Below are 48,938 nucleotides of genomic sequence, written 5' to 3' on the forward strand. Positions count from 1 at the left end.
CATCTATTCCACTCCAGATCTTACTCACCTTAAGCGTCCGTGTTGGAGGAATCAGTGGGGTCAGTGGAACCTTCGCTTTATTAGTGACTGTCAAGACATCTGTCATCGTACCACCATAGTTAACGCCATACCAGGTGCCATTGACTTGGATGGAACCTTCTTCTTCTCCAACTTCTTTAATGGTATACTCGTGTTCAGCACCGCCTAAAGTCGCTGAGACTGGCAAGTTCGTAAACTGAGAGGTCCATCCATTAGCAGCGGTCAGCTCAAGCGTTGCACCAGTGGTTTGACCATCTTTAAAGAGCTCTACTGTGATGGCATCGACTGGTCCGTCTATGGCTTTTCCATCTATTCCACTCCAGATCTTACTCACCTTAAGCGTTCGTGTCGGAGGAGTCATTGGGGTCAGTGGAATTGTTTTACTATTTGTAATCGTAAAGCCTTCTACGGGATTACCTACTATTTCAACTCGGTAATCTTCCCCTCCAAGAGAAATTTTCCCATCTTTTTCGCCAACTTCTTTAACAGAATAGTCAATTGGAACTCCATTATCAGCAAGTACTGGAAGATTACTTACCAAAACCTCCCAATTGTTTTTATCGGACAACTCCAAAGTTTTAACGGTATCATCGTTAGCTTTTAGATCAACTTTTGTAGATAGATTATCGCGTTTTTCAATTTCTTTACCATACTCATCAAACCATTGTTTTGTGATTTTTATATTTCTTACAGATGGTTCGTTAGAGATAATTATACTGTCTCCCGTGTACTCAACTTCATTTTCACCCACATTCTTGGCTACAAATTGGTAAGGATTCCCATCCGTGTCCATTAACTCAATCCCCTGCCACTCTACATAAGTCTTAGTGGATTCAAATTTTAAGGTTGGAGCATTCGGAACTTCTTCTAAAATACCATCCTCAATTTGCCTATAGAGTTTAATAAACGTGTTTTCTTTAATTAAGTCATCAAAAGCGTAAATTCTTTTCGCTCTGACACTTTGATTTTCTGGTATAACTTCTACTTTTATAGATTTATCTGTCATTTTACCAATTTCAATTGGCGTAGAATCTAATATATATCCTTCTGGAGGCGTAGTTTCTACGAGAAGATACTTATACTCTGTAGATAAAAGTTCATTTCCAAAATATCCACCTAATGCATCTTCAAATAGAGCCAACTCTAAAAAAGCTGAACGACTCGTATCATCCCCAATAATTTTAATATTTCCATTTTCGTCAATGCTTATTTTTTGATAAAATTTCCAAACCTGATTATTGTAATTGTAATAATATCCAAGTTCATCATAATCACGAACTGGTTCTTTTTCTATAGGAGTATTGATGATTGAACGAAAAGCTGGAGTTGCCTTCTCCTCTTCTCTAACGCCAGTTGGAGCTCTATAAATAGAAAACTCTGCTCCTTTTAGCTTAGCACGAACGAATTTGTCTATTTTACTCAATTTTAGTTTTAACAAAGGAGATACCCTAAAGTGTTTGAGCATTTGTCCGTATTCATCTAGATGCTCCTCATCAACCCTTAGTTCCTGCCTATGAGTTTCTCCATTTGAGTCCACAAGCTGAATAAAATAATGTCCCAAGGGCAACCACTTTGTTATAGCATTTTCATCGATGATCATGCCTTCTGGATAGGGACCTCCAGGACCCGCCTCACCATTTTTAAACTCTAACGTATCGACAACATTTCCTGTAGAATCTAAAACTTCCACTATCCCCTCATAGGGGTTAGCTACAATACGATTGTTGTCTTTTACTAGAATGGATGGGGCAATTACCACCCTTCCATGCGTCTTTGGATATAGCTTGATGAGGGCCTCGCCTTTTTCAATCTCCTCATCAGTTATTTCTTTAGAATCAAACGTTGACCAGTAGTTATCACTCTTAATTTTATGAAGGAAATGCTTTCTCTGATTTTCATTAATTTCAACTTGATTGTTCACAATATCAGAGTCATCATCTGGATAATTTTGATGTTGCTGATCTCTGTATAAACCTGAAATATTAGCATCGTCTATAATATCACCCGTGAAACCATCAAGAATCTTAATAGATAACACTTTTCGTTCATCAATTCTTTTATTCTCAACTACAAAGTTTCCGTTTTCATTAGAGAAAATCGGTTGGCGTTCAATCGCGTATCCATCTTCCGTTTTCTCCTGCAAAATCACAAATTCATTTATGTTGATCGCCCTTAATTCATCTTCCATTGAATAAGTGCTGATAGCAGTAATGGACACTCTGCCATCTGCAGTTTTAAAACGATCTGAATACCCTCCCGGTTTCCACTCTGGCCTAATTTGAATATACTTTTCTCCATTTACTATCATCAATTCTTCATATGGATAAATTGTATAATACTTGGCCGGAGCATATAATTTGAATTCCCCAGTTAACCCTTTTTCATCACTTCCTTTTAAAATGATTTCCAGTCGATCAAACTTTTGCACACCTTCTGTCTCAGGGACAGTAGGTTCATCCTGATCTGGAGGGATAGGCAAATCCGAATCATTTTTTCTGTAATATATAGCTACCTCAGAACTACCATATCCCCTAAATTCCTGATAGTCTAAATTAAAGGGCAACTGATAGCCTTCAATCCTATCACCATATATACTATATCTAACGCCTGTTTTGGCTGTAAAATAAGCCTCCCCATTCTCATCTGTAGACAACGTATTGGATTCCCCAGAAATTGAGTCAACTACAGTTATTAAAACATTAGCTTTTTTGATATCCTTTGAACGGTTATACATATCGTTCTCTCTAAGCCGGACTTTTACTTGCTTTTCTTTCGAAACATATACAGAAAATTCTAACTGACTATTATCCTTTTCAACTTTAAATTCAAAATTATTGGATAAAAAATAATTATTTTCAGTTTCATAAGTAGGATTTAGGACAAATGTTTGGCCTTTGAAATTTTTTGGCACATCTTTAAAAACAATCTGACCATTTTCATCCATTGTTCCCTTCAAAACGAAATCATTAGGCGCATCTTTTAAGGCTAATTGATACTCAATAAACTCCCCTTTAAGTGGTTTTTTTGTAGAAGCATCTAGCACATTTAATGTTACCGTTGAACTGCCTTCTGCCATCTTGTACTTCAAGTCCAAAGTATCGAGATAGAATTTAGCAACATCAATACCGTTATCTTGGGCTACTGCCTCCACTTCCTCATTAAGGGTAAATTCATATACCGGAGTCACATCATATAGGTCTACATTTGCACCAAAAATTTCATATGTTTTACCAGGTCTTGCTTTTATTTTAAAACCATAAGGATATGACGGTTTTACAGGAATAGATTGCCCATCTTCCTTAGCTTCCGCTGTAAAACCTCTTATTCTTTCACCTTCTGGACCTTCTGCACCTATTTGGATTAGTGTCTCTTCTGCGATGTATATATACTTCTCTATCGTTGTATAGCCATTAAAAAAATCTTCTTTTTTAACTTTAACTTCTTTTTGATGAAAATAGGTTATACCATCCGAAGAATCAATATACGCTAGTGTCAATCCTTCTTCAGGTACATCCTTTAGTTCAATTATTCCTTCCGTATCCGAAGTATATACTTCTCCATCAGATCCCTGGTATTTAATTCCAGCAATAGGCTCTAAAGACCTAGAATACTGATTATACCTTTCTTCCGTTACAACTTTCATCACCATGACTTTAAAATCAGTGATCTCTTCAGCATGTACATAGTTCGATGACGAAAGCATTGAAGCAACCATCATTAAAACTGCTATTAATATATTTCTTAATTTCATTATTCTATATCCCCAATTCTAAATGATTTGAATTATCTCATCATCATATAGCAAAAAACAGATTCATTGCTACTTATGACAAAGGAAGTGATTATCAATCAGAAAAAGTAGAATATTTCTGTTCTCCTAAAAACAATCGCTTTAAAAATACTATTAAACCTTATAGTCACTTCCATTATAGTATAACAAATAACCAATTGTATTACCAGAAATACTTGCGCAAACTAAAACTAATTTTAGTGTCAACACAGTATGAAAGTTCTAAAACAATTCAGATAATTTAAAAACAGTTATTCCAGTGATTAGATTTAGTCGGTTTGCCCCTAGTTTTTAGACTCCCTAACCAATCATGAATTCCGTGTTACTCATATAAAGACTTAAAAACACCCCAACAATTAGATCTTCTGTCTAATTGTTGGGATGTCTCTCATTGGAGATATGTTTTAGTCTTTATTCAAGTTTCTAAGCATCTCATCGATCTTATTGCCATAGGCAATGGATTCGTCTTTGGCAAAGACGAGGTCTGGGACCTTATACATGGTTAGGCGTTGGCCAAGCTCTCGCTTGATGGTTCCCTTAGCTTTTTCAAGACCTGTTTGGGCCTTTTCGTTATCAGAAGCTAGGTCACTCAAGATGGTGTAGTAGACCTTGGCAGATGAGAGGTCCCCGACCATTTGCACATCCGTGATGGTCACGCCTTGGACACGGGGATCACGCACTTTCTTTTGCAAAATATCATTGACTTCCCGCTTAATCTCCATGCCAACTCGGTCTGTTCGAAATGAATTTCCCATGAAATTCTCCTTTCTATCGTCATAAAAGACGACAGCCAGTCAGGCTAACTGTCGTCTGCAATATAGTATATCTATGGTAATGCATTATTAACTGATTACCGTTTGATTTCTTCCATGATGTAGGCTTCGATGGTGTCATCAACTTTAAGGTCGTTGAATTTCTCAATCATGAGACCACCTTCACGGCCGTTCGTTACTTCCTTAACGTCATCCTTGTAGTGTTTCAAGCTGACAAGGTCACCATCATGGATCACAATACCGTCACGGATAACACGAACTTTGGAGTCACGCGTCACTTTACCAGACAAGACCATGAAACCACCGATGGTACCGACTTTGGATACGCTAAAGGTTTCACGGATAATCGCTTCACCAATAACTTTTTCTTGGAATTCTGGATCGAGCATCCCTTTCATGGCATCTTCCACTTCCTCAATCACCTTGTAGATGATGCTGTGGAGACGAATATCCACTTCGTCAGCTTCTGCCTGTTGGCGAGCCATTGGCGTCGGACGCACGTTAAACCCTACGATAAAGGCATTGGAAGCCTGCGCCAGAGTCACGTCGGACTCATTGATGGCACCAACTGCGGAGTGAACGATGGTTACTTTAACTCCTTCAACGTCAATCTTTTGAAGGGATGTTGCCAAGGCTTCTGCAGAACCTTGAACGTCAGCTTTGATGATGACATTAACAGACTTGACTTCACCAGCTTTAAGGGTATCAAAGAGGTTATCCAGGTTCACACGGTTATTGGCTTGACGTTGTTGGAGAAGGGCCCGTTTGGCACGTTCTTCACCTGCTGCACGCGCAGCTTTTTCATCGGCATAAACCGCGAAATGATCTCCGGCCATAGGCGCTTCGTTAAGACCTGTGATAGATACTGGCGTTGATGGACCAGCCACCTTAACACGACGGCCAAGGTCATTGGTCATGGCACGAACACGCCCAAAGGTGTTACCGACAACGATAGGGTCTTGCACATTAAGAGTCCCTTGTTGAACCAAGAGGGTTGCAACAGCACCCTTGCCTTTATCCAAGCGCGCTTCAATAACCGTACCGATAGCACGAACCGTTGGGTCAGCCTTGAGTTCTTGCAATTCCGCAACCAGAAGGACAGTCTCTAACAATTCATCGATGTTTTGGTTGAATTTAGCTGAGATTTCAACAAACTCACAATCGCCACCCCAAGCAGTTGAGATAACATTGTGTTCTGCCAGTTCACCAATCACGCGCTCTGGGTTGGCACCAGGCTTATCAATCTTGTTGATGGCAACGATGATTGGCACTTCTGCTGCCTTAGCGTGGTTAATCGCTTCGACAGTCTGTGGCATAACACCGTCATCTGCCGCAACCACCAAGATGGTGATATCAGTGACAGAGGCACCACGGGCACGCATGGACGTAAAGGCTGCGTGACCAGGGGTATCTAGGAAGGTAATTTTCTTCCCGTTTTCCTCGATTTGGTAGGCACCGATATGTTGAGTGATTCCCCCTGCTTCGCCAGTGGCTACACGCGAATTCCGAAGGGTATCAAGGAGCGTTGTTTTACCATGGTCAACGTGACCCATGATGGTAACGACTGGAGGTCGCTCTGTTAACTCATCTTCGTTCAGGTAGCCATCTTCGACAAAGAAGCGTTCGATATCCGCATCATCGATTTGGACTTTTTCCTTAGCTTCAATGCCATAGTCCACCATGAGGAGTTCAATGGTATCGCCATCGAGAGATTGGTTTTGGGTTGCCATAACACCCATCATAAAGAGTTTCTTAACAATTTCGGCTGGCTCACGTTTGATCCGTTTTGCAATTTCGGCAACAGTCATACCAGCTGTGTATTCAAACTCTGTCGGCAACTCGTGGAACTTGCGCTCCGTAACCGGTTTTTGCACCTGATTTTTATTGCCACGTTTATTCTTCTTGTTGTTCCAGTTGGAATTTCTTTGATTTCGCACTTGTTGGTTATTTCGATTCCTATTCGTTTGCTTGTTGCGTGGCCCGTCTTCATTATCTTGACGGAAGTCACGCGACTTGTCAGTCTTGTTTTGCTTCTTGCGACGGTTGTCTACTGGTTTTTCAGCGACTGGCGCAGGAGTTGGAACTGGTGTTGGTGCTGGCGTTGCTTCCGCCACTGGCTCCACAAAGACCTCTTCGATTTTTGGCTTACGAGCTTGAGCCTGACGTTGGGCTTCTTTAGCGGCTAGCTCTTGCTTGTAACGCTCTTCACTACCTGCCGCATAAGCCGCATTTTGTTCGGCTTTTAAGGCTGCAGCACGTGCCTTAAAGTCAATCCGTGGCGCTGCCTGTGCTGTCTGCGCTTGGCGGTTGTCGTTACGGCGGTTTTGACCATTACGGTTGTCCTGGCGACGTTCTTGGCCTCCACGGTTATCCTGACGGCGGTTTTGGCCTTGACCCTCGCGGTTGCCTTGACGATTATCCTGGCGACGATCGTTCGTGCTATTTTGACGACGATCATTTGGCCGATCATTAAAACGACGATTGTCTGCTGATTGCCCACCGCGATCCTGGCGGTTATCGTTGCGACGGTTGCCTTGACCTCCTCGGTTGCCTTGAGCTTTCGCTCTAGCCTCACGCTCTGCCTTAAAGTTTCGGCTTTGCGGGCGAGCCACTGGAGCAGCAGGAGCATTTGCCTTGGCAGGCTCACTTGTTGGTGCAACAGCTTTATCAGCCACAGGTGCTGTTTGAGATGGCGTTTCTGCCGCTTTTTGGGCAGGCGCTTCCGTTACTTTACCTACTGGTTTTTCAACTGGCTTCTCAGCAGTTTTTTCGACAGGTTTAGTTGTTGCTTTTACCGCTGGCTTAGCCTTTTCTGCAGGCACTGCTTTTGGCGTACTAGCGTTTCCAAAGCTAGCTGCAATCTTAGCTGCTGCTTCTGACTCGACACTTGATGCATGGCTTTTAACATCGAATCCCAGTTCTTGCGCTTTTGAGACGACTTCCTTACTGGCAACACCCAATTCACGGGCGATTTCATTTAATCTCTTCTTAGACAATACCTTGTCCTCCTGTTCTATTCCATAATAGACCTCATCTTCTTTACAAATCCAGCATCTGTCACGGCAAGAACCTTTCTCGGTTTGCCAATGGCTGTGCTAATTTCCAGCGTCGTATACGCTGTGGAGACGTTTACCTGATAATAGTCGGATTTATCCGTTATTTTTTTCGTTAAATTAGGACCAGCATCCTGGGCTAGAAAAATCAGTTTGGCCTGATTGTTCTGGATGCTTTTGACCACCAACTCTTCGCCGGAAATCACTTTTCCAGCACGTTGGGCCAGTCCTAATAGATTTAAGAGTTTTTGGTGATTATTCAAGACCTAGCTCTCTTCTTTTGACCTTGTGATCAACATAGGCGATAAGCTCGTCATAGAAAGCTTCGTCTATGTCCACGCCAAAGGCACGGTTGAAAACAAGCTTTTTCTTGGCAAGCGCTGCTTCGTCATTGTCTAATTTGATGTAGGCACCGCGACCATTGGCCTTGCCAGTCGGGTCAATAAAAACCTCACCATCCTTGTTTTTGACAATGCGCAGCAAATCCCGTTTGTCGATAATCTCATTTGAAACGACTGATTTTCTGAGAGGGATTTTACGGGTTTTAACCATCCTCTACCTCCTACTCCTGATCTGGAGCCACTCCAAATTCTGCCGCAGCAGCCAACATGTCATCATCAACATCTACCCAAGCTGCTTCATCGAGGCTCTCTACTGCCTCAGCGTCTTCTTCAATTGGAGCCACTTCTGGGAAGAATTGATCTTCCTGGGCTTCGTACTCACTAGCAGACTTAATGTCGATGCGGAAACCTGTTAAGTGAGCCGCTAAACGAACGTTTTGCCCACGACGACCAATAGCAAGCGATAACTTGTTGTCAGGGACAACAACGGTAGCACGTTTAGCGTCTTCTGCATCAAAGAGGACCATATCCACTTCAGCTGGTGCGATGGCATTGTAGATGAATTCAGCTGGATCTTCAACCCACTCGATCACATCGATGTTTTCTTCGACAGGCAACATGCGGTCCAACTTAGGATCGTACTTGGCTGGGTGGAATTTACTGGTGATTTTCTTGATATTGGCACCGCCACGACCGACGATGGTTCCGATAGCATCCACGTTTGGGTTGTGGCTACGAACGGCAACCTTGGTCCGGTCACCTGCTTCACGCGACACGCTCATGATTTCAACGGTGCCATCATAAACTTCTGGAATTTCCTGCTCCATGAGGCGTTTGATCATCTGAGGGTGGCTACGGCTAACAAAGACGTTGACCCCACGGCCATTGTCTTCGACCTTGTAGACAAATACCTCAATCCGATCATGCGATTGGAACACTTCTCCAGGAATTTGATCCTGTTTAGAGAGTTGCGCTTCGATACTTCCAAGGTTCACATAGATGAAGCGGTTGTCAAAGCGTTCAACGGTTCCTGACATGATTTCATTTTCATGTTCTTTGTAGGTATTGTAGGTGATAGCACGGGTTTGCTTGCGCATCTTTTCCATGATGGTCTGTTTAGCAGACTGCGCAGCTACACGTCCGAATTCGGTTGGTGACTCTTCAAACTTAATCTTATCCCCAAGCTCATAGGCTGAGCTGATGGCAAGGGCATCCTTAAGGGAGATTTCCAGACGACTATCAAAGACTTCATCCACGACTTCACGAACTGTATAGACACGGAAGTCTCCTTTTTTCTCATCATATTCAATCGCAGCAGATTCCGACTGTCCATAACGACGCTTATAGGCAGAACGGAGTGATTCTACAACAGCATCAATGATATCTTCTTTTTTAATTCCTTTGTCTTCTTCCAAAATACGGAAGGCTTCTAGCATTTCTTTGCTCATGTTTGTTCCTTTAAATTTTTTAACGATTAGAGTTTAACAGCAAGACGGGCTTTCGCAACAGTCTCGTAAGGGATGGACACTTCCTTCTTGCGGGTCTTGTCCATATAGGCCATCTGAAGGGTCTCCCCATCAAAGGCCAGAAGGTCTCCCTCAAACACTTTGACCTTATCAATAGCCTTATAAAGACTAACATTGATGTACTTGCCAACAGCATTTTGAAGGGCTTCCGCTGTCTTAAGCGGTCGCTCCAAACCAGGACTGGTCACTTCCAGCATGTACTGATCCGGGAAAGGATCTGGCTGGATACTATCCAATAGCGGGCTGATGACCTCTGATAGATCAGCCGTGTCATTTAGGGAAATGCCCCCTTCTTTGTCAATGAAGATACTCAAGACCATATCTCCACCCATCTTAGCATACTCAACATCCACAAGCTCATATGGTGGCTGGATGGCTGGCGCCACAACCTCAGTCACGATGTCAACAATAGATTGATTTGCGATAATACTGTCCTCCGTTTCTTTTCAATATTAATGCATATAAGAGAGGTCAAGACGTATGCCTCGACCTCCTTTTCTTATTTAACTATCTGTATTATAGCATGTTTTCCCAAATGATGCAACTAAGATAGTTTTAAATAGCTTACCGTCTACGACGTCTGCTAGACAGATGACTGCCTGCAAGACCAAAACCAGAGAGTAGACTCATCAACCCTAAACCAAATAGATTATCTTGTGACCCTGTATTTGGCAAGGTTTCTGACACCTTATCTGTTTCTGACTCTACTACTGTAGCTACTGTTTCGCTCTCACCCACTTCATTTGTTTCCTTTTCTTTATTATGACCAAGTGAAACAGGTGTTACGGTTGGTTTATCAGATGTTTCGTCCACTGAGATTTCTGACTCACCACGATTTGGAATGACAACCTGGCTATTGTCACCATGCTTAGTTGGTTTATAAACAACAGCATATAAGCTAAAGTGTTGAGCTTCAAAGACAACGACTGGTGTTAGACTACCATCTTGATTTCTCCGTACACTGCGAACATAATTTAATGAAACTGAACCTCCTTCTTCTGGAAGATATAACACATCTTCGATTTCCTTATATGGATCAACCGGCATAACAACAAGTGCAGGTTTCGTAATATCCATATCCTGACCATCTTTATCTAGCACCTCAATGTCATAGAGGTCAAAATCTCTGCCTGCTAGTTCAGACGGTGTATCAAGATCTCCAGTTTCGATATGCTTAGCTTTAATCCCAACTATACTATCCTTTTCACCCGCTGGTAATTCAACGACGATACCTGTTTCAGGGTCTACCAAGAGACGCGCTTTTGAAAGCACACCTTCCACTGGATCTGGATCTGGTGTCGGATCTGGACTTGGCGCTGGATCTGGGCTTGGTGTCGGATCTGGACTTGGCGCTGGATCCGGACTTGGCGCTGGATCTGGTACCGGAGTTGGATCTGGGGTTGGATCCGGGGTTGGTGTCGGATCTGGATCCGGAGTTGGATCTGGCACTGGTGCTGGATCTGGATCCGGAGTTGGATCTGGCACTGGTGCTGGATCTGGTACCGGAGTTGGATCTGGTGTCGGATCTGGATCTGGTGCTGGGTCTGAAATCTCATCACCAATAACGTACAATTCTTGACCTGAAACGAATCCTCCTACACTTCCCAACCAGTTAAGTTTCAAGAACTTAGCGCTTGTCCCCTCTGGTAAGAGAGCTACCTTATCACTCGCATCATTGGTCCAATGTATAACAGCAGTAGGCTCAGACCAATTCTCGCCATCTTGACTGGTTTGTAAAGTCAAGCTGGTAATGGTTCCATTTCCAGCATCTGGTCGAGGAACATAGATGAGATGATCAAGTACCCTTTCTTCTCCAAAGTCAAGAGTTAGAGCAGATGGCACTGCCTTGTCATTAAACCATTTACTATGGTATTGAGTGGCCTCATCCCCATCGATTAACAGGGTGATTTCTTGTCCTGGTTGCGATTCCACTTCAGGTGTTGCGGAAGTTATCTCAAGGCGACGGCTGACATCTTTAGCCAGAGTCGTTTCGGCAACCAGTTCAGAAGCTTCAGAGCGTCCGAGAGGATTTATCGCTGTAACTCTCAGTTTATAAAGCGTTTCAGGAGTCAAATTGTAAACGTCAACTGTATTGGTTTCAGTTCTAGCGACTTCTTCATAAGTTACCTGACCATCTGAACCAATCACTTCCCTCTCAATGCTATAGCGGAAGGCATTTGGATTAGCATCCCATGTCACCGTTAAGCTTCCTTGAGTTGGACGACTAACCTGTACATTGGACGGAACGTCAATCGTGCTCGTATAGTCAACTGCTTGACGCACTTTGTCATTTCCAAGATTGCTAAAAGCTTGATTGTTTCCGACAAGGACACCTTCTTGGCTAGAGAAGTCGACAACCGTGTCTTTGTTTGCTCTAAGCGTCACTGTTGCAACCTTGCCAGAACCTGCCAACAATTCTTTTTCACCAAAGTTAATAAAGCTAAAGACAACACTGGTTTCATTTCCACGTGTCTTAACGTTCGAGAAGTTCTCAGCTTCTTTCGTAAAGGCTTTCTCTGCAGTTACTCGACCTACAACAGTCAGAGCAGTCGCATCCACTTTAAAGACTGTTGTTAAAGCATTAACATCAGCTACTTCATCCGCCATCAAGGTTACTACAGTTTCTTCACCAGCCTTCAAGTCTAATTTGTCTGCTGTAAAGTATAAGCGACCTGTTGGAGGTGTTGTTTGAGGATTGGTCACACCGCCTTCTAGTTGAGTAGCGATGACATTGATATCTTGAGCATCAATGAGACCGTTCTTATTCGCATCCACATGTTTGATGTAATCAAAGTCGCTGTCAACCTCTCTCAAACCAGAGTAGTTCAAGAAGGATGTCTTATCGTCTTCAGTGATTTGACCATCGTTGTTAATATCTCCAGGAATTTGCATCTTAGTTCCTGGTTTCTTGAAGACAAGCATTTCTTCACCAGAAATAAAGCCACCGTGGCTGCCATCAACTCTCATGTAGACAAAGCGTGCTTTGGTGTTGAGGGCATGTTTTTTAGAAATGCCATCCCCACGCCAGTCCTCACTACCTGAATTGGTCCAATTGACCCCATCATCACTGGTCCAGAAAGTCGCCCAGTTGATGCGACCATTAACACCACCGTCACTACGCTGACGATATTCCAAGTGATCGAGGTCATAAATTCCTCCAAGGTCAATGTTTATGTAGGAATCACTAGCTACTTGTGAGTACCAGTCGCTGTGGAAGATATCTCCTTTTTTCTTGTTGAAGAGATTTTCAATGCCTTCTCCTGGCTGTTGCCTAATGTTTGTGGTCACACGTGCTGGATCAATATCAATAGCATTCAACCATGGATCTTCACTGGTCTTGGTATTGACAACGTCTGACCATTCTGACGCTCCTTTAGCATTGACAGCTCTGACCTTAAAGCTATGGTCACTGCCAAAGTTAAGGTCTTCAAAGTCAAATGTTGTTCCCTTGATTCCTGTATAAAGGACACCATTGTGTTCAATATCATAGGTTTCAGCCCCATCAGCCTCATCCCATGTTACCTTGATGCTGGTCGCTGTTACCGTATCTTCGGGGGTTGCCACATTTAGGGTCATTTCAGGCATTTCAAGAGTATCAGGAACGACCTTTTCAGCTTCTTTATTTTCAAACCCTTGAAGGGAAACGACGATATCTGCCTGAGTCACATCTGTTTTTTCCAATTTAATCTTCAAGAGATCATTCATGGTTACAGACAAGTCTTGGATTTCCTGACTAGTTGGGTTGTACGTTTCCATCTTAGGATCTTGGTGATAGAAGTAAACGTTGCTACCCTTTTCATAGTCTTCCAAGGTTGTTACGCGAGTTAAAGCAAGCTCACGTTCCCCAATCTTAGCTGTAATGCCTTCGATATCCTTAGACACATTGACGTGTAACTCTGTAGTCTTTTCTTTAACAAAGCCATCGAAGTCACCTTCAGTCTTACCAATGGTTAAGACAGCTGAACCAGAGACATTAGAGTCTCCCGCTTCACTCTTAATCAGGGTTGTCGCCCGTTCACCATTAGTATAGTTGACAGATGTTCCATCATCCTCGTAAAGGAGGAAATCACTGCTGTTATGAGGGTAAAACTGAATCAAGCGATTGGTCCGGTCGATTTCACCTGGATTATTATTGGCATTCGCCATTGGAATGATGGCGCCATTTCGAACAAAGACTGGTATCTTCCAGAGAGGTGCCTCAAAACCGTTCAGAACCTGTCCACCATCATATTTTTCACCCGTATAGAAGTCAATCCATTCGACTCCTTTTGGCAGATAGATGTTGTTTCGGATATCATTACCATTTTCGTCCATGTTAGTGTTCTTATAGACAGGAGCTACAAGCAAATTATCCCCATACATGTACTGGTATTGCACTGCCTTGGTGTAGTTAATCATATCGTCTGGGAAATCAATCAACATGGCCCGAACAATCGGTGTTCCTGTGTCAGTTGCCTGATGACCCGTCGAATAAGCATAAGGCACCAAGGTTGATTTGGTTTTCAGAGAAATCCGGTTTAAATCCGTAATACGGTCATCAAATGAGAACGGCGTTTTAGGCTTAGCGCCCCAGCCATCCATGTTCATCATGATTGACGTAAAGGTCTTCCATTGGTAATCACGCGCATTGATAATCGGATCGGCACCACCAAAGATACCATCCATATCAGAACCCATGTTAGGGTTTCCTGAAAGTCCTAGACCGATATAAGTTGGAATGTGGAAACGAATGTATTCCCATTGTCCACCAACTTGGTCACCACTCCAGATAGCGGCTGCTCGTTGGGTACCACCCCAGCCATCTAGAGAAACGATGAATGGACGCGCATTTTCGCCGCTCTTTTCAGTCAGAAGGGCCGCACCTTTTGTGACACCGTTTAAACCAAAGGAATAGCCAGGACCAACCCAGGCAACGTCCGTTTTAATGGCACGAATACCTGCTTCTGCAACTTCTTTGTCGATGTCACGGTGAAGAACCACAGCTTTGCTAGGATCTGTATCATAAAGGTCCGACTGTGTCCAAAGACCAACTTTAATGCCGTGTTCTTTCGCATATTCAACAAAGCGTTTCAAGTTTTCAATATTGCCATCTAAACTGTCTTCTTGACCATAACCTGCTCCATAGCCATCGTTTGGCAGGAACCATGATAACGGCATGTCGTTATCCTTATAGCGATCAATCACAGCACGCGCAGAGAAGATGTAGCTATCTCCCTCACCATTCAAGGTTTCTCGAACCGCTTTAGCCAAATCTTCTTCTGAAATTTGGTTTGGCTGATACTCACGGTAATATTTGCCATTTAGAAGAATGGCGCCACTTGTCCCTTCAGGAACCTCAACCCAATAGTCACGGTTATAAGCATTTAAATGACCAAGGTAGAGAGCATACTCTGGTAAAACAACAGGTTCGCCTGTCAACTCATAGTAGGCCTTCAGAATCTCTGTTGGTTTCTTATCAGGACTGACAAAGAAGAAGGCGTCAAAGCGAGCTTCATTATGTGTTGTTTTAAGGCTTGTCTTGTCTTCAGAGCCAAAATCATACTCCCCACGTTGGAAGGTATGTCTCAACACACCGTAACCATTCGTTGACCAGTAGAATGGATTCGGAGAAGCAACACCTCCGTCGACCCAGTTATTCTCATTGACAATGTTGATCTTATTGCCCTTATGGGTAAAGCGGCCGTTTTGCATCCCGCCACCGAAGAAATACTCATCAGTGTCTTGGGACAAGGTTTGAATGGTCTTGCCAGCCTCTAACTGAACTGGAAGCACCTCTTTAGTAATGACACGGTCATCAGCCTTGTTAAGGATAGACATCCGAGCCGACGTCTTATCAAAGACTAACTTCAATGTCCCTGTCTCAATCGTATAAGATTGGTCATCGGTTACCAAGGTTCCAATAGGCCCGTAAGTCGTCTTATAGGCCTCCTGATCCTTAAGCACAATCTCAGCTGGGCGATCTTCACGACTTGGAACAGGATGTTCTCTGAAATCAGCCTCATTTTCAATATTATAGCGGAAGACATTATCCGTATAGAGGTCTAATTGTGCGGTTTGACCCGTCTCAAAGGTAATGGTAGCCCGGCCATCTACAAACCTAAAGTCTGTGATGGCACCGATAGCATTAGCCGGACGCTCAAAGGTGTCTTGAACGTCATCACCCACAGTCTCACCTTCCCCTACTTCTGGATCACTTGGAGTATTCGGAACTGGATCAACAGATTGATCTTCATCAATTTTATTATCAGGGGCTACAGGTTGACTATTCTCTCCATTTTCAGGGTCAGAATCCTCTGGTGCTGGTGTTTCTTTGTCAATCGTTTCCTCACCTGGAACGTACTCGTAAAGCTTCACTTCGCGAAGGGTCAACATCTGTGGATTGTTTGTTCCATCAGGATTCTGCGTTTCTAGCAAGGTTAAGGATACCTTATTGGCCACTATATTTTTTAAGTCATAAGATACAACTGGCGTTTCAAATGGAACAGCAATATCCTCACTGCTATGCACGAGCTCATCACCCTGATAAGCATCTACACGGTATTTGGTTAAGGTCCCATTGCCATTAATGCGTTTGTAAATTTCGACCTTATTCAGTTGTGTTTCAGCTTCACCATCTTTCAGGAATACATCGATGGTTTGAGGAAGAGTGACATTTTCCGGTAATTTCCCATCGATATGATTCCCAGGATAATCCCATTTCAATTCTGCTAATGAATGGTCTGACGTGGTATCGCCATCTAAAAGCTTATCCAATCCAAAGCCACTTTGGTATACAGAGTCATCTCCTGAAATCCCTAGACGATCAGAGCTTATCTCGGTAACGACACCCTGATTTATTTGATCCAGGTTTTCATTTCCTGTATTTGGGGCAGTAGAAGGATCTGGTTCATTCACGTCATCGTCTCCTCCAGGTCCTCCTGGAACTGTTGTATCATCAGCAATGTTGTCATTGCTTGGCAAATACTCGTAAAGTTTCACTTCACGTAACGTCAGCATTTGTGGGTTTTTGACACCATTAAGGTTCTGCGTTTCCAGCAAGGTTAAGGAAATCTTATTAGCGACCACATTTCCCAAGTCGTAAGACACAACTGGCATTTCAAAAGGTACTGTTTGCTCTTCACTCTGATGTACCAAGGTATCGTCTTGGTAAGCTTCCACACGGTATTTGGTCAGAGTACCATTGCCATTAATCCGTTTGTAGATTTCGACCTTGTTCAATTGCGTGTCAGCATCCGCATCTGCTATGGAAAGCTCTATCGTTTGAGGTAAGCTAACATTTTCAGGAAGTTTTCCATCAACATGATTACCAGGATAATCCCACTTTAATTCTGCTAATGAATGGTCTGAGGTGGTGTCTCCGTCTATGAGTTTATCCAAACCATAACCATTTTGGTAAACCGACTCATCTCCTGAAATCCTAAGCCGATCTGAACTAATCTCACTAACCACACCCTGATCTGTTTTTTCAGATGACGTTGGCTGTGGTGGCTCTTCAGTCATTACAGGCGGAACTGGAGACTCTTCCTTCTCTCCTTCTACAGGGGGAGCCACCTCATTATCCCCAACATCTTGGGAAGTCTTTTCTAAGTCCTTCTCTTCCGGTAGGGGTGCATCATTGGTTGACCCTACTGCATCGGGTGCTGGAGAAACTTCCTTCTCTCCTTCTATGTCCTGCTCTGAATTAAGCACCTCTTTAGAAACTGATTCAGGATTTGGATTAACTCCTAGATCCTCTGCAGACACTTGCCCACCTGACGCAAAAAGGGCCATGGCAATAACCGTTGAACAAACACCAACCGACAATTTCCGAATAGAGTGGCGTGGCTGTTTTTCAAAATGACGCATGTCGTTTTTCTCCTTTTTTAGATATTTTGTACTACTCATAAACGCTAAACTGTATCCTCCTTTCGTTTTTGTTAGCGTTTTCATTTTTAGTTATTCTAAAAATACCACGGCAACTGGTCAAAGTCAATATGAAAAGATAAGCAAAAATTTAACAATTTTAACACAGGATCTTTATTTAATATTTATAATATAACATTTAACAAAATTGAAGGATTTTTAGCTTTTTTAAATATAATATCTAAGGAAGAAATAAAAAATTTTTTAATTTTGAGATCCATGCTTGAAAGAGAATTAGTAATCAAAAAAACCTATCAAAGTGATCTCTATAGTTCCTTTGGAGATTCCTGAGCCATTTCCGTGATTGTTAAACTAAATACTATAAAGAATTCAGACAGGCACAAAAAGAAAAAACATCACAAAACTATACTGACCCCAAAAAGTTAGACAGGAGAGTCCTATTAAGCTTGCCTTTTAGAAACTATAAGAAAGCAAAAGAAGAGAACCAAGATGATTCTCTTCAGATGTTAGCTTTTCACCAACCCATTACAGTTGACAAAGGATCAAAAAGGATAGACCAATTTCCAACAGTTTCTCTTATTCCGAAATAGCATATGAGGTTTATAGGAACTCCTCATATCAAAAAGAATTATGCAAATCGCGCTTCGACGCGGTAGATCGGTTGCCCTTTTTGCGAAAATTTCTCCTCATACTCGGTCATAATGTTCCCTTCATAATCCGAATCATGGAGGTCCAACCAGACCTGCTCTAGGACCATCCCATACTGAGAAAAACTGGCCAGGCTATATTCAAAGAGTCCTCGGTTATCTGTCTTAAAATGAAGCTCCCCCTTTTCAGGAAGGATTTGCTGATAGGTTTCTAAAAAACTCTTATAGGTCAGGCGACGTTTAGCATGCTTTTTCTTGGGCCAAGGATCTGAGAAATTGAGGTAGAGCCTATCAATCTCCTGATCTGCAAAATAGGTCGTCAAGCTAGACCCGTCCACGCGCAAAAGTTTGACATTTGGTAAATCTTGCTCTAAAACACGGTCAAGCGCATAACTGAGGACTGATAGTTGGATATCAATACCGATGTAATTGATCTCTGGATGGGCTGCTGCCATTCCTGTAATGAAGCGTCCTTTTCCTGAACCAACTTCGATATGGATTGGATTGTCATTGCCAAAAACCTCTCGCCACTTGCCCTTATAGCTTTCCGGATCTAAAATGACATACTGTGGGTTTTCAGCCAGCATGGCTTCTGCACCCTTACGTTTTCTAACTCTCATAGTGACCCCTTAACTCACGGAAATGACGTAAAGCGTAGACTTCCTTATTGACCAATTCGATATTATGGGTTTCAAAACACTTATTAATCTGATTGAGGTAAGAGAGTTGCCCATACCATTCTACTTTGCTAAGGACAAGGGCATTGTATTTGTAGCCGTAAAAGGTCAACCATTCTTTCCATTGGGAACGCGGAATGTAGTGACTAAGGATATGAGCCACATCGAACATCCGATCCGTTAAATGCACGGTGTCCCAATCCGTCAAGTAAATCATGCCAGATTGTGTTGCAAACCAATTTTTATGGTGGGTATCGCCATGGACAATAGTCGCATGGTCTTCATTAAACTTAGGTTGCGTCTGGAGCAATTCCTGAGCGATGGATTGTAAGTAGGTATTTTCACGCACCTGATTGACTGAGTCAGCCTGCCATCTGCGGATCAAATCAGCTGGGCGCTCAATCGTGTAGCCCAGTTGCAATAATTGATTAACTAAGAGCTTAGACCTGTGAAGACGGGTTAAAATACTAATCACTTGTTTGCTTCCCATGTCTTCTTTTTCAAGGACATTTCCCGTCAGCCATTCTTGGGCACTCATCATTGAGCCTGTTGCTGTCCGTTTGGACCAGAGCAGTTTAGGGGCGATTTGTTCTTTTGCAAGAGCCGCTAATAAGGGGGTTGTGTTCATCTTGATAAAGACCTCTGTCCCATCAGGATAAGTTCCTTTAAAGGCTTGACCGCTAAAACCGGGTATCGGCGACAGGGTCAAACCATCATCTGTATGTTGCATATCTCTCTCCTTCGAAAATTCTTTACTATTTTACTTGTTTTACATCACTTAGTCAATCAATTTCTCTATTTTATAAGGCAGGTAAAAGAGGTTTAAAATAACCTGAACACCAACCAATATCAAGAGATGACCCTTGTCTTGGAAGAAAATGGCTGCCAAAACAACTTGAATAGCTAGGAGCATAAAGAACACTCTATTTAAAAAGGTTCTAAGGCTCTGCTTTTTCTCTGTTAACGGAAGAGGATAAAGGCGCGTCATGTACTGGTAATCATAATGCCGGTAGAGGGCAATCAATTGAAACAGAAGAAGGTAATTAAGCAACAAGACGATGACCGTCGCTACCACATCCTGATTGATAAACATCAGGGACAACAGACTTAATAGAACCAACCTTAAACTGAGGCTCAAATAATCTCCTGAGCGCAGAAAAGCTCTGGCATATAGGTATTGCCAAGTTCCGCGAGGAAAAAGCGTCAACAAACCATCTAGATAAGCTCGCCGTTTCATTCCCTGAGAAACCCCTTTTACTTGGGTAAAGAGGGAAAAGAACTTCAAAACCGTTTGCTTTTGCTGACGATCGTGGTCAACAGCTATCCCCCAATCGAGCCCAGATTGGCTCATAAGGGTTTTAGCCCTAAGCTCAAAAACGACCCACTTGATGATTAGTGATCCAAGTCCTAGAACGAGATAGAGTACCGGTGACCAGTCCAAGACTCTCGCCAAAGGGTATAAAAAAGCAAGGACAAGCACCTGCAAAACACTCCAAACCATCAACCCTCGTGTTTTAGCCTGTTTGATTTCAGCCACGATATCCTTTTCCTTAGCTAGGAGAAAGTGTTGGTCCGGTTGCTCTAAGTAGGCGTTAAAATTTCCCATAGGACTAGTTACTAGCAGCAATACAACCAAAGCAACACCTATCACCGAACTCTCTGGTGGGTTTTGAATCAGCTGGCTGTACTGAATCATGAGAAAACCCACACCTAACATTAAAAAGAGGATAAAGTGGTCATTAAAGACATATTTTAAGTATCTGGCGCAAAGCTTTTGGAACTGCTGGCGCCGTTTTAAAAACAAGGCGTTCATTAGGCCTCCTCTGTCAATCGCAGATAAATCGTGTTAAGACTGGCCTCAGGCATGGCAAAGGCCTGACGGAGGTCTTCCAGTGTCCCTTGGGCACGGACCTCTCCATGATGCAGGAGGACAAACCGATCACACATCTTTTCTGCCGAATCCAGAACATGGGTTGACATCAAAATAGATGTTCCTTTTCCTTTTTCCTCTGCTAAAAGCTCCGTCAAGTCTTGAATGGCTAAGGGATCTAAGCCAAGGAAAGGCTCATCCACAATCAGCAAACTCGGCTCTACGATAAAGGCACAGATAATCATGACCTTTTGCTTCATGCCTTTTGAAAAATTCACAGGAAACCAGTCCAAGCGGTCTTGCAGTCGGAAAATCTGCAGAAGACGCTCTGCCCGCTCCATCGCTACAGTCGTTGAGAGGCCATAAGCCATAGCCACAACCTCGATATGCTCCCGCAGAGTCAGTTCCTCATAGAGACTAGGTGTTTCAGGGATAAAGCCGATTTTTTTGCGATAGCTCTCCGAATCTTGAGCAAGCGTCATCCCGTCAATCGTGATTTGCCCTTGATAAGGGGTTAAGAGTCCGATGATTTCATTGATCGTTGTGGACTTCCCTGCTCCGTTAAGACCGATAAGCCCCACTAACTCCCCGTCTGCAATCTCAAAGGATATATTTTTCAAGACAGGAATATTGGCGTAACCTCCTGTCACGTTTTGAATATTTAACATCTATTTCTCCGATTTTTTTGGTATAATTTATTATAACAGAAAGCTAAAGAGAGGTAAAACCATGACTGACTGTATTTTTTGTAAAATTGTCTCCGGCGATGTTCCATCTTCTAAGATTTATGAGGATGATCATGTTCTGGCCTTCCTTGACATCACTCAGGTCACTCCTGGCCACACTCTTTTGATTCCTAAACAACATGTTGCAGATCTCTTTGAGATGGACAGTGACCTAGCAAGTACCGTTTTTGCACGCCTCCCTAAGATTGCGCGTCAATTAAAAGAAAAGCTGGGGGCCAAAGGCCTAAATATCGTTAATAACAATGGCGAGCTAGCTGGTCAAACTGTTTTTCATAGCCACATCCACCTCCTGCCTCGTCTTGAAGAAGGAGATGAGCTCGACATTCGTTTCACTACCCATGAGCCTGACTTTGCGGCTCTAGGACAACTCGCTCAAGACCTTTATCTGGAGGACTAACCATGAATCTGAGACGACTCTTATGGGCAGGAACTGCTGCCTTCATTTCCTATCATTTAGTTGCCAATCGTGACACCATCAAAGAAGAAGTCATTGAAACCAAAGAATTAACGGATGATGTCAGTGAACACATCAAAGACATTAACCAACAAATCGCTGTCATCAAAGGACAATTGCCAAAACTCACAGAAATGGCTCAAGATTTAAGCCAAAAAGCTAGCATGTTCCAGCACGAAGTTGATATCCGGACCAAACAAATGCCCCTCCTCAACAAAGAAACCAATGAGAAGGATAGTACTGTAAACACTGATGACGTGACACACTAATTCTTTCACCCGTAATAATTCAAAGGAGCTGGCATCTGCCAGCTCCTTTTCATATCTGTTATCAGCACCTCACTCAACAGGAATTTCTTCCGCACCTAAACTTGATTCCTCATAGACAGGGACCGTCGCGTCTGTATCAGACTGGCTATATGGAGCTATACTATCTGCCTCCCCGTAGGATGCAGTATCTCCATAAGTGGAGGTATCCCCGTAATAACTCCCCTCAAGCGGCGTTTCCCCGTACAGGTCTTCGTATAGGATGGCAGTTGTTGTCAGCGTCGTGTAGAGTGAGTGGCCGAGTGAACCTTGAATAACATTTTGCATTTCCAGCATATGTTCCTCAGTCACGATTTGATAACTTACCCCATCAATCGTCGCATCCACACCAGCTAACTGATAGGTTTCAATATTTTCCAAGGCTTCCCGGTAACCCAGAAGCTGAGGGATGGTTGTTGTCGTCAACTCAACATCGGTTTGGACATTGCCTGAGACAGCTTTAAGGATACGATTATAGGAGCTAACACTGTCTAAGCTGAGGAGTTTTTCAACAATTAATTGAATCACTTCTCGTTGCCGTTTTTGACGACCATAATCCCCTTCAGGGTCTTGGTAACGCATGCGAGAATAAACCAAGGCTTGCTCACCATTGACCTTTTGGCGACCCGGTGGGATAATCGCAGTGTATTCTGGCTCTTGCTCTTCGATGGAGATATCAAAGTCAAAGGTATTATTAACCGTTATGCCCCCAACGGCATCCACCAAATCGATCAAGCCCTGCATGTTAATCATGGCATAACGGTCAATGGTGACATCCATCATATCTTCAACCGTTGCGATAGCCGACTGAGCTCCTCCTTGAGCATAGGCAGCATTGAGCTTAGCCTGAGTCCCTGACGGTTCACCGTTTTTTTCAGAAATATCGACAAGGATGTCGCGTTCCAAACTCATCATGGTCGTTGTTTTGGTATCCGGGTTGACGGTGACTAAAATCATCGAATCACTGTTACCAACCCAGTCGTCCTCACGTGACCCTGTCCCTGTATCCACCCCCATAAAGAGAATGGTCAAAGGCTCGGTTGCCTCAATAATGTCATTGGATTTTTCAGAAAAAGGGCGGAAGGTCTTAGACAACTCGTTAGCCGTCGCATTGTAGATTGTGAAAAAATACAGCGAAAAGGCGCAAAGGGTCGTGACCAAAATCGCTCCTAGCATACTTGCTATTTTTTTACCTATTGTCATCTGATTTATCGTCAATCAATTTACCCATCAGGTAAACATCAAGAAACTCTCCATTCTTTGTTTTGGCACCGCGTTCTTTCGTGCCTTCAATTCTAAAACCACATTTTTGATAAAGGTGAACGGCCCGTTCATTACGCGCTTGAACCGTTAATTCCAAGCGTCGAATAATGCCACTATGCTCGGCCCAATCAATTGCTTCTTCCATCAGGATTTGTCCTAGGCCATAGCCCCAAAAGTCTTTGGCGATAGCGATAAAGATATCGCCAATATGGTTGACCCGGGTGTAGCTCGCAGCTGCAATGTTTAAGACTCCCACAACGCGGCTATCGACTTTGGCAATCAAGCAAATCTGGTTCGGACTCGCTAAGCGGTTTTTAATAAAACCTGCTGTTTCCTCAGCCGTCATGTAGGGACTATCGTCATCTCGGGTTAAAAATTCCGACTCTGTTGCGACATCCATCAACAGCTGAGCTAGGCCAGCAGCATCCTCTAACTGGGCTTCTTTAAAGATCACTTCAGCTTCAGCCATGGTTTAAAGCCTCCTCTAACCATTTTGCCCGTTTTCCTACAGCGTGGATTGATACTTCTCGGCCCTCGCCTGAGTGCGATAAGATAATTTCGAGGTACTCGTCAGGTAAACTCTCACCTAAAAGCTCTCCCCATTCAATCACCGTAACCCCATCTCCAAACAAAAACTCATCCAGATCGATGGAATCCGGATCATCTCCAATCCGATATACATCTAAATGATACAAAGGAAGTCGCCCCTCATACTGGCGGACAATGGTATAGGTAGGGCTTTTAATCATTTGAATAATGCCTAAGCCTTGAGCAATGCCTTTTGTCAAGGTCGTCTTACCTGCTCCCAAATTACCCGTTAATAGGATAACATCTTTTGCTTCTACCAATTCGCCCAGTTTTTTTCCATAGGCGATCAATTTCTCTTCGTTTTGAAAATACATGCAACAATTATACCAAATTTTCAAAAACCCGTCTCTGCCCAACTCAACTGTCACTTAAATGTAACAAAGCTCCCCGCCAGATGACGGAGAGCTAATAAATAGTTCGACTTAAGCAAAAAGGAAATGAAGGATAAAGAGAACGTTCAATACCCAAGTAATAGGATGGATTTCTTTGGCACGTCCTTGAACAACTTTACCGATAGTGTAGAAGATAAAGGCAAAGGCAATACCATTAGTAATACTATAGCCAAAGCCCATAAAGATTGAGGCAAAGAAGGCTGGAATGGCTTCGCTCATGTCATCCCACTCAACAGCTTTAAGGCTAGAAATCATCATGATACCAACCATAATTAAAACAGCGGCTGTAGCCTGAGTTGGAATGATGGAGAGCAATGGGCTAAAGAAGCTTGAGAGCACGAAGAGTCCTGCTACCACCAAGGCCGTTAAACCAGTTCGTCCACCAGCACCGATACCTGCAGCAGACTCGACATAAGTCGTCACGTTTGAAGTCCCTGCAATCGCACCAGCAGTTGTTCCTAAAACATCTGCATAAAGGGCTTTTTTCAACTTAGGATCAAGATCTTCTGCATTTTCACTAGTTGTATCAAAGATACCTGTCTTTTGACTAGTACCTATAAGGGTTCCAATCGTATCGAACATATCTGTAAGTGCAAAGGCAAAAATGGTCATCAAAACTTCTGTGATACGGCTAGAATCAGAAAATAGAGTTCCCAAACCGGTAAAGGCTGCTCCAAAGACAACACCTAAGTCTTTAAACGCCGTCACAATGTTATTAGAGGCAAAGTCGATATTGCCAAGGCTAACTTCTCCAAAGATAAGGGCAACAATGGTTGTCAAAAGCATGGCAATCATAACCCCACCCCTGACATTTTTAACGAGCAAGATAGCTGTAATAATGATCCCAATAAGGGCCACGATAACACCAACGTTGTCAAAGGAAACAAGAGCTGGAACGGCTGACGCGTCTCCAACGATAGTTGCAGCGCCTTCTTGAGCACCCTCTCCAACCACTGCATAAGTTCCTGGGTTAAGGGTAAAGTTTAGCAAACCAGCATTCTTTAATCCAAGGTAGGTTAAGAAGATACCGATACCACCACCGATGGCGTGCTTAAGGTTTTCAGGAATTGAGACGATAATCGCATGACGAAGTTTGGTTAAGGTGATGATGGTCGAAATAACCCCACAAAGGAAAACCATAGCAAGTGCTTCTTGCCAAGTATAGCCTAATCCAAAAACAACTGTGTATGTGAAAAAGGCATTCATTCCCATACCTGGAGCTTGCGCATACGGTACGTTAGCATAGACAGCCATGATAAGCGTGCCGACAACAGATCCGATGATTGTTGAGAGGAACACTCCTTGGATAGGCATACCCGTTTGGGCCAACATGGCAGGGTTAACAAAAAGAATGTAAGACATTGCAAAGAATGTCGTCAAACCAGCAAGGACTTCAGTACGAACCGTCGTATTGTGCTCCTTTAATTTAAAAAACTTTTCCATTGATGAAAAGATACTCCTTTATTTACGAATGATGAAATCATTATAAACTAAAACATTCGTTTTTTCAAGAGTTTATGCTCATTTTTTTGAAAAACAATTTCTTTTTAAAAATGTTTTACAGAATAATCTTCTTCATTTCACCCTCCCCTCTCTAAAATATGGTACAATAAGCAGTATGAAAACAGACAAAAAATTAATTGCTATCGATCTTGATGGCACCTTGTTAAATTCACAGAGCCAACTGTCTCAAGAATCTATTGACACTGTCAAAAAAGTAGCTGCCCTTGGTCACCAAGTGGTCATCGCAACGGGTCGGCCCTACCGTATGGCCAAACACTACTATGATGAGCTTGGGATGACTGGTCCCATGATTAATTTCAATGGTTCCCTCATGCATATCCCAGGCAAACGCTGGGCATTTGAACATGAGCGCATCCTTGAAAAGGAAATTTTTCTAGATATTGTTAAGCGCGAAGAAGAATGGAAAGCAGACTTTATCGCTGGCGAATTTCGAAAATCCTTCTATGTGACCCATACTAATCGTGAAGCCATCTCCCCTTCCCTGTTTGCAGTTGAAAAGATAGAGGACGGTTCTGAGTTAAAACCAGAAAAAGTCACCAAGGCTCCCAATGTCGTCCTCATGCAAACCCGTCATCCCAACAAAATGACACTCGCTAGGGAAATGGAAGACATCTATCAACAAAAAGCTACCATCACCACTTGGGGTGGTCCTATGAACATTCTAGAGTGTACTGCAGAAGGAGTCCATAAGGCTTATGCCTTAAAACACCTCTTAAAAGCGCTCAACATGGACCGCTCACAACTCATTGCCTTTGGTGATGAGGTCAACGATGATGAAATGTTGGATTTTGCACAGACGAGCTACGCGATGAAAAACGCTAACCCTGAGCTTCTCCCCCATGCTGACCATCAATTAGATTACACTAATGATGAAAATGGCGTTGCAAGAAAGTTAGCCGAACTTTTTCTTTAATCATTGACGAGACACTCTTTTCCTTTTCTTAAGGAGAAGGGGTTTTCTTTAATTAAAAGCCTATAAATCTCGATACAACCGCAAAATACTAGATTTTTCAAATGCTTACTTGCCTTTTTAATTAAGACACCAAGTTATAATTTTACTAACAATCAAACAAATTTTAGTAATTTTCAGTAAAACTTTCTGTAATATTAACTATTAATGGGGAAAGACCTTGACTTTTCTTTGTAAGCGGTCTATACTTGGAACTGTATCTAGGTCTTAAGACCTAGACGACAATAATATTAAGGAGGAGTCAATAATGAGTATCGGAATCATTATTGCAAGTCATGGCGAGTTTGCAGCAGGCATTCATCAGTCAGGTCAAATGATTTTCGGCGAGCAAGAAAAAGTCCAAGTTGTGACATTCATGCCTAGCGAAGGTCCAGATGATCTTTATGCCAAAATTGTAACCGCTATCGACGCTTTTGACGCGGATGATGAAATCCTAGTCTTGGCCGACCTTTGGAGCGGGTCACCATTCAACCAAGCTAGCCGTGTTATGGGTGAACGCCCAGAACGCCAATTTGCTATCATCACGGGTCTCAACTTACCTATGCTGATTCAAGCCTATACAGAGCGCTTGATGGATGCTAATGCTGGTGTGGCTCAAGTAGCTGCGAATATCATCAAAGAATCAAAAGATGGTATCAAGGTCTTGCCTGAGGAATTGCAACCTGAAGAAGCCGTTGCTGTGGCACCTGTTGCCCAAGCCCCACAAGGCGCTATTCCTGAAGGTACTGTTATCGGAGATGGCAAACTTAAGATTAACCTTGCCCGTATCGATACCCGTCTCTTACACGGACAGGTCGCAACGAACTGGACACCTGCATCTAAAGCAGATCGTATCATTGTAGCTTCAGATAAAGTTGCTGCTGACGATTTGCGTAAACAATTGATTAAGCAAGCTGCACCAAACGGGGTTAAAGCTAACGTCGTACCAATCAAAAAATTGATTGAAGCTGCGAAAGACCCACGCTTTGGAAACACCCATGCGCTCATTCTCTTTGAAACCCCTCAAGAAGCTCTTGAAGCCATTGAAGGTGGTGTAGAGATTGCTGAGTTGAACGTTGGTTCTATGGCTCACTCAACTGGGAAAACCATGGTTAACAATGTCCTCTCTATGGACAAAGACGATGTGGCTACCTTTGAACGTCTTCGTGACCTCGGCGTTAAGTTTGATGTCCGCAAAGTACCAAACGATTCTAAAAAAGATTTGTTTGAATTGATTCGCAAGGCGAATGTTCAATAAGTTTGAACAATGATGGCTGCTAAAGCACCTCATCATTGTACGCTAGCCGCTAGGGCGGTCTAGCTACAAACCCCACTAGCGTGTAACTGCCAGTAATATCGACTGACAGCACACGCGTCGTAAGTCGATACGAAGGAATGATGGTTGCTAAAGCACTACTTCATTGTACGCTATCGTCAATACGAAATGTCATTTGGGTTATTTTATGACTTATGTAACCCTTTAACATCGTCAGGATTTAAAAGAAAGGATTTATCATGTCAGATATTTCAATGATCTCTGCTATTTTGGTCGTTATTGTGGCCTTCTTAGCTGGTATGGAAGGGATTCTTGACCAATTCCAATTCCATCAACCTATTATTGCTTGTACCCTTATCGGTCTCGTTACAGGTAACCTAACTGCCGGCGTTATGCTTGGTGGTACGCTTCAATTCCTAGCTCTTGGTTGGGCTAACATCGGTGCGGCTGTTGCCCCAGATGCTGCCCTTGCCTCTGTTGCTGCTGCTATTATCTTGGTTAAGGGTGGCGATTTCTCTCCTGCAGCGATTTCAGTTGCACAAGGGATTGCGATTCCTCTTGCGGTTGCTGGTCTTTTCTTGACCATGATTGTGCGTACGATCTCAGTTGGTCTCGTTCACGGTGCGGATGCTGCAGCTGAGCGTGGTGATTTTAAAGCCATCGAACGTTACCATATTTTTGCGCTTTGCTTGCAAGGTCTCCGTATTGCGATTCCTGCGGCTGCCCTCCTTGCTATTCCAGCTGATGTCGTTCAAGCTGCTCTTGAAAAAATGCCAGATTGGCTCGTTGGTGGTATGCAAGTCGGTGGTGGTATGGTTGTTGCCGTCGGTTTCGCCATGGTTATTAACATGATGGCTAGCCGTGAAGTATGGCCTTTCTTCGCCCTTGGTTTTGCTTTTGCTGCCTTGAGCGATTTAACGCTGATCGCCCTTGGTACTATCGGTGTTGCGATTGCCCTTATCTACCTTAACCTTTCTAAAAAAGGTGGTAACGGTGGTGGATCTGTTTCAGGTTCAGGCGACCCTATCGGCGATATCTTAGAAGACTACTAGAAAGGGGCATACTCATGACTGAAAAAATCACACTGACAAAAGCTGATCGTCAGAAAATCTGGTTCCGTTCACAATTTTTGCAAGCGTCTTGGAACTATGAACGTATGCAAAACATGGGTTGGGCTTATGCTATCATCCCAGCAATCAAAAAACTTTACACAAACAAAGAAGACCAAGCCGCTGCCCTTAAGCGTCACATGGAATTCTTCAACACTCACCCATACGTAGCTGCGCCTATCCTTGGGGTAACTCTTGCCCTTGAGGAAGAACGTGCAGCCGGTGCTGATATCGATGACGCGGCTATCCAAGGGGTTAAAATCGGTATGATGGGACCTCTCGCTGGTATCGGTGATCCTGTCTTCTGGTTTACCGTACGTCCTATCATCGGTGCACTTGGTGCCTCAATGGCAGCAGGTGGTGATATCCTTGGTCCAATCATCTTCTTTGTTGCTTGGAACCTTATTCGTATGGCCTTCTTATGGTATACGCAAGAATTTGGATACAGATCTGGTAAAGAAATCACCAAAGACATGTCTGGTGGACTTCTCCAAGATATCACTAAAGGCGCTTCAATCCTAGGGATGTTTATCCTTGCAGTCCTTGCACAACGTTGGGTAAACATCGGTTTCACAACTGAAGTTTCTCGTGTTCCACTTGCTGAAGGGGCATACATCGAATGGGATAAACTCCCTGCTGGTGGTGAAGGGATTCGTCAAGCCTTTGAACAAGTCGGAGCAGGTCTTTCTCAAACGCCTGAAAAAGTGACAACTCTTCAACAAAACTTGGATGGCTTGATCCCAGGCTTCATGAACGTTCTCTTAGTATTCCTCTGCATGTGGTTGCTCAAGAAGAAAGTTTCACCAATTACGATTATCATCGGACTCTTCATCGTGGGTATCATTGCCCGTGTCCTTGGTATCATGTAAAACTAAAAGAAGTGGCTCGCCACTTCTTTTTTCTTATGGTATAATAGAGCCAATATCATCTTAGAAAGAATTCTTATGGCACAATCATTAAACACTCAGGTAGCTTTACATACAACAGGTGTCTACTACACCGGGATTGGTAACAAGGTTGGAAAATTTCTTCTTGGCGATAAGGCTTTAGAGTTTTATCCTGATGTTAATGTGGAACAATTCATCCAGATTCCTTGGGACAGCATTAAAGAAATGGGCGCCAATGTTTCTGGGAAATCTATTAGCCGTCATTTTGAAGTTTATACAGAGACTGGCAAGTTTCTCTTCGCCTCTAAAGATTCCGGTAAAATTTTGAAAATAGCGAGAGAACAGATTGGCAATGACAAGGTCGTTAAACTACCAACACTCCTTCAAACGATTGGTAACTTCTTTAAGAAAAAAAATTAGATATGTAAAAACGAGGCTGGGACAAAAGTCCTAGCCTTCTGATGGTTCCCCATCAGTTAAATAAGACACAGTGGTTGATTGGCCTCTAACTCGCTGATTTCATCAGCTTTTACAGCCCTACTCAACTGTATGGGGCTGGGACGACAAAATCGAACCTATTCGGTTACCGATTTTTGTCCTACTCCCTTTTTAATATTAATCTTTAACGTCATAGGGGAAATGCTGATCACAAAGCTCAGAAAGACCTTTCACCTTGAGCTTATCAAAGAGTTTTAAGCGAAGCCAATCAATCATACTAGATAGCGCAAAAATAATAGCCGAAGCCCCAAGAATCATTCCTAAGAAAGCTAGGATAGGCAAATTCGTAAAAGGCTTAGCAAAATCTCTTAGGAGAAAACGGACGACCAGAGGATTGAGATGAATAAGGTAAATCCCAAGAGTCGTTGGTGCAACAACCTTGATAAAAGCTTGTAATTTTACATTGGTAATCTTCATGCGGGCAAAAGGGATAAAAATACAAAGCGCTCCCAAAATCATGGTTGGCGAGGTATACCAAAACCAAATATTCCCAACCACTGATTTCAAAGCAAAACTGACAAGAACCGTCAGCGAATACCCTAGAAAGAGAATCCGATTGCTCGGTAATTTTTTGAGATCTTTTCTAGCTAGATAGGCCCCTGTCAAGTAAAGCAGGATAAGCCAGAGAGAGCTGTATCCCCGGTCTAAGGCAAATTCATCAATAGAATTATTAAAGAGAGCTGGAACAAGGGAAAAACCGACAAATGCAATAACAAGAATCCTCCCCAAATCTCTATTACTAATTCGCTCTATGGCTAAATTTAATAAAGGCATAAATACCAAAAGACCGAAATAGGCTGTTACATACCAATATTTTCCTGTCAAAATCGGAAAGAGCGCATTTCGCCAATCGGTCAAGGAAAGTTCCTTACCCAAGACAGTAAATCCTACTGCAAATAAAAAAGTATAGAAAAAGACATGGAGCCATAATTCTATTATTTTTGAGTAGCGATAGCGGGAGCGATGACCAACAAAGCCTGAAATCAGGGCATAGGCGTTCACTGCCCAATATACCGCAATCTGCAGTAGCCAGGTCACAAAATAATACAGGTCAAAGGTGCCTTCGACTTCTTTTCGGATACCACCTTGAGCTAGGACATGGGTCACGACAATCATAAACATGGCCACAATACGCAACAAATCAATGCCATAATGATAATTTCTTTCTTTCATAATATCCCTATTCTACCATATTTTAAAGGGTGTGTACGACAATCTATTTACAATTCCATTGAAATCTTGTATAATACCTTTAACGGATAAGTAGGATGTCTTTTCCTTTCAGAAAGTCTGCGGTCGCTGTGAGCAGATAGGAAAACCATGTGAAATTCTACCGTGATTTAATTTCATAAACATTAAGTGCACAGAAAGTGAAGCTGGATGGAACCGCGCGCAAGCGCTCCAGCAGATTCCTTTCTGTGTTTTTTCATATTAAAAGGAGGTCTCCCTATGTTAGACATTAAAAAAATTCGTGCCGACTTTGACGGCGTCGCTGAAAAATTAGCCACCCGTGGTGTCGAAGCCGATACCATCGCTAGCCTTAAAGAGCTCGACAGCAAACGCCGTGAGTTATTAGTGGTGGCTGAAGAGAAAAAAGCAGAACGTAACACGGTATCTGCTGAAATCGCCCAAGCCAAACGCAACAAAGAAGACGCAAACGACAAAATTGCTCCTATGCAAGCTCTCTCTGCTGAAATCAAAGGCATTGATGCAGAATTAGCAGACATCGAAGAGCAGGTAACTGCCATCATTACAACTATTCCAAATACACCGCATGATAGTGTTCCTGTTGGCGCAGCTGAGGAAGAAAACGTTGAAGTCCGCCGTTGGGGAACCCCTCGTGAATTTGACTTTGACATCAAAGCTCACTGGGACATCGGTGAAGACCTTGATATTCTAGATTGGGAACGCGGTGGCAAGGTTACTGGAGCACGCTTCCTCTTCTACAAGGGCCTTGGTGCCCGTTTGGAGCGTGCGCTCTACAATTTCATGTTAGATGAGCACATCTCAGAAGGCTATCAAGAGGTCATTCCCCCATACATGGTCAATCATGACTCTATGTTTGGGACAGGTCAGTATCCAAAATTTAAGGAAGATACCTTTGAATTGGCAGATAGCCCTTATGTCCTCATTCCGACAGCTGAAGTGCCATTGACCAACTACTACCGCAATGAAATCATTGATGGCAAGGACTTGCCAATCTACTTCACGGCCATGAGCCCATCTTTCCGTTCTGAAGCTGGCTCTGCCGGTCGTGACACGCGCGGTCTCATCCGTCTCCACCAATTCCACAAGGTTGAGATGGTCAAATTCGCCAAACCAGAAGAGTCTTATGACGAACTGGAAAAAATGACCGCAGACGCTGAAAACATCCTACAAAAACTTGGACTCCCTTACCGTGTTTTAGCCCTCTGTACAGGAGATATGGGCTTCTCTGCAGCCAAGACCTATGACTTGGAAGTATGGATTCCAGCCCAAAACGCCTACCGTGAAATCTCAAGCTGTTCAAACACTGAAGATTTCCAAGCCCGTCGTGCTCAAATCCGTTACCGTGACGAAGCAGATAGCAAGGTTAAACTTCTTCACACCTTGAACGGCTCAGGTCTTGCCGTCGGCCGTACGGTTGCAGCTATCCTTGAAAACTACCAAAACGAAGACGGCTCTGTCACTATTCCAGAAGTGCTTCGTCCGTATATGGGTGGAGCTGAGGTGATTCAACCCGATTAAACCATAAAAGGAGACCTATTTGACGCTCATTATTGAACCCAAAAATCCACAACTATTTGGCAATGCCCTCTTCATGCCAAGCCTTTTTCATCTAATTGCTATGCGACATGCAGCCATTACAGGCCTGCCGTTACTCCAGCAAGATGAGCGGATTGACAACCGATTAGAAATCGCCTTGCTGACAGAAGAATAACTTACAGAAGCCCTTGAACAAGAGCTCATTGACCGCATCCCGGCGATGTTAAATGGTTTCTTCAAAATGGCCAATGAAGAAGTCCTTATCGCTATAAAAAAATAAAGAGAAACCGTTTATCAACACAATCTTGATAAACGGTTTTTTCTTATTATAGTCGGGAGTTTTTTTAGTATTGGCTAATATCATAGATTTGGAAGCTGTCTCCCACAGTTTTAAGTGAGAAAACTTGTGTTTTTTCGACAATATCTGATTTTCCGTTCAAATACACTTCTTTAAAGCGATTATAGACCGTAACCTTATAGGTGTCACCTTCTTTAGTGATATTCCTAACATCGAAATCTAGTGTTTCTTGATAGTCTATATTAAGTTTAGCAAGATCTCCACCTGACACATAATTATCCATAGTCGCATAGGCAGCACTACTTGTATCATAGTATTTAGCAAACTGATTATGTCGATTACGGATAGATGCCCTCATCGATGCAATATAATCATTCATAAAGACTTCGATGGAGGCATTGGTTGCGGCTTCTTTTTCTTTTTCCTTCTGAGCAGCTGCTTCTTTTTCAGACTTAGCCTTCTCAGCCGCCTTGATTTGTTCTTTTATCTCTCCTGAAACATCTAGGGCTACTTTGAGACTATCGCTCTCTGGTGTCACGACAACTTCTGCTGTCTCAGTTGTATAAGTTCCTTCTTCAAAGGTAAATTGGGAATGAATGGTCAAGGTTTGATTTTCTAAAGCCTTTACTTTACCTTCCAAGCCTTGCGCAATTTCTTTACCATTAACGATTAATTTGATATCTTTTACAGCAGGTAAGTCGCTTGGCAACTCGGCTTTAAGTGTCTTCTCAACTGCATTCAAGGACAAATGAAGTTCATTATTTTCTGCTTGACTACGATCTGCTAGAATTTCAGAGTCAATCTCACCTACCTCAGTTTTTCCCTTTAGTTGGAACTTCTTGGTTAAGAGAGAGGTCTGCCCAAGAGAAACTTCAGTGTCTTTTTCCAACTTCTGATCCGCGAGCGTCAATGCCTCTACATTGGTTTGAGCAAATAACTCAACAGGAAAAGCAACAACCTTGTAAGTTGGAAAGAGTCCTAGAGTATCGCCTGTTTTTTTCATCCCTAACCATTTATTTCCTTGGTCATCCGAATAAACGTAGTCTGGATTTGAGCCCATCTTTTCAACTTCTGTTTGCACATTGATTTGCTCATCCAAGTAACCCAAAAAGGCTTTCGCATCAGCTTGCTTCCATTCGTCTGTTTCATTACTGAAACCAGTAGCTATACCAGAATAATCTTCTTTTTGGATAGCTTCGATGAACTTTTGGGCTGCAACATCAGAACCTGTCTTTTGATCCATATAGTAGTAACCACCTGCTAAGGCAACAACCAAAGCTGCAGCTAATACACCAACATAACGTTTTGTTTTATTCTTATTGCTCCCCACTTGCTTAGGCATAGCTTGAGTTTCAGGAGTTGTTGGAATAGGCTGTACCATTTCTTGAACAGGAACTACTGGAGGCGTCTGAACTGGAACGACCTGCTGAGGACTAGAAACTTGTTCCTGCAGAGGAGCAGTTTGCGGAATTTCTGGGCTAGCTTTTTCCATCATTTCAACGTTCAGACCTGCTATAGTCTTAATTTGTTTTAAATCAAAACCAGATTCCTTACCGGCCATAAATTCTTGAGGACTAGGTTTTCTTCCAATAACCTTTTCAAAAAGGTCAATCCATTTTTGTTGATTTTGCATATGTTCCCCCTATGACTAATAGCCAAACGGACTGTAATAGTTAACGAAAGAATTAAAGTTACCTGTTAGACTATTTAATATCATTTCACCAGCGATTGATCCAGCAACCATCATAAAAATGAAAACTATAATTGAAAACAATACACTAGCAATAATATATTTATAAAACATATCTAGATTAGAATGATTTTCTCTATGATACAATGTATAACCTGATGCCGCAACAAAAATAAAGTAGCTTAGTACTGTTAACAATACTGACAAACTATAAACATCCAACAGTGAGAAAAGGGCCGCAAAAGCCATCAATGGGACGTTCAAAGAAACAAGGCGGCCAAACCACTCAAAGCTATAGCCGAAAGTAAACTTTTTCTCCTTATAAACAATTAATTTGACAACAAAACCAGCAATAATAAAGGCAACGTAAATAAAGCTAAATCCTAAGAATACGGATATAAAATTAGAAAAACTCAACCAACCTGCTTTTAACAGAGGGATTGTTATAGTTAACGTCGTGAATAGAACAACTAATCCAATAACCGTAAGACCATTGTATTTGTGGGTCGGACGATCCATGGTTGGACGTTTCCAGGACGTTTTTAACCAGATCCAAAATTGCTTCCAGAAAATAGAGAAGGCTGATGGAACCGCCACTTGCATGGTATAAACTTGTTGATCTCCATTAGACGGTCCTTGTTCAAATTGAACAGGACGTTGCTGAGCAACCTGTTGGCTTTGGGGCTGAGGTGTAGCATTGACTGGAGGAACAGTTTGTTGGTATCCAGTTGCCTGTACTGGATTGGCTGCAATTGGTTCTGGTTGTGGTTGAGACTGAGGCTCTACTTGTGGTTGCTGTTCTACTTGTGGTTGTACTTGAACCGGAACCTCTGCCTCCTCTAAATGATTCGTATGCTCAGGCATTTCTGGTATGATTTCCGAGATGTCTTCTGAGAATTCTCCTGCTTGGCGTGCCGCCTCTATCTCACTCGGTTCTGGACTACGGCCATTTACCGCTTCAAAATAATCGATCCAATCTTGCTGTGACATATCATATCTCCTTAAAAATTTATCCTCATTTAGTATATATGTATATTTGCTTTTCGTCAATACTATCTGGTAAATTTCCAAATAATTCTGTCAAAAACAATAAGATAGCGAACCTTTTTACAGCAAAGTCGTGATTGTAATCGTTTTCTACTAGAAAATTCATTCAATTTTTTTATATGAGTGGAAACAGGATGACTCAGCCTCAATAATTCATTCCAAAATCAAGCTAAGGTACTGTTGACTTGGCTGGATGAGCTATACTGAGCCACCTCGTTTCATTTTTTTGATTATCACCAAAAGCAAAACATCCCGACAATCAAAATCGGGATGTTGTTTGCTATATAGAACGTGTTAATACTTTCTAAAACGCTCATAACGCGCCTGCAATAAGTCTTCAAGAGTGAGTTTTGATAGTTCTACAAAACCTTGAATCAATTCAGTCTTGATATGAGCAACTAGTTCATGATTGCTTTTGCCTTCTTCTGGAATAACCGCATCAACAACACCTAGTTTTTCTAACTCAAAAGACGTGATTTTCATCAATTCAGCTGCTTCCATAGCACGACTGCCGTCTTTCCAAAGGATTGAGGCAAAGCCTTCTGGCGATAGCACAGCATACATGGAATTTTCCAGCATCCAAACCTTATCAGCCACCGCAAGGGCCAAAGCGCCACCTGATCCTCCCTCGCCAATAATGATGGCAATAATAGGGACTTTTAAATCACTCATCTCAAGAAGGTTTCGCGCGATAGCTTCACCTTGTCCACGCTCTTCAGCTCCCAGGCCAGGATAAGCACCTGCTGTATTGATAAAGGTAACAATGGGACGGTTAAACTTTTCTGCCTGTTTCATGAGGCGTAAAGCTTTTCGATAGCCTTCTGGATGAGGCTGTCCAAAGTTTCGCTTCAGGTTATCCTGTAAGTTTTTCCCTTTTTGAATCCCAATAAAGGTAATCGGTTGGCCTTCTAATAACCCAATTCCCCCAACAATTGCACCATCGTCTCGAAAATTGCGATCCCCGTGAAATTCCATAAAATCATCAAACAAAAGCTCAGCAAAATCTAAAGTTGTTAAGCGAGCCTGATCACGCGCTGACTTAATAATACGACTGACTTGGCTCATTTCACACCTCCATGCATTCTGATTAAACGCGCAATTGTAGGGCGCAATTCCTGTCTTGCTACGATAGCGTCCACAAATCCATGGTCTTGCAAGAACTCTGCCTTTTGGAAATCATCTGGAAGAGTTTCACGGACAGTATTTTCAATGACACGGCGACCAGCAAAACCGATTAAGGTTTGTGGTTCTGCCAAGATGACATCACCTTCCATCGCAAAACTTGCCGTCACACCACCTGTTGTTGGATCAGTTAAGACGGTTAGGTAAAATAGCCCAGCGATAGAATGACGTTTCACCGCTGCTGAAATTTTAGCCATCTGCATGAGGCTCATAATTCCTTCTTGCATTCGCGCCCCACCTGAAGCCGTGAAAATGACTACAGGCAAGTCTTTCTCAATAGCATACTCAAACAAGCGGGTTATTTTTTCTCCCACCACAGTCCCCATGGAAGCCATAATGAAATGAGGGTCCATAATCCCCAATGCTAGAGGGTATCCCTCAATAGTGGCAATCCCTGTTAAGACAGCTTCATCTAGTCCAGTCTTGGCCTTTGTTGTTTTTATTTTTTCGTCGTAACCCGGAAAATTCAACGGATTTGTCGTTTCAATACCAGTAAACAACTCCTGAAAAGAATCCTTATCAACTGTGATGGCTAGACGATCATGGGCAGTAATTCGGAAATTATACCCACAGCCTGGACACGTTTTAGCCAATCCAAGATCTGAACGGTAAATCATTTTTTTACAAGCAGGACACTTATCGAATAGCTCGTCTGGCACCTCTGGCTTAGCTTGAGGTAGCTCATTTCGAACAGATCTGTTGGGATTTATCCGAATGTACTTTTCTTTTTTTGAAAATAAAGGCATACCTTTCTCCTTCTATTCCCTAATCATACTCTTTATATAGCTCATAACTGTTGACCACGCTTTTTGTGAGAAACCTTTTTAAAAGATAAAACTTCCCAGTCCTAATCTCGGAAAACCCAAAATCAAAGCTGGGAAGGTTCTTAATCTTGCTGATATTCTGGTAAAAAATGTTCCATCAAATAAGCAGTATCATAATCACCTGCGACAACTCGGTGATCTGAAATGAGATCTAATTGAAAATCAACATTGGTCATAACACCATCAATCTCAAACTCATAAAGAGCACGTTGCATCTTCATTAGGGCTTCAAAACGGTTTTCCCCGTGAACAATGACCTTAGCAATCATAGAATCATAATAAGGTGGGATTGTGTAACCTGGGTAAACAGCTGAATCCACGCGTAAGCCCACACCGCCACTTGGCAAGTAGAGGTTGGTAATTTTACCAGGACTCGGCGCAAAATTAAAGGCAGGATTTTCAGCGTTGATTCGACACTCAATCGCATGACCTCGAAAAACAACTTCCTCTTGCGTAACGTCCAAGGGCTGACCTGCAGCAATCTTGATTTGCTCTTTGACAATGTCCACTCCCGTCACAAATTCTGTTACAGGGTGTTCAACCTGTACCCGAGTATTCATTTCCATGAAGTAAAACTCACCCGTAGCTTCATCTAATAAGAACTCAATGGTACCTGCATTTTCGTACCCTACAGACTGGGCAGCCCGAACAGCTGCAGATCCAATTTTTTCTCTAAGTGTTTTTCCTATCGCAATCGAAGGGCTTTCCTCAAGCACCTTTTGATTATTGCGCTGAAGAGAGCAATCCCGTTCACCAAGGTGGATAACATTGCCCTCTTGGTCTGCCAGGATCTGAACCTCGATATGACGGGCTGGGTAAATCACGCGTTCGATGTACATCGCTCCATTGCCAAAAGCAGCTTGGGCTTCTGAGGACGCATTTTCAAAGGCAGAAACCAAATCTTCTGAGCGTTCGACCTTACGAATTCCTTTTCCACCACCGCCTGCAGAGGCTTTTAGCATGACAGGATAGCCGATGGTTTCTGCAATAGCTAAGGCATCCTCAGCACTGAACACTTCACCGTCAGATCCCGGAATGACAGGTACCTGAGCCTTTATCATTTCTGCACGGGCATTGATCTTATCGCCCATTTTATCCATGACTTGACCCGATGGTCCGATAAATTTAATCCCAACTTCTTCACACATAGTCGCAAACTTAGAATTCTCTGAGAGAAAACCAAAGCCAGGATGGATCGCTTCAGCCCCTGTAACCACAGCCGCTGATAGGACAGCATTCATATTCAGGTAAGACTCTGTCGACCGAGCTGGACCGATACAGATGGCTTCATCAGCTAACATGGTATGAAGGGCATCCTTATCCGCTTCAGAATAAACCGCTACGGTTTCAACACCTAATTCTCGGGCTGCGCGGATAATTCGAACCGCAATTTCACCACGATTAGCAATTAAAATTTTTGAAAACATAATGGCCTTTCTATCTGATTAGGAGCCAATGGCAAAGGTCAAGGTACCAGAAGCGGCGAGTTTTCCATCTACTTCCGCCTTGGCTTCAACCACCGCAATCGTACCACGACGTTTCACAAAGGTAGCTGTCATGACCAACTGATCACCTGGAACAACTTGTTTCTTAAATTTGACCTTATCCATACCTGCATAAAAGACGAGTTTGCCTTTGTTTTCAGGTTTTGATAACTCTAAGACACCCGCTGTCTGGGCCAAGGCTTCCATGATAAGGACACCTGGCATAACAGGGTATTGCGGAAAATGCCCTTCGAAGAACGGCTCATTGATGGTAACATTCTTAATCGCTACAATCTGGTCTTCCGATGTTTCCAGAACACGGTCTACCAGTAAAAAGGGGTAACGGTGTGGCAAGGCTTCTTTAATCGCTAAAATATCAATCATTTTATACGTACCAAACCTTTCCCGAAATCAGCCACTTCTTCATTGCTGACCAAGATTTCAGTAATGACACCGTCTTGTGGTGCTGGAATTTCATTCATCACCTTCATCGCTTCGATGATAAGTAATGTCTGGCCTTTTTTCACTTGGTCACCGACTGAGACAAAGGCAGGCTTATCAGGACCAGGTGAAAGGTAAACCACACCAACCAGCGGGCTTTCCACAAGATCACCTTCTGCGACAGAGCCCATTGAAGGCTGTGCTGACGCTTCTGGGGCATCATGAACAGTTGGCACTGGAGTTGCCTCCACAACTGGACTAGCCGGTAGAGTATTTACCGCAGGGGCAATTGTTGCCCCCTTGTTCTCATTTTTTGAAAAAGCAAGTTCATCTTCCGCATTTTTATAAGAAAATTCTTTGAGGCTAGATTGGTCAAATTGAGCCATCAAATCTTTGATATCTGATAATTGCATACTACTTAATTCTCCCAACGTTTGAAGGCAATAACAGCGTTATGACCACCAAATCCAAATGTGTTTGAAATAGCGTGATTAATCGTCATCTCACGACCTTCTCCATAAATAACATCTGCTTCAATATAGTCTGATACTTCTTGCGTTCCTGCTGTCATCGGCGCATAAGAATGATTCATAGCCTCAACAACAGCAATCGCTTCAACTGCTCCAGCAGCACCCAAGAGATGCCCTGTAAAAGACTTGGTTGAGGACACAGGGGTTTCCTTACCAAAGACAGAAACAATCGCCTGGCTCTCACCTTTTTCATTAGCAGGAGTTGATGTTCCGTGCGCATTGATGTAATCAATATCAGCAGGCTCAAGACCAGCTTCATTAAGAGCCAATTTCATGGCTTTAATCGCACCAAGTCCCTCTGGATGTGGGGAGGTCATGTGATAGGCATCACAGGTATTCCCATAGCCTACAATCTCTGCCAAGATGGTTGCACCACGTTTTTGAGCATGTTCCAAACTTTCAAGTACCAAAACTCCTGACCCTTCACCCATGACAAAACCGTTACGGTCTTTGTCAAATGGAATCGACGCACGCAGAGGATCTTCTGTTGTTGACATCGCCGTCAAGGCTTGGAAACCACCGATTGCAAACGGCGTGATAGATGCTTCTGAACCACCTGCAAGCATGACATCTTGGAAACCAAATTTGATTTCACGGAAGGCATCTCCCAAGGCATCATTTGAGGAAGCACAAGCCGTAATCACACACTTACAAACCCCATTAGCGCCCACTTCCATGGCGATATTACCAGCTGCCATGTTTGGCAGTGCTTTTGGTAAGGTCAATGGACGGATACGCTTTGGTCCTTTTTCTGTCAGGCGGTTGACTTGATCTTCAATTTCCTTAATCCCACCGATACCAGTTGAGAGAATAACCCCAAAACGATCACGGTCAATAGTCTCTGTATCCAAGTTCGCATTGGCTACTGCTTCTTTTGCTGCGTAAATGGCATAAAGCGAGTAAGGGTCAAAACGGTTGGTATCTTTTTTAACGAAGTATTTGTCAAATGGAAATTCCTTGATTTCCGCTGCATTTTTAACCACAAAGTCTGTTGTATCGAATTTAGTGATTTTACCAATTCCTACTTGACCGGTTTTTAAGCTATTCCAGAACTCTTCTGGAGTGTTCCCGATTGGTGACGTTACACCATAACCTGTAACAACAACACGATTAAATGACATCTTGTGCTCCTTTATTCTTTTCAATGAGCGATTACATCGCTAGACCGCCATCAATGGCTAACACTTGACCTGTTAAATAATCCTGGCTTGCCATGAAGACCGCAACATCTGCGACTTGATCAACTGTTCCAAAGTTCTTCATAGGGATTTGTCCCATCATGGCCTCTTTAACCTTGTCTGAAAGAACATCCGTCATATCAGACTCGATAAAGCCTGGCGCAATCACATTAACCCGGACATTGCGTCCTGCAACTTCTCGCGCCACTGATTTTGAAAAACCAATTAGCCCAGCTTTTGAAGCAGCATAGTTGGCTTGCCCGGCATTCCCCATCAGTCCTACAACACTTGATATGTTGATAATAGCCCCTTCACGCGCCTTGGTCATCGGTTTTAGGACAGCCTGAGTCATATTGAAAGCACCCGTCAAATTAATCTTGAGTACCGCTTCAAAATCCTCTACTGTCATACGAAGCAACATCTTATCGCGGGTCACACCAGCGTTGTTAATCAGAATATCCACTGACCCTAAAGCTTCCGTTGCTTCTTCTACCATACGCTTAGCATCAGCATTATCTGACACATCACCAGAAATACCGACAACCGTTACACCATAATTCTCAAATTGGGCCAAAAGCTCTTCGGTAACAGGCCCACGACCATTCAATACCACATTAGCCCCAAGTTCTGCAAACTTATGAGCAATACCTAGGCCAATACCACGCGTTGATCCCGTGATAAATACATTCTTTCCTTTGATTTCCATTGCTTCCTCCTCTTAGGACAATAGCAGAGCTTCTAAACTAGCCATATCTTCCACATGACTGACCTCAGCAGACTTATCAATCTTCTTCATGAAGCCTGACAAGATCTTCCCTGGGCCAATTTCAATAAAGCGTGTTGCCCCAAGTTCTTGCAAGGTTCCAATTGATTCGTAAAACTTGACAGGCTCCATCACCTGACGTGCCAAGAGCGATTTCACCTGCTCTTCAGCCATAACAGTTGCTTCTGTATTTCCTACCAAAGGAATCTTGAAGCTATGAAATGGCACGCTATCAAGAACTTCAGCCAAGGCCTGGCTAGCTGACGCTAGCAAAGGCGTATGGAAGGGACCAGAGACATTTAGCTCAATAAGACGCTTAGCGCCAGCCTCTTTTAACAAGCCAACTGCTACATCTACAGCCTCAACTTCACCACCAATAACGATCTGACCAGGCGTATTGTAATTAGCCGGTTGCACAATACCATGAGCACTAGCTTCTTGACAAGCCTTCTCAATCACCGCGACATCTGTATTCATCACCGCGACCATCTTACCACTGCCAGCAGGGGCTGCGGTTTCCATCAACTCCCCACGTTTTGCAACCAAGGCCACAGCATCCGAAAAGGCTAGGGCACCTGAGGCGACTAAGGCAGAATATTCTCCTAGGGAAAGGCCAGCTACCGTGTCAGGGGTTATTCCTTTGTCAGCCAGTAACCGATAAATAGCTACCGATGTTGTTAAAATGGCTGGCTGGGTATATCTCGTTTGGTTTAATTTAGCCTCATCCGCATCAATCAGGTGACGAAGGTCATAACCTAAAATCTGGCTAGCTTCGTCAAAGGTTTCTTTGACAACAGGGTAGTTATCGTATAAATCACGAGCCATACCCAGTTTTTGAGCGCCTTGTCCGGCAAATAGGAAAGCTGTCTTTGTCATTACTTATTCTCCAATAGTAGCCCAACGCTGCGCTTCTTGTTTAATAATGTCAGCCGCACCGTAGTAGATGTCTTTCAGAATATCTTCACAGGTTTCTTCTTTGTCCACAAAACCAGCAATTTGACCTGCCATTACTGAGCCAGTTTCGACATCCCCTTCAACAACAGATCGTCTCAAAGCACCTGCTCCTAGATTATCAAATATTGTTAAATCAGGATCTTCTTGCTTAAAGGCCTCTTTCTCAGCAAGATCGAAATCGCGTGTCAATTTATTCTTGATAGCTCGGACAGCATGACCAAAGTGAGCTGCTGTAACAACTGTATCAATGTCTTTTGCCTTCAAAATTTTATCCTTGTAATTTTGATGCGCATTAGACTCTTTAGCAACTACAAATCTTGTTCCTAGCTGAACAGCTTCAGCCCCTAGCATGAATCCAGCTGCTGCTCCACGACCATCTGCAATACCCCCTGCTGCAATAACAGGAATAGAAACAGCATCTGCAACCTGACGCACCAGTGTCATCGTTGTCAGTTTACCAATGTGCCCTCCTGCTTCCATACCTTCGGCAATGACCGCATCCGCACCAACTTTTTCCATCCGTTTAGCTAAAGCAACACTTGGCACCACAGGAATGACGACCATCCCTGCTGCATGGAAACGGTCCATGTACTTACCTGGATTTCCAGCGCCAGTTGTCACAACTTTCACACCCTCTTCAATGACCAAGTCAACAATATCATCTGCAAATGGTGACAAAAGCATGATATTAACACCAAAGGGTTTGTCTGTGACTTCTTTTACGCGGTCAATGTTAGCTTTGACAACTTCTCGAGGTGCATTGCCTGCGCCGATAACTCCCAAGCCACCAGCATTAGAAACAGCTCCGGCCAAGTCACCGTCTGCGACCCATGCCATACCTCCTTGAAAGATGGGGTATTTAATATGTAATAATTCAGTAATCCGTGTTTTCATAGTAACCTTTTTCTATTAATTTGCTTAATAAATCATTTGAGAGTCAAACAATTTACTAAACAAGGGAGAATATCAAGTCCTTGATATTCTCTCTCTTTCTATTTAAGCTAACTTATTTTGTTTGCTCTTCAACGTAAGTAACCAAGTCACCAACTGTTTTTAAACTATCTTCTGCTTCGATTGAGATATCGAATTCATCTTCGATTTCTGAAATCACTTGGAAGATATCCAATGAATCAGCATCAAGTTCTTCAAAAGAAGTTCCTAATTGTACTTCTTCTGCGTCTTTACCTAATTCTTCTACAATAATTTCTTGTATTTTTTCAAATACTGCCATAAGTCTAACTCCTTATTTTCTAAAAAAAATTTTTATAAATGGTGTTTCCACCAGTTATGAACTAAATGGTTAAAAGAAGGATCCCCCAGGTCAAGCCACCGCCAAAACCGGCTAAAACCAATTTTTGACCGCTTCCTAAAGTGATTTTTCCTTCTGCGATACATTCCGACAATAAAATCGGAACACTGGCTGCGCTAGTATTACCGTAACGCATCATATTGGCTGGCAATTTTTCACGGTCTACACAGAGCTTTCTGGCCATCTTATCTAACATCCGATCATTGGCTTGATGCAGAAGAAAATAATCCAGTTCCTCTGCAGAAAGATCTGCTTCTGATAAGGTTTCTTTAATAGTCGCCACCACATCACGAATAGCAAAGTCAAAAACAGCTCGGCCATCCATCTCTAAACTAAGATGTGAGTCCTCCTCTACTGAGAAAGGTGAGGCAAGTCCCTGATAACTAGACGTTAAGGCTTGTCCACGCCCGCCATCGGTGTGTAAGGATTCTATCAGAAAATGCTTTTGATCACTAGCCTCTATTAAGACTCCACCAGCTCCGTCGCCGAACAATACAGCTGTTCGACGATCCTGCCAATCGATCACTTTAGACAAGACTTCAGCTCCAATGACCAGGCCACGCTTGCAACTGCCTGAAAGGATCAACTTTTCGGCTGTTGATAGGGCAAAGATAAACCCTGAGCATGCTGCCGTCACATCAAAGGCAAAAGCATGACTAGCTCCAATATTAGCTTGAACTCTGGCTGCTGTGGATGGCATCATGGAATCTGGTGTAATGGTCGCTACAAGGATAAAGTCTAAATCTGACGCTTGCCAAGACGATTGAGCGAGGAGTTTCTTAGCTACTTCAGTCGCTAATGCACTCGTTTGCTGGTCATGGCTAATATGGCGCTCTTTTATACCAGTCCGAGAACTAATCCATTCATCACTCGTATCCATTATTTGAGCTAAGTCATTATTAGTGACCACCTGATCAGGGACGTAATGAGCAACTTGGCTAATTTTAGCATAGCTCATTACTTCAGCTCCTCTAAGAAGGCATGCAGTTTAAGAAGACCTTTTTGCATAATAGCATATTCTTCCTTAGTCATGCCATCTGTAATTTCTTCAATCATGCGTTGATGGAATTTACGATGTAACCGATAAATCAGACGCCCTTTTTTTGTCAAATAAAGATGAACAACACGACGATCCTTGGTAGACCGAATACGATCTATGTAGCCTTTTTCTTCTAGCCTGTTTAAACTAGCCGTCACCGTTCCTAATGTCACCATTAAGGTTCTCGCAACGTCCGAAGGTTTACAATCTGGAATCGTCCCAATCACATCTAGAGTATGCATCTCTTTAATCGAAAGATCCCTAAAGCGGCTCGTTTTTAAACTATTCTCCTCAATAATTAACACATTATTAAAAATTGAAGTTAAATATTCATTGACCAACTCGTTACTCACATCTTCCTCCTTATACCAGATACAACTCAAAATATTTGACAGTCAAAGTATATCAGAATGATGGCTATTTGACAAGTATAAATGAATTATTTTTTTATTTTTTTCTTATTTTCCAGTAAATTTAGGGCGGCGTTTCTCTGTGTATGCTCTCACACCTTCTTTAAAGTCCTCAAAAAGGGCCAGAGATTTTTGCCATTCAATTTCTACATTGGCATAGTCTGACCAGCCGGAAAATTCACTTTGCCAGACCATTTCCTTAATTGCCTTGTAAGAGTTGGGGGAGTTACGCAGTAACTTTGTAATCAACCGATCAGTTGCTTTTTCAAGTTTCTCTGCCTCACACACCTTATAGACAAAACCATACTCCAGCCCTTTTTCAGCCGAAACAGGCTCACCTGTCATCGTAATTTGGGTCGCCCGGTTAATACCAATAGAACGGGTTAACAGATATAATCCGCCCGCATCAGGAGCAAGACCAACACCTACAAAAGCTTGAATAAACTTCGCCCTGTCTGAAGCAACACAAAAATCAGAAGCCACTACTAGATTAAAAGCTGCACCAGCAACTGGTCCATCAACACTCATGACAACAGGTTTTGGAAGGCGTTTTAAAGCATAGGAAATTTCATTCACCTGCTCAGCAATACGCCCCAGGGATGCGATATCATCGTCATCGACAGCTCTCTGCATCTCAGCTAGGTCCCCTCCAACGGAAAAAACTTTGCCTGTTGCATTAACCAATAAAATCTTGACAGTATCGTCTTGTTCAGCCAAAGCTATCGCTTCTAAAATCTCATCACACACAGGCACATTAAACCCATTAGAGATTTCAGGTCGGTTCAATGTTAAGGTTGCAACACTGTTTTCAACTTGATATAAAATCCCATCAAACATACATTACCTCCATTTAAGGAACATTTTTATTACTAATCATTGTAACCGAAAGTCAAAATTAATTCAACAATCAAACTATTATTTTTTGTCACATCCCACACTTAAACCTCCAAAAGTAAAGCTGACAAAACTTCCTTTTTCTGCTATAATAAGAGAAAATTTCTATTATATGGAGCTTCTTATGAAAGTCGTAAAATTTGGCGGTAGTTCTCTTGCTTCTGCTACTCAATTGGAAAAAGTCCTCAACATTGTTAAAGCTGATACGGATCGCAAATTTGTTGTCGTCTCAGCCCCCGGTAAACGCAACGCAGAAGATACTAAGGTAACGGATGCTCTAATCAAATATTATAAGCATTATGTTGCAGAAAAAGATGTGACCAAAGATCAAGATTGGATTATTCAACGCTACCAAGATATCGCAGATGAACTCCAATTAGACGGGCGCGTTATGGAGAATATCAAAGCGACTGTATTAGAGCTAGCGACTCTACCAATCAAGGATAATCCGTTCTTATACGACACGTTTTTAGCTTCAGGTGAAGATAATAATGCTAAATTAATTGCCCAGTATTTTAATGAAAATGGCTTAAATGCTATCTATATGCATCCAAAAGATGCTGGAATCACCGTGACAAACGAGCCAAGCAACGCTCAAATTATCCCATCAAGTTATGACACAATCGAAAAACTCTCAGAGCTTGATGAGGTAATCGTAATCCCAGGTTTCTTTGGCGTAACCCAAGATAACCATATTTGTACTTTCTCAAGAGGAGGCTCCGATATCACTGGTTCTATAGTAGCTGCTGGTGTCAAAGCTGACCTTTATGAAAATTTCACAGATGTAGATGGCATATTCTCAGCCCATCCTGGTATTGTCCATAACCCCAACTCCATCAAAGAGCTGACCTACAGAGAGATGCGTGAATTAGCCTATGCTGGCTTCACTGTTCTCCATGATGAAGCTTTAATTCCTGCCTATAGAGGCCGTATCCCTCTTGTTATTAAAAATACTAACAATCCTTCTCATCCAGGAACACGCATTGTTTTAACCCATTCCAATACCCAACAACCAGTTGTAGGCATTTCAGCAGATGATGGCTTTTCAAGCATCAATATTTCTAAATATCTCATGAACCGAGAAATCGGTTTTGGACGTAGAGTATTGCAAATTTTAGAAGAGCTTAATATTGGCTTCGAACACATGCCAACAGGTATCGATGACATGTCCGTAGTGGTCCGCGATCGGGAATTAACTCCAATCAAAGAAGAAGAAATTTTGCGTCAGCTTACCCACAAAATGGAAGTTGATAAAGCTGAAATAGAACGTGACCTGTCCATTCTAATGGTAGTAGGCGAGCATATGAAAGATCAAATTGGTGTCACAGCCAAAGCAGCAAAAGCTCTATCAGATAACGATATCAATATCGAAATGATCTCCCAAGGGTCCAGTGAAGTTTCTATCCTCTTTGTCATTAAAACTGCTCAAAAAAACGAGGCTATCAGAGCCTTGTATACCACCTTCTTTGAATAATTATTATCATCATAATCATGACCACCCGTCTAACGGGTGGTTTGAACAGGGGCTATAAGCCCACATCACCAGCCAGCGCCTAAAGACGCTGGCTTTCACTTTGTTC

Annotated in this window: 42 protein-coding genes; 10 read left to right on the forward strand and 32 right to left on the reverse strand. The window is 42.8% G+C overall.

What is annotated here, in order from left to right; all coding sequences use genetic code 11:
• From J2S23_RS08235 to J2S23_RS08290, 12 genes are all read right to left on the reverse strand, one after another.
• A partial coding sequence (locus tag J2S23_RS08235) for a Cna B-type domain-containing protein (protein WP_307122241.1) occupies nucleotides 1–3,790 on the reverse strand: 3,790 nt, incomplete at its 3' end.
• A gap of 443 nt (nucleotides 3,791–4,233) precedes the next feature.
• Nucleotides 4,234–4,584, reverse strand: coding sequence for a 30S ribosome-binding factor RbfA (gene rbfA / locus J2S23_RS08240; protein WP_307122242.1), 351 nt, complete (start codon nucleotides 4,582–4,584; stop codon nucleotides 4,234–4,236).
• A gap of 95 nt (nucleotides 4,585–4,679) precedes the next feature.
• Nucleotides 4,680–7,598: a translation initiation factor IF-2 gene (gene infB / locus J2S23_RS08245; protein WP_307122243.1), complete on the reverse strand. Its 2,919-nt coding sequence runs from the start codon at nucleotides 7,596–7,598 to the stop codon at nucleotides 4,680–4,682.
• Between the two features lie 17 nt (nucleotides 7,599–7,615).
• Nucleotides 7,616–7,918 (reverse strand): YlxQ-related RNA-binding protein, encoded by a 303-nt coding sequence (locus tag J2S23_RS08250; protein ID WP_307122244.1) that lies wholly within the window; start codon nucleotides 7,916–7,918, stop codon nucleotides 7,616–7,618.
• On the reverse strand, nucleotides 7,911–8,207 hold the full coding sequence (gene rnpM, locus J2S23_RS08255) for an RNase P modulator RnpM (RefSeq protein WP_307122245.1): 297 nt from the start codon (nucleotides 8,205–8,207) through the stop codon (nucleotides 7,911–7,913). The genes J2S23_RS08250 and rnpM overlap by 8 nt, the downstream gene beginning before the upstream one ends.
• Before the next feature lie 10 nt (nucleotides 8,208–8,217).
• Complete coding sequence (nusA, locus tag J2S23_RS08260) at nucleotides 8,218–9,444, reverse strand: transcription termination factor NusA (protein WP_307122246.1); 1,227 nt, start codon at nucleotides 9,442–9,444, stop codon at nucleotides 8,218–8,220.
• Nucleotides 9,445–9,470: 26 nt separating this feature from the next.
• Nucleotides 9,471–9,950: a ribosome maturation factor RimP gene (rimP, locus tag J2S23_RS08265; RefSeq protein ID WP_307122282.1), complete on the reverse strand. Its 480-nt coding sequence runs from the start codon at nucleotides 9,948–9,950 to the stop codon at nucleotides 9,471–9,473.
• Between the two features lie 136 nt (nucleotides 9,951–10,086).
• Nucleotides 10,087–17,367: a discoidin domain-containing protein gene (locus J2S23_RS08270; RefSeq protein WP_307122247.1), complete on the reverse strand. Its 7,281-nt coding sequence runs from the start codon at nucleotides 17,365–17,367 to the stop codon at nucleotides 10,087–10,089.
• Between the two features lie 646 nt (nucleotides 17,368–18,013).
• A complete protein-coding gene (trmB, locus tag J2S23_RS08275) occupies nucleotides 18,014–18,652 on the reverse strand; it encodes a tRNA (guanosine(46)-N7)-methyltransferase TrmB (RefSeq protein WP_307122248.1) in 639 nt (212 codons plus the stop codon).
• A complete protein-coding gene (ccrZ, locus tag J2S23_RS08280) occupies nucleotides 18,642–19,439 on the reverse strand; it encodes a cell cycle regulator CcrZ (RefSeq protein WP_307122249.1) in 798 nt (265 codons plus the stop codon). The genes trmB and ccrZ overlap by 11 nt, the downstream gene beginning before the upstream one ends.
• A 48-nt stretch (nucleotides 19,440–19,487) precedes the next feature.
• Nucleotides 19,488–20,522 (reverse strand): ABC transporter permease, encoded by a 1,035-nt coding sequence (locus J2S23_RS08285; RefSeq protein ID WP_307122250.1) that lies wholly within the window; start codon nucleotides 20,520–20,522, stop codon nucleotides 19,488–19,490.
• On the reverse strand, nucleotides 20,522–21,247 hold the full coding sequence (locus J2S23_RS08290) for an ABC transporter ATP-binding protein (protein ID WP_307122251.1): 726 nt from the start codon (nucleotides 21,245–21,247) through the stop codon (nucleotides 20,522–20,524). Before J2S23_RS08290 ends, J2S23_RS08285 begins: the two co-directional genes overlap by 1 nt.
• A 61-nt stretch (nucleotides 21,248–21,308) precedes the next feature.
• Here J2S23_RS08290 and J2S23_RS08295 point away from each other — a divergent pair, with 61 nt between their 5' ends.
• Together J2S23_RS08295 and J2S23_RS08300 are read left to right on the forward strand one after the other, a co-directional pair.
• On the forward strand, nucleotides 21,309–21,722 hold the full coding sequence (locus tag J2S23_RS08295; RefSeq protein ID WP_307122252.1) for an HIT family protein: 414 nt from the start codon (nucleotides 21,309–21,311) through the stop codon (nucleotides 21,720–21,722).
• Between the two features lie 2 nt (nucleotides 21,723–21,724).
• Nucleotides 21,725–22,048 carry a hypothetical protein gene (locus tag J2S23_RS08300; protein ID WP_307122253.1) on the forward strand — a complete coding sequence of 108 codons (324 nt, stop codon included), beginning with the start codon at nucleotides 21,725–21,727 and terminating at the stop codon, nucleotides 22,046–22,048.
• A 69-nt stretch (nucleotides 22,049–22,117) separates the two neighbouring features.
• Here the strand turns inward: J2S23_RS08300 and lytR are convergent, their stop codons facing one another.
• The 4 genes from lytR to J2S23_RS08320 all read right to left on the reverse strand — a co-directional run bounded on the left by lytR (nucleotide 22,118) and on the right by J2S23_RS08320 (nucleotide 25,770).
• Entirely contained in the window at nucleotides 22,118–23,287 is a 1,170-nt protein-coding gene (gene lytR / locus J2S23_RS08305) for a glycopolymer--peptidoglycan transferase LytR (protein WP_307122254.1), read from the reverse strand.
• A complete protein-coding gene (locus tag J2S23_RS08310; protein ID WP_307122255.1) occupies nucleotides 23,274–23,816 on the reverse strand; it encodes a GNAT family N-acetyltransferase in 543 nt (180 codons plus the stop codon). The genes lytR and J2S23_RS08310 overlap by 14 nt, the downstream gene beginning before the upstream one ends.
• Nucleotides 23,809–24,249, reverse strand: a complete 441-nt coding sequence (tsaE, locus tag J2S23_RS08315) for a tRNA (adenosine(37)-N6)-threonylcarbamoyltransferase complex ATPase subunit type 1 TsaE (protein WP_307122256.1) — start codon at nucleotides 24,247–24,249, stop codon at nucleotides 23,809–23,811. Before tsaE ends, J2S23_RS08310 begins: the two co-directional genes overlap by 8 nt.
• 108 nt (nucleotides 24,250–24,357) lie before the next feature.
• On the reverse strand, nucleotides 24,358–25,770 hold the full coding sequence (locus tag J2S23_RS08320) for an NCS2 family permease (protein ID WP_307122257.1): 1,413 nt from the start codon (nucleotides 25,768–25,770) through the stop codon (nucleotides 24,358–24,360).
• Nucleotides 25,771–25,945: 175 nt separating this feature from the next.
• On the opposite strand from J2S23_RS08320, the gene J2S23_RS08325 reads away from it, so the two are divergent.
• From J2S23_RS08325 to J2S23_RS08345, 5 genes are all read left to right on the forward strand, one after another.
• The gene (locus tag J2S23_RS08325; protein WP_307122258.1) at nucleotides 25,946–26,764 is read left to right on the forward strand and encodes a Cof-type HAD-IIB family hydrolase; all 819 of its coding nucleotides are present in this window, start codon (nucleotides 25,946–25,948) and stop codon (nucleotides 26,762–26,764) included.
• 304 nt (nucleotides 26,765–27,068) lie between these two features.
• The gene (locus J2S23_RS08330; protein WP_307122259.1) at nucleotides 27,069–28,058 is read left to right on the forward strand and encodes a PTS sugar transporter subunit IIB; all 990 of its coding nucleotides are present in this window, start codon (nucleotides 27,069–27,071) and stop codon (nucleotides 28,056–28,058) included.
• Nucleotides 28,059–28,315: 257 nt separating this feature from the next.
• Nucleotides 28,316–29,128, forward strand: a complete 813-nt coding sequence (locus tag J2S23_RS08335; RefSeq protein ID WP_307122260.1) for a mannose/fructose/sorbose family PTS transporter subunit IIC — start codon at nucleotides 28,316–28,318, stop codon at nucleotides 29,126–29,128.
• Between the two features lie 14 nt (nucleotides 29,129–29,142).
• On the forward strand, nucleotides 29,143–30,054 hold the full coding sequence (locus J2S23_RS08340; protein WP_307122261.1) for a PTS system mannose/fructose/sorbose family transporter subunit IID: 912 nt from the start codon (nucleotides 29,143–29,145) through the stop codon (nucleotides 30,052–30,054).
• Nucleotides 30,055–30,129: 75 nt separating this feature from the next.
• Entirely contained in the window at nucleotides 30,130–30,492 is a 363-nt protein-coding gene (locus J2S23_RS08345; RefSeq protein WP_307122262.1) for a DUF956 family protein, read from the forward strand.
• Between the two features lie 195 nt (nucleotides 30,493–30,687).
• Here the strand turns inward: J2S23_RS08345 and J2S23_RS08350 are convergent, their stop codons facing one another.
• Nucleotides 30,688–31,743 (reverse strand): acyltransferase, encoded by a 1,056-nt coding sequence (locus tag J2S23_RS08350; protein WP_307122263.1) that lies wholly within the window; start codon nucleotides 31,741–31,743, stop codon nucleotides 30,688–30,690.
• Between the two features lie 276 nt (nucleotides 31,744–32,019).
• Here J2S23_RS08350 and serS point away from each other — a divergent pair, with 276 nt between their 5' ends.
• Together serS and J2S23_RS08360 are read left to right on the forward strand one after the other, a co-directional pair.
• Nucleotides 32,020–33,297 (forward strand): serine--tRNA ligase, encoded by a 1,278-nt coding sequence (gene serS / locus J2S23_RS08355; protein WP_307122264.1) that lies wholly within the window; start codon nucleotides 32,020–32,022, stop codon nucleotides 33,295–33,297.
• A 19-nt stretch (nucleotides 33,298–33,316) separates the two neighbouring features.
• Nucleotides 33,317–33,490: a hypothetical protein gene (locus tag J2S23_RS08360; protein ID WP_307122265.1), complete on the forward strand. Its 174-nt coding sequence runs from the start codon at nucleotides 33,317–33,319 to the stop codon at nucleotides 33,488–33,490.
• 169 nt (nucleotides 33,491–33,659) lie between these two features.
• Here the strand turns inward: J2S23_RS08360 and J2S23_RS08365 are convergent, their stop codons facing one another.
• From J2S23_RS08365 to fabM, 15 genes are all read right to left on the reverse strand, one after another.
• A complete protein-coding gene (locus J2S23_RS08365; RefSeq protein WP_307122266.1) occupies nucleotides 33,660–35,246 on the reverse strand; it encodes a TcaA NTF2-like domain-containing protein in 1,587 nt (528 codons plus the stop codon).
• 15 nt (nucleotides 35,247–35,261) lie between these two features.
• Complete coding sequence (locus J2S23_RS08370) at nucleotides 35,262–36,293, reverse strand: DUF6574 domain-containing protein (protein WP_307122267.1); 1,032 nt, start codon at nucleotides 36,291–36,293, stop codon at nucleotides 35,262–35,264.
• A 351-nt stretch (nucleotides 36,294–36,644) separates the two neighbouring features.
• Nucleotides 36,645–37,415, reverse strand: a complete 771-nt coding sequence (locus tag J2S23_RS08375; protein ID WP_307122268.1) for an acetyl-CoA carboxylase carboxyl transferase subunit alpha — start codon at nucleotides 37,413–37,415, stop codon at nucleotides 36,645–36,647.
• A complete protein-coding gene (gene accD / locus J2S23_RS08380) occupies nucleotides 37,412–38,278 on the reverse strand; it encodes an acetyl-CoA carboxylase, carboxyltransferase subunit beta (protein WP_307122269.1) in 867 nt (288 codons plus the stop codon). The genes J2S23_RS08375 and accD overlap by 4 nt, the downstream gene beginning before the upstream one ends.
• Nucleotides 38,279–38,418: 140 nt before the next feature.
• Nucleotides 38,419–39,783 (reverse strand): acetyl-CoA carboxylase biotin carboxylase subunit, encoded by a 1,365-nt coding sequence (locus J2S23_RS08385; RefSeq protein ID WP_307122270.1) that lies wholly within the window; start codon nucleotides 39,781–39,783, stop codon nucleotides 38,419–38,421.
• An 18-nt stretch (nucleotides 39,784–39,801) separates the two neighbouring features.
• Nucleotides 39,802–40,224: a 3-hydroxyacyl-ACP dehydratase FabZ gene (gene fabZ, locus J2S23_RS08390; protein ID WP_307122271.1), complete on the reverse strand. Its 423-nt coding sequence runs from the start codon at nucleotides 40,222–40,224 to the stop codon at nucleotides 39,802–39,804.
• Entirely contained in the window at nucleotides 40,221–40,694 is a 474-nt protein-coding gene (accB, locus tag J2S23_RS08395; protein WP_307122272.1) for an acetyl-CoA carboxylase biotin carboxyl carrier protein, read from the reverse strand. The genes fabZ and accB overlap by 4 nt, the downstream gene beginning before the upstream one ends.
• Before the next feature lie 5 nt (nucleotides 40,695–40,699).
• Entirely contained in the window at nucleotides 40,700–41,932 is a 1,233-nt protein-coding gene (gene fabF, locus J2S23_RS08400) for a beta-ketoacyl-ACP synthase II (RefSeq protein ID WP_307122273.1), read from the reverse strand.
• 31 nt (nucleotides 41,933–41,963) lie between these two features.
• Nucleotides 41,964–42,695, reverse strand: coding sequence for a 3-oxoacyl-[acyl-carrier-protein] reductase (gene fabG, locus J2S23_RS08405; RefSeq protein WP_307122274.1), 732 nt, complete (start codon nucleotides 42,693–42,695; stop codon nucleotides 41,964–41,966).
• A 12-nt stretch (nucleotides 42,696–42,707) separates the two neighbouring features.
• Nucleotides 42,708–43,628: an ACP S-malonyltransferase gene (gene fabD, locus J2S23_RS08410; RefSeq protein WP_307122275.1), complete on the reverse strand. Its 921-nt coding sequence runs from the start codon at nucleotides 43,626–43,628 to the stop codon at nucleotides 42,708–42,710.
• 3 nt (nucleotides 43,629–43,631) lie between these two features.
• Complete coding sequence (fabK, locus tag J2S23_RS08415; protein ID WP_307122276.1) at nucleotides 43,632–44,600, reverse strand: enoyl-[acyl-carrier-protein] reductase FabK; 969 nt, start codon at nucleotides 44,598–44,600, stop codon at nucleotides 43,632–43,634.
• Between the two features lie 112 nt (nucleotides 44,601–44,712).
• A complete protein-coding gene (locus tag J2S23_RS08420; RefSeq protein WP_307122277.1) occupies nucleotides 44,713–44,937 on the reverse strand; it encodes an acyl carrier protein in 225 nt (74 codons plus the stop codon).
• 61 nt (nucleotides 44,938–44,998) lie between these two features.
• Nucleotides 44,999–45,973, reverse strand: a complete 975-nt coding sequence (locus J2S23_RS08425) for a beta-ketoacyl-ACP synthase III (RefSeq protein WP_307122278.1) — start codon at nucleotides 45,971–45,973, stop codon at nucleotides 44,999–45,001.
• Nucleotides 45,973–46,407, reverse strand: coding sequence for a fatty acid biosynthesis transcriptional regulator FabT (gene fabT / locus J2S23_RS08430; RefSeq protein ID WP_307122279.1), 435 nt, complete (start codon nucleotides 46,405–46,407; stop codon nucleotides 45,973–45,975). Before fabT ends, J2S23_RS08425 begins: the two co-directional genes overlap by 1 nt.
• Before the next feature lie 105 nt (nucleotides 46,408–46,512).
• A complete protein-coding gene (gene fabM / locus J2S23_RS08435; protein WP_307122280.1) occupies nucleotides 46,513–47,301 on the reverse strand; it encodes a trans-2-decenoyl-ACP isomerase in 789 nt (262 codons plus the stop codon).
• A gap of 181 nt (nucleotides 47,302–47,482) precedes the next feature.
• On the opposite strand from fabM, the gene J2S23_RS08440 reads away from it, so the two are divergent.
• On the forward strand, nucleotides 47,483–48,832 hold the full coding sequence (locus J2S23_RS08440) for an aspartate kinase (RefSeq protein ID WP_307122281.1): 1,350 nt from the start codon (nucleotides 47,483–47,485) through the stop codon (nucleotides 48,830–48,832).
• The last annotated feature ends 106 nt before the right edge of the window (nucleotides 48,833–48,938 follow it).

Source organism: Streptococcus moroccensis, from assembly GCF_030812835.1.
GTDB classification, from domain to species: domain Bacteria; phylum Bacillota; class Bacilli; order Lactobacillales; family Streptococcaceae; genus Streptococcus; species Streptococcus moroccensis.

Bases quoted from the DNA above. Each gene is read 5' to 3' on its own strand.
- J2S23_RS08350 (WP_307122263.1), bottom strand. From the start codon at position 31,743: ATGAAAGAAAGAAATTATCATTATGGCATTGATTTGTTGCGTATTGTG.
- J2S23_RS08295 (WP_307122252.1), top strand. From the start codon at position 21,309: ATGACTGACTGTATTTTTTGTAAAATTGTCTCCGGCGATGTTCCATCT.
- J2S23_RS08325 (WP_307122258.1), top strand. From the start codon at position 25,946: ATGAAAACAGACAAAAAATTAATTGCTATCGATCTTGATGGCACCTTG.
- J2S23_RS08345 (WP_307122262.1), top strand. From the start codon at position 30,130: ATGGCACAATCATTAAACACTCAGGTAGCTTTACATACAACAGGTGTC.
- fabG (WP_307122274.1), bottom strand. From the start codon at position 42,695: ATGGAAATCAAAGGAAAGAATGTATTTATCACGGGATCAACGCGTGGT.
- fabM (WP_307122280.1), bottom strand. From the start codon at position 47,301: ATGTTTGATGGGATTTTATATCAAGTTGAAAACAGTGTTGCAACCTTA.
- J2S23_RS08365 (WP_307122266.1), bottom strand. From the start codon at position 35,246: ATGCAAAATCAACAAAAATGGATTGACCTTTTTGAAAAGGTTATTGGA.
- fabK (WP_307122276.1), bottom strand. From the start codon at position 44,600: ATGAAAACACGGATTACTGAATTATTACATATTAAATACCCCATCTTT.
- J2S23_RS08320 (WP_307122257.1), bottom strand. From the start codon at position 25,770: ATGGAAAAGTTTTTTAAATTAAAGGAGCACAATACGACGGTTCGTACT.
- rbfA (WP_307122242.1), bottom strand. From the start codon at position 4,584: ATGGGAAATTCATTTCGAACAGACCGAGTTGGCATGGAGATTAAGCGG.
- J2S23_RS08440 (WP_307122281.1), top strand. From the start codon at position 47,483: ATGAAAGTCGTAAAATTTGGCGGTAGTTCTCTTGCTTCTGCTACTCAA.
- J2S23_RS08290 (WP_307122251.1), bottom strand. From the start codon at position 21,247: ATGTTAAATATTCAAAACGTGACAGGAGGTTACGCCAATATTCCTGTC.
- fabD (WP_307122275.1), bottom strand. From the start codon at position 43,628: ATGACAAAGACAGCTTTCCTATTTGCCGGACAAGGCGCTCAAAAACTG.
- accB (WP_307122272.1), bottom strand. From the start codon at position 40,694: ATGCAATTATCAGATATCAAAGATTTGATGGCTCAATTTGACCAATCT.
- J2S23_RS08420 (WP_307122277.1), bottom strand. From the start codon at position 44,937: ATGGCAGTATTTGAAAAAATACAAGAAATTATTGTAGAAGAATTAGGT.
- fabF (WP_307122273.1), bottom strand. From the start codon at position 41,932: ATGTCATTTAATCGTGTTGTTGTTACAGGTTATGGTGTAACGTCACCA.
- lytR (WP_307122254.1), bottom strand. From the start codon at position 23,287: ATGACAATAGGTAAAAAAATAGCAAGTATGCTAGGAGCGATTTTGGTC.
- rnpM (WP_307122245.1), bottom strand. From the start codon at position 8,207: ATGGTTAAAACCCGTAAAATCCCTCTCAGAAAATCAGTCGTTTCAAAT.
- J2S23_RS08330 (WP_307122259.1), top strand. From the start codon at position 27,069: ATGAGTATCGGAATCATTATTGCAAGTCATGGCGAGTTTGCAGCAGGC.
- fabZ (WP_307122271.1), bottom strand. From the start codon at position 40,224: ATGATTGATATTTTAGCGATTAAAGAAGCCTTGCCACACCGTTACCCC.
- accD (WP_307122269.1), bottom strand. From the start codon at position 38,278: ATGCCTTTATTTTCAAAAAAAGAAAAGTACATTCGGATAAATCCCAAC.
- trmB (WP_307122248.1), bottom strand. From the start codon at position 18,652: ATGAGAGTTAGAAAACGTAAGGGTGCAGAAGCCATGCTGGCTGAAAAC.
- J2S23_RS08335 (WP_307122260.1), top strand. From the start codon at position 28,316: ATGTCAGATATTTCAATGATCTCTGCTATTTTGGTCGTTATTGTGGCC.
- J2S23_RS08340 (WP_307122261.1), top strand. From the start codon at position 29,143: ATGACTGAAAAAATCACACTGACAAAAGCTGATCGTCAGAAAATCTGG.
- serS (WP_307122264.1), top strand. From the start codon at position 32,020: ATGTTAGACATTAAAAAAATTCGTGCCGACTTTGACGGCGTCGCTGAA.
- J2S23_RS08270 (WP_307122247.1), bottom strand. From the start codon at position 17,367: ATGCGTCATTTTGAAAAACAGCCACGCCACTCTATTCGGAAATTGTCG.
- J2S23_RS08425 (WP_307122278.1), bottom strand. From the start codon at position 45,973: ATGAGCTATGCTAAAATTAGCCAAGTTGCTCATTACGTCCCTGATCAG.
- tsaE (WP_307122256.1), bottom strand. From the start codon at position 24,249: ATGTATTTTCAAAACGAAGAGAAATTGATCGCCTATGGAAAAAAACTG.
- J2S23_RS08300 (WP_307122253.1), top strand. From the start codon at position 21,725: ATGAATCTGAGACGACTCTTATGGGCAGGAACTGCTGCCTTCATTTCC.
- nusA (WP_307122246.1), bottom strand. From the start codon at position 9,444: ATGAGCAAAGAAATGCTAGAAGCCTTCCGTATTTTGGAAGAAGACAAA.
- J2S23_RS08310 (WP_307122255.1), bottom strand. From the start codon at position 23,816: ATGGCTGAAGCTGAAGTGATCTTTAAAGAAGCCCAGTTAGAGGATGCT.
- J2S23_RS08385 (WP_307122270.1), bottom strand. From the start codon at position 39,783: ATGTTTTCAAAAATTTTAATTGCTAATCGTGGTGAAATTGCGGTTCGA.
- J2S23_RS08370 (WP_307122267.1), bottom strand. From the start codon at position 36,293: ATGTCACAGCAAGATTGGATCGATTATTTTGAAGCGGTAAATGGCCGT.
- J2S23_RS08375 (WP_307122268.1), bottom strand. From the start codon at position 37,415: ATGAGCCAAGTCAGTCGTATTATTAAGTCAGCGCGTGATCAGGCTCGC.
- J2S23_RS08285 (WP_307122250.1), bottom strand. From the start codon at position 20,522: ATGAACGCCTTGTTTTTAAAACGGCGCCAGCAGTTCCAAAAGCTTTGC.
- ccrZ (WP_307122249.1), bottom strand. From the start codon at position 19,439: ATGCAACATACAGATGATGGTTTGACCCTGTCGCCGATACCCGGTTTT.